Origin of the sequence: Neobacillus solisequens, from assembly GCF_051233465.1 — a bacterium.
Classification (GTDB): Bacteria; Bacillota; Bacilli; order Bacillales; family Cytobacillaceae; genus Neobacillus.
The window spans coordinates 1-57,671 of record NZ_JBKFGJ010000009.1; the positions used below are offsets into that span (position 1 = coordinate 1).

Sequence of the window (57,671 nt, forward strand, 5' to 3'; positions counted from 1 at the left end):
TCAAACAATATCCGCACGATCAATACATTATTATCCACGACCTTGAGCTGCAGTACAAAGAAATCCACTTTCAAATTGACAATCTTCTCCTCTCACAAAAATGGATCCTTATGAATGAAGTGAAAAATATCCAAGGCAAATTAACCTTCGATAATACATTTAATCAACTAACCCGTAAAAACGATGATGGAACAGAAGACGTTTTTGAGGATCCCAGGATTCAAGCAAAGTGGCATTATTATTTGTTAGGATGTTGGCTAACCGAAAAACAGCTTAATTTTTTACCTATCGAATACCTTATTTTTTTTAGCAGCATAAAATCAAACTTAAAAACACATTCGGACAATCGCGAAGATTTCAGACACATCTGTAAAGGCAGAGAAATATTTCACAGGATTATAAATATTGAAAAACAGTTAAATAAACCAATTGTAGATAGGGCAACACTTGAGGGAATTGCCAACACCGTGATTAGCTACCATAATCCTAAGCAGTATAATATTTTAGAAGAATATTCACTTCAAGTAAATGATCTTCAAACAGGTGTCAGCTGTCCCACCTGCTCTTATACTCCAATCTGCTACAGAGGGGGAATATGGCATTGCCCGAGTTGCGGTTGCAAATCAAAAGATGCGCATGTCGAAGCCATATATGATTTTTTCTATTTAATAAAACCAGAAATAACAAATTCTGTGTGCCGCGATTTTCTCTACCTTCCATCAAATAATGTTTCACAAAAGAAACTCCAATCACTTAAACTCCCCACCTCTGGAGCAACCAAAAACCGTGTATATTTCCCGAATCAAGAAAGGATGAACAAATGCGATTTTCTATGAAAAACGGAATCTTAAATCCCATTCATTTTTCAGCGGAGGATTCCTTTAAAATTTCCCAGATTCCAACGACCTCTCAACCGCAATTTAATGCCCAATTCCCCTTCAATCAGGACCTACAAAAGCACCTCACCGGAAAACAACTGCTACTGGACGATATCCCCTTTACACTCGAAATCATACAAGCACATTACGAAAATGGCTATCTCATTTACAAAAAAGGCATCGATATTCAAGGGAAGCAGCTCATTTGTCAACGTTGCGGTAATAAAAATCCACAACTATTCTCCACATTCCCATGCTCAAAATGTGGAGAAACCTGTTATTATTGCCGCCACTGTATTATGATGGGCAGAATCAGCGAATGTACTCCGCTTATTAGCTGGTGTGGCCCAGTGCCAGACACCATTCTTCCTACAAAAATAATGGCTTGGCACGGAATGCTTTCCGAAGGACAGCAGGAGGCATCCAACAGAGTGGCTGATGCGATTATGCAAAACAAAGAATGGTTAATATGGGCTGTCTGTGGGGCCGGGAAAACGGAGGTCCTTTTTGCAGGAATAGAAGCAGCGCTCGCCTCGGGCAAAAGAATTTGCATTGCCACACCAAGAACAGATGTGGTTCTGGAACTTGCGCCACGCCTGAAATCGGCCTTTCCGGAGATTCCAATCGCGACCCTTTACGGGGGAAGCGAGGATCGGCATATGTACGCACCATTAACGATTGCCACAACCCATCAATTATTGCGATTTTACCATGCTTTTGATGCTATCATTTTAGATGAAGTCGATGCCTTTCCGTATACAGTAGAAGAATCACTGCAATATGCTGCCATTCAGGCTCGGAAACTGACCTCTGCGATGATTTATTTGACTGCCACTCCCAATGAAAAATGGCAAAGAGAATGCCGATATGGAAGGAGAAGTTTTACCACGATTCCGGCTAGATTTCATCGTTATCCCCTTCCAGTTCCGAGATTTGAGTGGTGTGGGAATTGGAAAAAGCAACTGCAAAAAGGGAAACTTCCGCCAAATGTTATCCACTATATCCAAAAAAGGCTCCAAAGCGGAAAACAGGCATTAGTATTTTTTCCGCATATCGAGTTAATGGAAAAAGCTCTGACCATTTTGCAGCAATTCTCCCCAAAAATTGAAGCTGTCCATGCTGAAGATCCGGAGAGAAAAGAGAAGGTTCAAAGGATGAGGGCGAAGCAAACCCCTTTGTTGTTGACGACGACCATTCTAGAGCGAGGCGTAACGTTTCCGAATATTGATGTAGTAGTGGTTGGGGCGGAGGAGGACATTTTTTCAGAAAGTGCCCTCGTTCAAATTGCCGGAAGAGCAGGGAGGAGCAAGGATTTTCCATACGGTGATGTAACCTTTTTTCATTATGGTAAAACTTCAGAGATGCTAAAGGCCAAGAAACAGATTATGTCCATGAACAGTGAAGGCGTGAAACGAGGTCTTATAGACCTTATAGATAGAAAGGAGAATCAATCATGAATTTTTTTGGACAGGATCAATGCATCATTTGTAATAAAAGGATACAACCGGAAGTAGGCTGGATTGCTCTTTTTTCAAGAGAAAAGGAGTGTTTGCTTTGTCCTAGTTGTGAAGGAAGATTTCAACAAATAACTGGGGAGCAGTGCCGGATATGCAGTAGGCCATTTTTGCAACTAGATGAGAAGTTTCAGCATGGGGACTTGTGCCATGATTGCTTCCGGTGGGAGGAGGATTCCGTTTGGAAAGAGTTGTTGGTAAGAAACATATCCCTATTTTGTTATAATGATTTTTTGAAAGAAGTGATTGCGAAATTTAAATATCGTGGAGATTATGTAATAGCCAAGATTTTTGCCCAATGGCTCAAGGTTGAAATTTCAAATATGGAAGGAGATCTTTATGTTCCGATTCCTCTAAGCGAAGAAAGACAGTACGAGCGGGGCTTCAACCAGGCAGCCGCCCTGTTGAACGAATCCGGACTTCCCCCAACTGAGATCCTCACCAGAACCCACACCGAAAAACAATCCAAAAAATCACGGACCGAACGAATCCATCTTCCCCAAGTATTCCAACTCAAATCCAACACCCAACTAAACGGAAAATCCATCATCCTCATCGACGACATCTATACCACTGGCTCCACCCTAAGGCACGCCGCCAAACTTCTCAAAAGTGCAGGAGCCCAAACTGTTCAATCCTTCACCATAGCAAGATAAAAAGGGATAAAAAGGTGATTTAAAGGTGATAAAAAAAGGTGTTAAAAAAGGTGACAGGCACCGCCCGTGGACAAAATGCAATTTTGTCCGTCTGGGGTGGACAACTGTAATGGAGACACGGTAAAAGGCGGCGATCCACATCGCCGCCGATCTTAGTATTACTGTACCCTCATATTTAGGGCTTTTTGGGCGATTTGGATGTCATGGCCCAGTAGTTGGCCAAGGTCATATGCAGGGTAGTAGCCATGCTTGTGCATGTAGTTGAACACGCGCTCGTGCCCGCGGATAGCACTAACTAATTGGTTGGTGAAGGCTGTTCGTAAAGAAGGTGTGGCGGTTTCGGTGACCGCTCCTGCTAAATTTCGTACCAAGGTTTTGGAAAGGCCTAATAAGTCCGCAGCGAAAAATCCTAAATCTTGACGGACATCTTCTGTATCTCTTGCTTGATATCCTTGGGCGTTTGGATAGAACTTTAGTAATTCCCTCAGGTTGGCCTCAAGATCATGAATGCATGTAAGATATAATTCTTTTAACTCAGAATCAGTCACTTTATTTACTGACATTTTCAATTTCATTAATCCGGTCGATTGGAAAGCAACCATTTCATGTAGTTCCAAAGTCTCGTGCCAGGCTAATAATTTTCTCTCTTCATGGCTCATTTTAGACTCCTCCTCTATTTCACATCGATTTACCATATTCCCAAGGGCTTTTGGTGGAAACTTGTTCCAACTAATATTACAATAAAGGTGAGTAACTAATTATTTTAGTAAAAGTTACCAAATGGGGTCAAATAAGGTTAAAAACATTGTCACTATTTGTCTGATGTTTTTGTCAAAAAATCGACAAAATTTTAATGCTGATTTAGCAGGATTATCATAGGGCAAAATAGAAATGTTAATACATAGCCTTAATAAAAGGAGGAGTCCAAATGAACTATAACGTACGTGGTGAAAACATTGAGGTAACTCCAGCAATCAGAGAGTATGTAGAGAAGAAAATATCTAAATTGGAGCGTTATTTTACCGAAGCACCTAATGCAAAAGTAAATGTGAATCTTAAATTCAATGCAGATAAAACTTCTAAAGTAGAGGTAACCATTCCGCTGCCTCAGCTTGTTCTACGTGCCGAAGAAACAAATAGCGATATGTATGCTGCTATTGATCTTATTACTGATAAGCTGGAACGCCAAATCCGCAAGCATAAAACAAAAGTAAACCGTAAATTCCGTGAAAAAGGGGATGTCTCTTTCCAATTCACGACTATTAATAATACAGAAGTTCATGATGATGAAGATCTTGAATTAGTCCGTACTAAGCGCTTTGACCTAAAGCCAATGGACAGCGAAGAGGCAATCCTGCAAATGAACATGCTAGGTCACAGCTTCTACGTATTTACAAACTCCGACACGAATCGTACCAACGTTGTTTACAAACGTAAAGACGGCCGCTATGGTTTAATTGAAGCTCAATAAATAAGAAATCAAACGCCACTCTGGGTAACTAGAGTGGCGTTTTTTGATGGTCAAAATGAAGAATTCCTCATTTGCGAAATCTCTTGGGGCAACTCAAATTACAACACATCGATTATGTAGGAAATATTTTTATTAAAAAAAGTTTATAAAAACCACCCAAAAATCTAATCCTCCTTCGTATCATCTAGTACATCAACAAGGGAGGAACAATTCCGACATGAAAAACAAAAAACTCGCAAGTTTAGTAACCAGCAGTGTGTTAGCATCAACTTTGATTCTATCTTATGGAGTGGGTCCTGCGTTTGCAGAAGATGAAACAACCGTAAAAACGGAGACTAGTGCCACAACAACGGATTCCGCTGTTAGCACGGACACGAATGCCACTACTGATGAAGCAGCAACGACGGAACCAGAAGGCACTTCAACTGATTCGACTGTTACAGCGGATGACAACGGTACAACTGAACGAGTGGAAACGACTGAAGCAGATACTTCTGATAATACCGCCACAGAAACAGAGGCAACCGAGGAAAACAAAGCGGATGAAACGGAAAATGTATCAGATGAAGCCGAGAAAGCACAGGATGATGAATCAGCGCAAGTGACTGATAATGAAAAGACACCATCATTGGTTCCAGGAGATTTCTTCTATTTTGTAAAATTAATGACGGAAAAGATCCGCCTTGCTTTAACATTTGATGATCATAAAGAAGCACAGCTATTATCACAATTTGCTGCTGAGCGAATTGCCGAGGCAAACGCTTTAATTGCTGATGGAAAATCAGATGACGCCGAGGACGTGCTAAAAGAAGCAATCTCTACTCAAGAGCAAGCTGCTGATAAACTAACAACTGATCAAGGGGCAACAAAAGAGGAATCAGATGAGACGAAAACTGAAACATCAGAAATTAAAGCGAGTTTAGCTCATAACATTGATGCCTTATCTGCCGCATTGACTCATGTAAAGAACCCAACCGCTCAAAAGGCGATTATGAAAAATATTCAAAAGTCATTTGCTAAACTAGATAAGAAACTTGCAAAACTTGAAGAAAAAGATACTAAATTGGCTGAAAAAATGAGCAAAGTAAAAGAACAGGTATCCGATGATACAGAAGGTAAGACTGAAGAGGCTACAGACGAAACCGAAGTAAAGAGTGATGCTACAGACGAAACCAAGAATACTACTGAGGCAGTGGAAGAGCCAGCCAGCCAAACTCAAGGACAAGCCATTACTGATTCAGATGAAAATCAACAGGTTGATGTGAGTAAGACTGAAGTGAAAGGAAAGCCAGTCATTAATAAAGGTCAACAGAAAAAGCAAGAAGTTGCTCAAAAGGTACAAGTGAAGCAACAACAAGCTGCAAATAAAACTCAAGAAAATCAGCAAAAGGCTGCTGAAAAAGCCCCACAAAAGGCTGAAAAGCACGAAGAAGGAAAAAAGGGAAATCATTAAGAAGTGTACAAATGAGGGGGCGCTAGTAATAGGTGCGCCTTCTTTTTTTATACAGGCATACAATATGTCCGTTATTTTTTAGTGAAATAATGCCATTCCAATTAAGGGAGAATGACCAAAAAAATGAAGAAAAAAGTAGGGATTTATTATCCTTTTACAATTTATTAAGGTATTTAGTAATAAAAAGAGCTGGCACACATTCGTACCAGCTCTTTCTTATAATGCTTAACTTATTGCCCCATGACAGTTCTTATATTTCTTGCCGCTTCCGCAAGGGCATGGGTCATTGCGGCCAATGTTTTCTTTGTTTACTTTTGGTTTCTTTTTCACATTTTCGCCGTCTTCTTTTGGATTCACGGCTTGGCCCTTAGCCACTTCCTGGCGTTCCAAGTTATTGCGGATTTCCGCTTTCATGATATAAAGGGCTGTTTCTTCTTCAATCGACTGAATCATCGCCTCAAACATTGCGAAGCCTTCATGCTGGTATTCGCGAAGCGGGTCGGTCTGACCGTAAGCACGAAGGTGAATGCCTTGGCGCAGCTGGTCCATTGCGTCGATATGGTCAATCCAATGTGAGTCAACTGCACGCAGCGTAACGACCTTTTCAAATTCGCGCATTTGCTCTGGATAGAGTAGCTGTTCTTTTTCCTCGTAGCGTTCTCTCACCTTCGCATAGATGGTTTCCACGATGTCATCCGGATCTTTTCCTTTTAAATCGTCTAAGGTAATGTCGCCTTCATGAAGCAAGTTGGCATTGCAATAGTCCACAACCCCTTGAAGGTTCCATTCTTCCTCATCCTCATGACGAGAAGCGTGTGCTGCCACATTGCGCTCGATGGATCGTAAAATCATACTTTGAACAATTTCACGAAGGTTTTCAGATTCCATTACTTCATCACGTTGCTTATAAATGATCTCGCGCTGCTGGCGAAGAACATCGTCATACTGCAGCAATTGTTTACGGGCATCAAAGTTGTTGCCCTCCACGCGTTTTTGCGCGGATTCAACAGCACGTGACACCATTTTGCTCTGAATTGGCTGAGAATCATCCATTCCAAGGCGCTCCATCATAGTTTTCATATTATCAGAACCGAATCGGCGCATTAATTCGTCTTCCATCGATAGATAGAACTGGGTTATACCAGGGTCCCCTTGACGTCCGGAACGTCCGCGGAGCTGGTTATCAATCCGGCGGCTCTCGTGGCGCTCGGTACCAATGACAGCAAGTCCACCGACTTCTTTGACACCTTCGCCGAGCTTAATGTCCGTACCACGACCGGCCATGTTGGTAGCAATCGTAACAGAACCAGTTTGTCCAGCTTCGGCAATAATTTCAGCCTCACGGGCATGGTTTTTCGCATTCAAGACGTTATGGCGAATGCCTCTTTTAATCAGCATCCGAGAAATCAATTCAGAGGTTTCAATCGCTACAGTACCGACAAGGATCGGCTGTCCGTTTTTATGACGCTCTGCAATATCTTCCACAACGGCATTGAACTTGCCTTCCATGGAGGCGTAAATTAAATCAGCACGGTCGTCACGGACTATTGGTCTATTTGTCGGTATGACGATAACATTCATATTATAAATGTTACGGAATTCCTCTTCTTCCGTCTTAGCAGTACCGGTCATCCCGGCCAGTTTTTCATACATACGGAAGTAGTTTTGGAAGGTAATCGTCGCCATCGTCTGGCTTTCGTTCTGAATTTCCACACCTTCTTTGGCTTCAATCGCCTGGTGTAACCCTTCACTGTAGCGGCGGCCCTTCATCAAACGACCGGTAAATTGGTCAACGATCACAATTTCGCCGTCCTGCACTACATAATCAACATCCAAGTGCATGGTCACATTGGCTTTCAAAGCCTGATTAATATGGTGGTTTAAGGTAACATGCGAATAATCGAACAGGTTTTCAATACCGAAAGCCTTTTCTGACTTGCTGATTCCTTCTTCGGTCAGCATAACGGCTTTGGTTTTTTCATCGTACGTATAATCGATATCCTTCGTGAGCGTACGAACAAACGCGTTTGCTTGGATATAAAGAACCGTCGACTTTTGTGCTGAACCGGAAATAATCAATGGTGTCCGGGCTTCATCAATTAGAATGGAGTCAACCTCGTCAATAACCGCATAAAAGAGCGGCCGCTGAACCTTTTGTTCCTTATAAAGCACCATGTTATCGCGCAGATAGTCGAAACCAAATTCGTTGTTCGTACCATAGGTAATATCAGCGGCATATGCAACCTGCTTTTCATCCTTCTCCATGCTGTTTAAGTTTAAGCCAACGGTTAGTCCTAAAAATTCATAAAGCTGTCCCATCTCAGTGGCATCACGGCTGGCTAAGTATTCGTTGACGGTTACAACATGAACGCCTTTGCCGGACAGGGCATTTAGGTAAACCGGCATGGTCGCAGTCAAGGTTTTCCCTTCACCGGTTTTCATTTCGGAAATATTCCCTTCATGAAGGGAAATACCTCCCATTAATTGTACATGGTATGGGTAAAGGCCAAGCACACGGCGAGCGCCCTCGCGCACAACCGCAAAGGCTTCAACAAGGAGGTCATCCAGTGTCTCACCCTGTTGGTAGCGGGCCTTGAATTCAGCCGTTTTTTCACGAAGCTGCTCTTCTGATAATCTTTCTGTTTCTGACGCAAGCGCATCAATTTTTACGGCAAGCTTATCCAATCGCTTTAGCTCACGCTTATTCAAGTCAAATACTTTATCTAAGATCCCCATTAAGTAATGAACGCTCCTTTTTATCGAGACTAAAGAAATCATTTCGTCAAACGTCTTTTTAAAAATAAATAGTCATTTCCATAATCATCTTACCATTTCCAGTATGGAGTGACAACAATAGAGGTCATACAACCTTGTTCGGAACTTTGTCAAATATGACAATAATATGGAAGTTATAGGTAGACCTAACCAGAATAATCCAAAACGAATTATAATGGAATTAGTATTGCATGTAAGCGTTTTAGTTTGTATAAAAATTCTAATGTATTCATGTAAACACTATTTTAATGTTATTAACGAAATCTATGTATATCAAGGATTAAAGGGCTATTTCTAGGTAAAATGTAACAATTCTGTGAATGAGTAAATATTCACAATTTGTACATTGGAATATACCTATTGAAGTCGGATACTACTGTTAGAGAGGTAAAAATGGAAAATAGATAGAGAATCAATAAAATATGGGAAGGGTGAGGAAAGTGGCCATATGGGGGAAGAAGAAAAAGATAGAAACCGATCCCGAATCTAGAGAAGAGAAAAAAAAGGGCCTATTCCGCAGACTTTGGCAAAAAGTCAAAAACATAGATTGGAAGGATCCCGTCACACGTTGGAAAGCGATGTTTGTTTCGTTAATAGCGTTAATTGTAGTGGGAGGCGGAGGTTATGGAGTCATATCCTTTACGAACTCGCCAACATTCTGCTCCAGCTGTCACGAAATGGCACCCGAATATACTACCTATACAGCTAGTGCGCATAACCAAATCTCCTGCGTACAGTGCCACATTAAACCGGGATTTATCAACATGGTAACCCATAAAATGAAATCCATGAAAGAAGTTTATTACCATGTAACCGGTGTTCCTGAACAAATTGTCCAAACAGAAGAAGAAGCGATTTCTAATCAAAACTGTTTACAATGCCACTCCAAAAACCGCCTTGTCACTGCATCAGGTGACTTAAAAGTGAACCACAAAGGACATATTGAACAAGATATCCCTTGTATTACCTGCCACCAAGGTGTGGTGCATGCGAAAATAGCCAGCCGTGGCATTAACGTTGAAGAAGTACGCGGTGAATACACCAAAGAAACTGCAGAAAAGTTAATGGAGAAGAAATACCTGGCTCCAAACATGGGAACCTGTATTGACTGTCACGACAAAGTCAACAACGGAGAAAAACCGTGGAAGGAACTTTCCTACAGCGTTCCGCCAAATCCTGAAGAAGTAGATAAAAAATTAGAAGAAAATAAGAAGAAATCCACAGAAAGCACTACAACTGAAACAACAACAGCGGGCGAAGGTACAGAGGCAACGGTAGCGGAGCATGATCAAAAAACACAAGATATCATTTTGCAAGCCATCGGTAAACAACAAAAAGATGTCAAACTCTCAATGGTATGCGAAACCTGCCATAAGAAAATAAAAGTCCCAGCCAACCACAAAGTGGCTGACTGGAGTCAAGCACACGGCGGCACCGCCATTCAAGAACTCAACAAATGCGTCAACTGCCACCAAGACTCAAAATGGATCAGAGAAATTCCAAAAGAAGACATCATCTCTCTATTGAAAATGAAGCAGCAGGAAACGGAAACATCCAAATATACACCGAACCTTACAGTGGTTAAAGATCAATCACGCGTGAACAAATTCTGTAGTGCTTGTCACGGTAATCGTCCTCCAGGACACGTTCAAAGTGATCAATGGTTAACCGCTCACGCAGCCAAAGCCCAAACACCAGAGCAAAAGGCCGAATGCTACGTCTGCCACGATCGCGAAAAACCGAAAGAAGGTTCAACAGAGGTCAAAGCACCAACCGATGTATATTGCCAATACTGTCATAGAACCGGCTTCAAGACGGATGTGAAGAATTAAACCATCGTAACAGGAGGGACTCATTATGGAAGAGGAGCGTAACGAGCTGCCGGCCCCTCCCAAGACTCGCTATAAATTATTTAAATATGCAACCATGGTGGTGTTGTTTCTAGCCGTTTTCTTTGGTCTCGGATACTTCGGACTGGAAGCAACATCAACATCTGAGTTTTGCTCCTCCTGCCATGAGATGAAGCCGCAATATTATACGTGGAAGGCTTCATCTCACAGCGAGGTTGAATGCGATAGCTGTCATATTCAACCAGGAGTAGAGAATTACGCTAAAGCAAAAGGAGAAGGTATCTTAGAATTATACAAAAATCAAACTGACAATTATTTGGCTCCAATTAAAATGCCAAAACTCATTCCGGATTCAGCTTGTGAAAAGTGTCACAATTTGGCAACCCGTGATGTCACTGCTTCTGGTGATATCATCATTCCTCACATGAAACATAAAAAAGAAAGAATTAAGTGTACGGAGTGCCATAGTGGAGTAGCCCATGGAAAAATCTCGGATCGAAAAGTTACCTACAAGAGCGATTATGGAAAATGGGACGAAAAACTGGGTGTTGCCTTTATGAGTGATAAGAAGTATACAAGTCCGGATATGGATACTTGCATGGAATGCCACAAAGCACGGAAAGTATCAGTTGAATGTAAAACTTGTCACGAAACAACCATGGTTCCGAAAAACCATAAAACAGAAGAATTCAAAGCTGGAAGTCATGGGAAAATTCAATCTTCAGATTTGAAAAAATGCGAACAGTGCCATTCTTATATGTCCAAAGAAAGTTATGACTTATTTAAAGAAGAACCTGTTTACTCTCAATTTTTAGAAAAAGGAAGTACAGATACAAGTGGAACTTCCAATGGTTTAACGGTTACTCAATATGCGAAAACCAACACCTTCTGTAAAGATTGCCATGGAAAAAAACCTGAAAGCCATAAAATTTCATCGTTTATGACAAGGCATGGAACCTTATCAAAGGATACACAAAAGTGTTTCACTTGCCATGATAACCGAATTACAAGTGATTCACCGGTTACGAGGGTGCAATGCGCATCCTGTCATCCAAGTTCACACAAGGATAATTGGAGGAAAGGTCACCCAATTGAAGTACCACAAAATCAGAAGTTTGATAAAACATGCTTAAAATGTCATGTTGAAAAAACATGTACAAAGTGTCACAAAAATAATTAGTTAACAGAATAGATTCCGAGAGGGGATTTAAGTATGGAAGCAGAGAAAGTACCTCAGGAAATGGAAAATAAGACAGCAGAGAAAAAAACAAAAAAGCAGCCAAAAACTTTTAAGAAGAGAACAGCATTCCTTCTGTTATTACTTACATTAGGTATTTCAGTAGGTACTGGTTATGCTCTCGGTCACTTTTATTTTTGGAATGACATTGATATGAAGCGAGTGAACGAACAACTAGATTACTATAAGGAAGCGGTCAGGAAAGATCCTGCCAATCTAGAAGACCGAATTGTGCTGGGATACACCTATTACTTAAAAGGGGATAATGACGAAGCAATCAAACAGTTTGAATATGTATTAGATAAAGATAAGAATTATTATGATGCCCGTTACAATTTAGGGTTGGTTTATATTAAGGAAGAAAGCTATAACGAGGCACTGATTGAATTTGAGAAGGCTGTAAAAATTGCTCCTAAGGACTATAAGGGCTATGTACAAATGGGGATTGCCTATCGGGGATTAAAAGAGTACGACAAGGCCACAAATTCGCTTGAAGAGGCAAATAAGCTGGCTCCAACGAATTCCGATATTATTTATCAAATCGGCATGGTCGCTGAAGCGCAAGGGAAATATAAAGATGCAATTGCAATCTATAAGGATGCCCTTCAATATGATCCATTATATAAGGATGCCCTTGATGGGCTTGAAAGATTAAAAGATAAAGACACAAAGGCTAAGGGTGAATAACAATGAAAAGACGTAATGTATATATCGGAATGGCCCTTATTGCTATTACCACTGCAGCAGTATTTACCTTTTTATTTATGAATCAAACAAAAGCCATTGATACGGGATTAATCGATGCCCTAAATCCAAAGGGCGCTCCCAAATACAGTCGGCAGCTTACCGGAGATTTTGATAAACCAATGGCTAAACCGATGGATATAGCTGCTAACAGCTCTTTCACTTATGTATCTGATACAAATAATAAACGTGTGCTTGCATATGATGCCACCGGGAACCTATTATTTTCTTTCGGGGAAGATGGTACAGGTAAAGGACAATTTAAATTTCCTTACGGCATTTCAGTTGATGATAAAGGAAGAGTCTTTGTAGCTGATTTATATAATGGAAATATCTCAATTTTTGATGAAAAGGGGAAATTTATAGACTATTTCGCGCCTCAAGCTACCGCTGATAAGCAAATTTCAGCGCCTGCAGCATTGCGAATAATTAATAAAAAGGTCTACGTAACAGATATTAAAACAAACAAAGCCTATGTTTTCGATATGAATGGAAAACTGCTTCTAGAAGTAGGCAAACCAGGCACAAAAGACGGTGAGTTCAATGCTCCCAACGGTATTACTGCCGACGAAGAAGGTAATATTTACGTTGTCGACACTGCTAATCAACGTGTGCAAATTTTCGATAAACAAGGTAAGTTTAAAAAAATCATTAATGGTTCCAATAATGGCAAAGGCGAATCTATCTTTGTTAACCCTCGTGGAATTGGAATTGACAGCCGTGGCATTATGTATGTAGTAAGTAACCTGACCCACCTTGTTTACGGTTTTGATAAAGACGGTAAAAAGGTATTTGAATTTGGCGGTATGGGTGAAAATAATGGACAGTTCTCTCTGCCGAACGGATTATTTATCGACGAAAATGATAATGTGTATATCACTGATACATTGAATATCAGGGTTCAAGTATTCAAATAATATCACCCTAGAAAAGTAATGATGTAGATTTATTACCAAATTCCTTCACATTAAAGGGGGTGGTATAGAAAAGTAGGGAGCATAAGTTCTTTTCAGAGAGAAAATAAAAAAAGAGAGAAAAAGAGAGATTATTTGGGAGGTTTTAAGAATGAGAAAGTTTAGTTTAAGCTTCTTGTTCGCAATCATGCTGTTTGGTATTTTTGCAGCAGCTGCTTCTGCAGCAGGAACAACACTGTCTCCAGGACCGGGTGTTGAACCTACAAACCAGAATGCAAACAATACTGGTGTTGGTGCGGACACAAATGACGGTTCTACAAAAGGATCTGTAGTAAAAGCTTTAACTGGTCAAAACGTGCACACTTCATATCAAAATAACACAAACTCATGTGCAAGCTGTCACCAAACGCATACTTCAAAAGGCGATCAATTGCTATTTGCAGATAGTGTTTATAACACTTGTTCTGCTTGTCACGATGGTACTTTAGGTTTTGCCAACGTATTTGCTAGCGGTGAAACTGCTAAAATGACCGGCGCAGGTACATTCGGCGGTACTCATGGTGCATCTCAGCACCAAGCTAACGATGTTTTAAAAATCAGTGCTGCTCCTGGTGGTAATAAAATTGCCGATTCTAAAACTAGTGGAACAAAGTGGAGCGAAAACTTCAACTGTGCAAGCTGTCACGCACCACACGGATCTTACTCTGACCGTTTATTGCAATACAATCCAAACGGAATTGCTTCAATGCCAACTTCTGAAGGTGGTATGCAGTTAGTGAACGTTCCAGTAGTAACTGATTTAACAGCTGATGCTACTTCACCTGCTATTGTATTATATCGCTCAGTGGACGGTAATGGAGTAGTTACTGTAGCACAATATAACAAACTTAGTACTAAGGTCGATGCAACAACTACTACCTATAGCTATGTAAAATCTGAAGCTCCATGGTTATATGGCTATGACCTTCGCACAGACGGTATGACTTACTGGTCTCGTTTAGTAAAAGGTGTAGTATTAGGAGATAACCCAGCGACAGCAGATGTAGTTGAAACAGACTTTATTGTAAATAAGGGTACTATCGCTGCATATGGTTCAACTTCCGGTGTTTACTTTGACTACGAACATGCACAAGCTTATTCTACTTCTGGAGCAGGTGCTACAGCTCTGACTTCTGCTACTGCCGGTTGGCTCGCTCGTCCTGTAGTAGTTAAAATGGAAGAAAATGCGGCAACACACTCAGTTAACCAAGGTGCTTATTGGAACGGCTCTACTGTAGATTTATTAGGTGTTTCTGAACAAAAGTTAAAAGACCTTGGCTACACAGTAACAGGTACTGGTGGTTCTGCAAAAGTTACAGGTATTGGTGTTGCAATGTCCAAATTCTGTGCATCTTGTCACACTGACTACCTGCAAGGTAACTCTGAGGGCAAGAAATCACACTTCGGTGATGAATATGCTGCCTACCGCCACAGCACAAACAGCGACTCTTACACTTGCGTACGTTGCCACTACGGTCACGGTACTGACGCATACATCATGAAAGATTCTCTTGGACGCACAATTACTGATTTAACTGCAGTTGGTGGTAAGTTTGCGGGAGATACTGCTGGAGCTGAAGCCTACATGACAGATGTTAACTCTTCTTCTGCTCTTAAGAAATACACTAACATGTCAGTATGTTGGGCTTGTCATAACAGCTCTCACGCTGAAACAATCAAGAACACTGAGCGTGAAGCAGATCACCCAATTGGAATGCCTACCGTTAATGGAGTACAACAATAAAAAAAAGCTAACAATTAGCGGCAACTAATTATTAGCTCAAAGTAAAAATTCTTTTAGAAAATAGGGTGCTATGCGTAAGCATAGCACCTTATTTAATCACCTAATAAATTTACCATTTCTGACACTAAATTGTCAATTTCTCAATAAAAATTTCAAGTGAAAAAGTATACGGAAGAACAGTTAAAAGAGGGCTTTCCGTAAATTTATATGTAAATTATTTTTTCAATATACATATATGAATATTTATTGAATAATCCTTATATCTACTAGTACCCCATCATCTTGAGGATTAAAATATATTTATAGACTACATTTGGACGGCATAAATAGTGGAAAAGAGGGGTACTAATGGGAAAAAGAGGACTCCTACATAAAATCAAGTTGTATGTATCAATTATTCTTGTTTTATGTATTCAATTATTTGGGCCCCAACAAATCCTTCCCGATTCAAGTGTTAAAGGAGCGGGACTAACTGGGACAGATCCAAAGATAACGATTACTTCACCAGTGACAGGTGATTTTTTAAATGAAACAAACATAACTGTTACTGGAACTATAGAAAACGTTACCACAACTGAATCTATTACTCTTTTTGATAGTGGAGAAGAAATTAATGCGCCATACAATGTAAGTGGAAATTCTTGGTCTATTCCTATTACATCTTTGACTGAAGGAACTCATATTTTTACCGCCATTGCCGTTGCTGATGGGAACTCCCTAGTTTCAGATGCTATAAAAATAACCATTGATGTAACCCCACCTACTATTACAGTTTCAGCACCAATCGAAGGAAAGCTTACAAATTCAAAGACTTTAGAAGGTAAAACAGAAGCTGATTCCACTGTGGAAATTTGCATGGATTGCAGTGAGGATTCAGAAGGTCAAGTTACCGGATCGTGGTTATCTGTATTAGCGGATAACGAAGGAAACTGGTCATCTATTTACTCTCAATTAACTGAGGGCACCCATACCGTCTATGTAAAGGCGATTGATCAGGCAGGAAATCAGGGAAGTATGAAGAAAGTTGCTTTCACACTGGACACGTTGAGGCCAATTGTTTTACCGGATGTTTCACCCAAGCAGGATATGACTCAAGTTCCATTAACGTCAACTATTAAAGTAAAGGTTTCTGATACTTCTTCATTAGACGAACAATTGATTAGCAACAGCATAAGTGTCATACGTAATGGCAGTCCTGTTGAGGGAACAATACAATATAATCAAACTACAAAGGAAATAATGTTTACTCCGAAAGACCCGCTGTCACCAAGTACTAGATATAAAGTGATGATCAATCCAGCAGGATTGGTAGATTTAGCCGGTAATGGCACATTTCCTAAATTTTGGTCTTTCACAACGGTCAGTATTCCATCAGAAACCCATAAAAATCCACATGGTGGATACGAGAATAATGTGAATATTTGTGCGAATTGCCATAGTTCCCATAATGCTCAAAATCCTAATTTGCTATCGGCGAAATTGAAAGATGAATCCCAGCAAGAACAAGTGGTTGATATGGATAATTATTGTATGGCCTGTCATGATGGGACAGGTGCACCCATTGCTGAAAATACGCAAAGTACAAATATCCATAAAGCGGCTGTAACCAAAGATGGAAAACCAAACGGAAGTGCTTGTGCAAGCTGTCATAATCCGCATTTAGATTGGTCAGCCAATAATCCGAATCTGCTTCAAGATGAAATTACATACACGCATTTGCCGAAATCTGATCCAAATCAAAATAAACCTACTGGAGAAATAAGCAGCAAAGACCAGCTTTGTGAGTCTTGTCATGAATCAAATAGCGGGGAATTAATTGCAAATCCGGCCGTTGAGTACCGTGTATTTAATTATAAAAAATCAAACACAGCTTTAGGGATATATGAGGATTATCAGCTTTGCCTTCGCTGTCATAATCATGATTTCCAACTAAAATATGATAAAGCAGCTGATATTGCCAACTATTATAATAATTTAACCGAAGAAATACAGAAACAATATGATGAAAAGAATGGGACTTCTTCCTTCGCAAAAAGAGAAATCTCTGTGGAAGAGAAAAATTTCTCAGAACATATCATAAAAGCTCAAGACGGAAGTCCTTTAGCAGGGCATATTCCATGTGCTGAGTGTCATGATACACATGGCTCCAGCAATATATATAATTTAAAGACCCAAATGGGCCACGATAATCCAACTGCCTTTGATGAAAAAACAGGCACATGGGATGCTGAAAAAGAAAGAAAGTTTTGTGTTTCCTGCCATAACGGTTCAACAGCCATTTATGGTATTACGGGAACAGCCATTTATGACCAGACAACTGGAATAGAGATGAATCCGGCCATCCCTGATCATAATAAAACCAGTACTAAAGCATGTTCGAAATGTCATAGTGATAGTACAGATGAGCAAAAAGCATTTATGGAGTCTGCTCATGCGCCGAAAAAAGGTAAACTTCCTTAAAAGTCGAGAGACAGGACTCTCGACTTTTTCTTTTTTTAGTGTTGGAAGGATTTCTACATAGTTATTTGTCTTCGACGAATTGTACTGGAGATGCTTGTCATAAATCTCCAACACACACCATTGGTTGTGCAAAAAGCATTTATCGAATAATGGGATTTTCCCTACTCATTCCATAAAAAATAGACGAAACCCTCCATCATTTTGTGTGATGGAGGGTCTTTTTACCATTAATTATCTTCAAGGACTTTCCGATACTTATCAATCAACTTCAACTTCGCATCCTCATTATCCAAAAGCGTACTCCCGTATTTTGGCAGCATCGTATAATATCCTTTTTTTGTTTTACTGACTGCAAACAAGTACATTTCTCCTTTTTTCAAAAGTGGGGTTTTTTCGTAGGAAAGCAGGTAGAGCTTGCCGTTCTTTTTGTAATAACCGCCCTTTTGGTTGACGGTGATATCGCCGAGGAGTGCCCCTTTAATGTTTTGCGTGATTCTCACCAGAAATTGTGTGTTCTTCTTGGTACGATGGTCTTCTTCTCTAATAACCTCGCCAATGAAAATATTATCGACTGCATTGGCTAACTTGCGTTTATCCTGATAATCCTCCTGAAATGCATAGGATTTATTCACTATAATCGCGGAATCCTTGGAATCGAGCAGCATCGTAAAATATTTTAGATAGAAAAAGCCTGCCCCTACTAAAAGTAATACCGAGATCCAAATGATTTTTTTCAAGACTCTACCACCCTTTCACCTAGTCTATCTATTTCCAATTATATCGTTGGGGTAGAGGGAATGACTGAATGCCTTGTGAATCTTTCGGGAACGATAGCTGGTCCCGGGCGTATTTGTTATTTTTAATCAGTGAGGAGAAGGAGTTACTGTAAACATAATAGAATTAGACTAGTCAGAGGACCCGACATTTTTGGACAGGTAAAGTAGGACGAAGCGGAGAATTTTCCTTTACATTGAAAAGAGAAAGGAGGGAAAACATGGATTGGTTGGATCGAATGAATCGGGTACTGGATTACATTGAGATGAATCTTGAAGGCGAGATTGATTATAAACAGATTGCCCAAATGGCGAATTGTTCTGAGTATCATTTTTCAAGGATGTTTTCCTCTATTTCCGGAGTCTTGCTCTCAGAATATATAAGACGGAGGAAACTGACACTTGCGGGTTTTGATATTCAAAAAAGTGACGACAGGATTATTGATATTGCCGTTAAATACGGTTATGATTCTGCAGATTCATTCTCTAGGGCTTTTCAAAAGCTGCATGGAATAAAACCTTCAGAGGCTCGTCAAAATGGGGTTCATTTAAAGGCCTATCCTAAGATCTCCTTTCAAATTTCAATTAAAGGGGATACGGAAATGGAGTACAGAATCGAACATCTTGATTTTGAATTACGATTAATTGGAAAAAGTAAGCTTGTCAAAACGGAAAAAGCCTTTAGAATGATTCCTTCGCTATGGAGCGGTGCGAAAAAAGATGGACTTATGGAAAAACTCAAGGATTTGTCATGGGAAAATCCAAAATGTAAATTAGAAGGCATTTTAGGCGTTTGTGGGAAAGAAGCGGCGATCACAGATGATGAATTTGCTTATTTTATGGGGGTTCGATATGATGGGGAACCGCCGAACGATCTAGAGATACTGACAATCCCACCAAGCTCATGGGCTGTATTTCCGAATATTGTGGAGGCGTGGAAACGTTTATATACAGAATGGGTTCCGACTTCCGGTTATGAACTTGCTAATCTGCCCTGCATCGAATGCTATTATGGTCCCGGGCACAAGCCGCGGCATGAATTGTGGGTCCCGGTTATACCAAAGTAATGATTTATAAATGGGGCAAAAAAGACGTGTGTCTCATGCACACGTCTTTTCATGCAAGAGAAGAAAGTTAAAATGGGGATATTTATGAGTTTGTTAACCTTTTGAATTCTTTCATGATTAAGTGGTAGAAAATAACCAAGCTGGTTTGGGTCAGTACATAAACAGGTAAGGAAAAAAGCAATCGATAATGATTTACATAATGGTAAATCCCTATTTTAGTGCCAAGGAATTCAAGCCCCATGGAACAAGCAGACCATACAGAAATATAGTAGATATTTTGAAAACCATTTATATTTAACTTTTTATAGAAATAGACAAAAAAGTAGGAGAAAGGACCATACATGATGTAGGAAATAAAATCCATTAGTTCGTAATGGGAATTGTCGTTCACATCGTAAAATCTAAATGGACCAACACTAATGGTGTGGTCGAAAAACTTGCCTACAGAAATGCCATAAACAGTAAAGATAAGAATCAAAGGAAGTTTCCATCTGGGTAATAACACGGTTAAGGCAATACTAGCTGCAAAAACGCCGAGGATAAACCATTCATTTAAGTTAAAACTGTTATCATATGTAACCATTAGATCACCCTTTTAAGAAGGTAGTTCATGTAAAAATAGGATAGAGAAGCAGTAGATATTAAGAACAGAATAAAAAGGGAATGAAACATGAAATTCCATTTTATGTATTCAATTAACCCCAGTCTAATGGATAGAAACTCGGCTAGCAGAAGAAGTGAAAAGGAAAGAAGAAAGAAAAAAGAAAAAACTCCTTCTGCCTAAGTGACGGCTTGCCATGAATCCATTCACGAATAGAATCAAAATGATGGGATAGATAAGACTGTGATATAAGACAAATGCGATAAATAAATCCTTTTCTTGAGGCAGTTTTATATAGTTTACATTAACCCCAAGAATCGAATACTCATTACGAGTGATAATGACAATAATGAGAAAGACAAATGCAAATTCAATCAATCTTCCGTGTTTCGGTATGAAATATAGGATCTGGACCAATAGCCAGGTGATTAAAACATAACAGGTTAGAACCAAATTTTTTCACCGCTTTAGCATTGATTTAAAAGTGAATTCCAAAAAAAGACCTAGTTTTCCTATTTTTTTCTCTCACTATAAAAATATGTACAATTTAACAATAAAAAAGACGTGTGCTCCTCGTGCACACGTCAATTTCTATACCTTAATTATTTTTCCTTCAACCACTTCTGCAAGCCCTCAATCTCCTGCCACAAATGGAAAGTGGAATCAAAGTAGATGATCGCCTGATTTTCGTCGCCAAAGCCATGGTAATCTGGCATTTGTTTAGGCAGTTTCTTTTTCCCTGATAAATAAGGAATGACGTATTGGTTTTCCTTTTTGGCTTCTTTTAAAAGGGATTTTGCTTTGACGGTAAAGCCATTTTCCAGCAGCTCAAGCAATAGCTTGTCGTATGATTCGCAATTCATGCTTCCTTCGTATTGCTCCAGAAGGTGATGAGCCTTTTTCAACTCTTTATTTGACACGTAGGCAACAAATAAAGTGTCTCTGACCCCTAGATTGTCCATCGGATTTAATTCTAGCAGTTCTTCAAATTCCCCAATAGCTTGATCGAGCATCCCTAGCATATATAAAGAGTCAGCATAATGAAACTTTGCCCGCATAAACGGCCGAGTTTCTACTAAACCCCAGAAGGAGCCTTTGTTTTCTTCAAAAAATTCTTTCCCAAGTGCTTGTTGTCCAATATGCATTCCTTCACGGAACATCAATGAGGCATCTAACAAATCATCGGCATTTTCCGCAAGAATGACATAACCATCCACACATTGCGGATTTAGCTCTAGTGCCTCTTGAGCTAGTTGATAGCGTCTTTGCCCATGTGCCTGCAAGGCTTCAAAAATGAGTGATTGAGCTTGTTCTTCATCACGGCGGGAACCCTTTTTGGTTTTCTTTTTCGGCGCAGGTTTGGCGTTGCGAGTAGGAAAATCAATAACAGTAGCCGTCTCTGCAAGAGGTTCCGATTCCCCTTTTATAATCGACACCATTTTTTCCATATCCTCTGATAACGCTGTTTCAAGCGTTGAATAGGTGGAGGAAATCGATGCGGCCTTGACTCCATACATTTCTCCCAATTCCTTTTGTGAAAAGAATCGGTCCATAGGAACAAAATGGGAAAGAAGATAATGCAGGGATGCGGCGTACAAATGCGGGTTCTGAATCCGCTTTTTCCCTTTTTGGCTGTATGTAAACCAGAGCACCAGGCCAGTGTCGATTATCGGTGCCTGAACGTTTAATGACTGCAGCTTGGCTTTAAAAATTTCAGCGACCTCTTGAAAAACCGGCGAAGGCCATTCGAGTTCATTCACATCGACCATTCCGTCGATCATTGGGAGCTCATTCAACGTATCGATGAAAAACTCCGATAGATATTCTTGTGGAGAATCATAGCCTGCTGCCTGACTTCTACCCTCTATGTAGGAAAATGCCTTTTCCGGTTCAAAGTCTGGCAGATCAAATGGTGCCGGGCAAAAAGCATAATTTTGCTCAAACGGTACAAGGATTCCAATGATAAAGGAACCTTCAGCTAATGGGGTTTGTACACCAGTATGAATGGCCTTCACTTGTTCTCCAGTAAAGCCATCCTCCAGTGTCAATTCATTATTTACAATGTGAACTAACCTGCCGACAATCGTTCTGGCGTCTGTCCATGTTTGTAAAATTTGTCTTAGTTTTGTCCGTTTAATTTTTCCGGATTCTGCTGCAATAAATTTTTCGATAATGGTTTTGCCATCCTCAAGTGGCACAAACAAAATGAACCAGACGGCATGCATCATCGAATAAAAATTGACTTCCTCTTCGTCCATCAATTCAGAATCTATGATCTCCTCAAATCGCTCAAAATCTTCTGCGATTTCGATATCAAAATGGTTTAAGCCAAAATGGATCAATTGCTGTTGCAGCTGATCGATGTCTCCCTCAAGCAATTGTGTGATGGGAATGGCCTCATTAGCCCCGCAACAATTCTTGTATTTTTTTCCACTTCCACACGGACAAGGCTCATTTCGTCCAATTTTCCCCATACCTCTCCGCTCCTTCTTTATAGCGTTTATTCTAATAGTACCATTTTTGACAGATTAATATAGGAAAATACTAAGGGAAAAGATGATTAGCGAAAGTTTTGTTGAATTCTGGGCAAAAATTGTTGAATTCCTACTCAAAATTGTTGAATACACTATTTATTTTGTAGAAATCCCACTCAAATTGTTGAATACACTATTCATTTTGTAGAAATCCCACCCATAATTGTAGAATTCCCCATTCATTTTGTAGAATTCACATCTGTCTATCAGCCAGCTTTTGAAATTTCCCCCTTTCTCACGTTATAATGAACAAGTACAAATTTTCAAGGGCGGAATAAAATACTGTAGAGATTTTTATAGAGGTGAATGATATGGAATTAGCAGAGATTCGAAATGAGCTTGAAACCATGGCTAAGAAATTAGCGGACTTTAGGGGGTCTCTTTGACCTAGAGAACAAAGAGGCACGAATTGCGGAGTTGGAGGATATTATGCTTCAGCCTGATTTTTGGAATGATCAACAGGCTGCTCAGACAGTCATCAGTGAATCTAATGGCTTAAAAGATCAAGTCCATGAGTTCTACAAACTGAATGAATCCTTCGAAAACCTGGAAGTAACCTATGAACTCGTAAAAGAGGAAGCTGACGCTGAATTACAGGCGGAGTTGGAAGAGGAACTCACAGAGTTAACTTCGCGTTTAAATGAATTTGAATTGCAACTGCTCCTTAGTGGAGAGTTTGATAAAAATAATGCCATCCTGGAATTACATCCCGGTGCAGGTGGGACGGAGTCGCAGGATTGGGGCTCGATGCTTCTCCGGATGTATACCCGTTGGGCTGAGAAAAAGGGCTTTAAGGTAGAAACGCTGGACTATCTGTCTGGCGATGAAGCCGGAATAAAAAGTGTCACTCTAGCTATCAAAGGGCATAATGCATATGGATATTTGAAAGCGGAAAAAGGCGTGCACCGACTTGTGCGGATATCTCCATTTGATGCCTCGGGACGCCGTCACACTTCCTTTGTTTCCTGTGATGTCATGCCGGAATTTAATGATGAAATTGAAATAGAGATTCGCACCGAAGATCTACGTGTAGATACGTACCGTTCCAGCGGAGCAGGTGGTCAGCACGTCAACAAAACCGAGTCTGCCGTTCGGATTACCCATATTCCAACAGGGATCGTGACCAGCTGTCAGACGGAGCGTTCACAGATTCAAAACCGTGAGCGGGCGATGAACATGTTAAAAGCAAAGCTTTATCAAAAAGAAGTGGAAGAAAAGGAAAAAGCCCTGGCAGAAATTCGCGGAGAGCAAAAGGAAATCGGTTGGGGCAGTCAAATTCGTTCTTACGTTTTCCATCCTTATTCAATGGTAAAAGACCATCGCACCAGTGCTGAAACTGGTAACGTTCAGGCGGTTATGGACGGAGACATCGACCAGTTTATCAATGCTTATTTGCGTTCGAAAATTTAATAAAGTGAAAAAGCCTTTACCGTCATCTGCGGCAAAGGCTTTTTTTTTAGGAATTTTTTTGCCGGTGATGAAGGGTTTTTGAAGAAATGACGAGGCAAAAAATGTTGCAGAATTATTCTTTATTATATGGTAGCTTCTCATTTGGAATCTTTAAATCGACTCCTGCTGCAATAAAAGTAAACATGCTATCATGGCGCTCTAATTTACTTTCAATTTGCCTAAAATGGCTTCTAAATTCAGATGCATGATGTTCAACTGTTTCCTTAAGAGAGTGAATACTTACTTCTACATTATCAAGCCGCTGGTTAACGCCGACAAGCTGTTCATCCATAGCATCAAATCGTTCGTCCATGGCATCAAATCGTTGATCCATAGTATCAAGCCGTTGATCCACATGATCAAGGCGTTGTTCCACGGTGTCAAGCCGTAGCTCTATTTTATCCAGCCGGTTGTCAATCGAGTCAAACCTTTGATTCATTTGCTCCATCATTTGTTTTAAAAGCTGTTCCATTCCATTCACCTCCTTTTCAACAGAGTATAGCATATTTTGCTGATTTTTTTACTAATGATCAAGGATTAGGTTAAAACTAAAATGAAATTTTTACTGCTTTATTGCGTTAACATAATGCCATTTACACCAATTTTTACCCATGATATACTCTCAATCGTTGAATTGAATTTTTTGAAAAAAGCTTTTTTAGAGAGGAAAACATCATGAATATATTGAGTCATTTAACGGATACATATCCAAGATTGCGGCTAGTGGCGGATTACATATTAGTGCTGATTGGTTCAGCTATTATCGCATTCGCATTTAATGTGTTTTTATTACCAAACCAAATCGCATCCGGGGGTGTGAGCGGCATTAGTACAATTTTGAAAACGGTGGTTGGCTGGGAACCGGCTTATGTCCAATGGGCGCTCAACATTCCATTATTTATTTCAGGTGTTGTTTTATTAGGTAAGCATTTTGGCGCAAAAACATTGGTTGGGACCATCTTTCTTCCTTTTGTCGTAATCGTAACCAAAAACGTGGAGCCGTGGACACATGACGCTTTGCTTGGAGCATTATTTGGCGGAGTGGGTGTCGGCCTGGGCCTTGGGATCGTTTTCCGTGGGAAAGCCTCTACGGGAGGGACGGATCTGGCAGCCCAAATTATCAATAAATATACAGGTTTTACTCTCGGTCGCTGTGTTGTTTTGATTGATGGGCTGATCGTGTTGACAGCTGCGATTGTCTTTGATATTGAAAAAGCCCTTTATGCCTTAATCGCCCTTTATGTAACGAGTAAAACGATTGATTTAATTCAGGTTGGTTTCGGCAGATCGAAAATGGCCATGATTATTACCAATAATCAAGAAGAAGTGCGTCAAGGAATCTTGAATAAAATTGATCGGGGTGTGACAAAACTATCAGCATACGGTGGTTTTACGGAACACGAACGACCGGTTCTAATGTGTGTGGTAGATCAATCTGAGTTCACAAAATTGAAACAATTAGTGAAAACCCTTGATCCGGCTGCCTTTGTCGTTGTTATGGATGCGGCAGAAGTATTAGGAGAGGGTTTCAAACGCGCTTAGGATTGGTATACTATTACTTTGATGGAATTATTTTCTGAAGGGGGATGTAGCAATGAAGAAAAAGCTACTAACTTTGTTATTAGGCTCTTCCTTGGTGCTAGGACTAGCAGCTTGCGGTGGCGGCGATTCTGACAAAGGGGATAAGGACACAGCATCAGGCGGAGAAGCAGCCAAGATCTTTGATCAAAAATGCTCCAGTTGCCATGGCGGTGACTTAAAGGGCGGAATGGGTCCTAACTTAACCAAGGTAGGATCAAAATACTCTAAAGATCAAATCCTAGACATCCTCCACAATGGTAAAGGTCAGATGCCTCCTGGTGTTGTAACAGGCGATGACGCTGACAAAGTAGCTGAATGGTTAGCCGCGAAAAAGTAAAGTTCGGAAACGCTCTGTGTATTCGTTCAGGGCGTTTTTTTTATTTTATAAAGAAGGCTCATTTAGCAGGATGATGGGAGTTTAATAACGGGGAATGCAATCAGGATTCCAAGTAAAAACCGCGGAATACTATTATCAGCTCATCTTTTCCATAAAGATTATTCGACAAATATATTACCCACTATATTGTTGGTAAGGGGAAAAACAGCCATTATTTGTATTCTTTGAAAAGAAACTGTAATATAATTACACTTTTTTTAGCGAATTATGATGTTATAATGTTAATGATGCTGAACTGTGCTGGTAGATTTCATTTTATTTTTTGTGATTTTGCAAACAAAGCAAGATTTTTGTCGAATGATTCGAAAAAAAAACAATAGGTGATATATATGATCGAAATGCAAGAGGTATATAAGAAGTATCCAAATGGTGTTTCAGCCATAAATGGTATTGACGTTAAGATCAATCAGGGTGAATTTGTCTATGTGGTTGGTCCGAGTGGAGCAGGGAAATCCACCTTCATTAAAATGATGTATCGTGAAGAAGTTCCAACATCCGGAACGATCACGATGAATGGTGTAAACTTGGCGAAGTTAAAAATGAAAAAAGTCCCACTGTTCCGCCGCAATCTAGGCGTCGTTTTCCAAGACTTTAAGTTGTTGCCAACTCTAACAGTCTATGAAAATGTTGCTTTTGCGTTAGAAGTAATTGAAGCACAGCCGAAGGTTATAAAGAAAAGGGTTATGGAAGTGCTGGATCTTGTTGGCTTGAAGCACAAAGCAAGAATGTTGCCGACTGAGCTATCCGGTGGTGAGCAGCAACGTGTTTCCATCGCACGCTCTATCGTGAACTCTCCAAAGATTGTGATTGCTGATGAACCGACAGGGAACTTAGATCCAGATACATCTTGGGAGATTATGAAAATATTTGAAGAGATTAATGATCGCGGCACGACGATTGTAATGGCAACTCACAATAAGGAAATTGTAAATACAGTTAGACGTCGTGTTATTGCTATTGAAGGCGGAAAAATTGTCCGTGACGAACAAAGAGGTGATTACGGTTATGAAAATTAGAACCATTGGACGTCATGCCAGAGAGAGTTTAAAGAGCATCGGTAGAAATGGCTGGATGACATTCGCATCAGTGAGCGCTGTTACCGTTACCCTCATTCTAGTTGGTGTCTTTTTCGTTATTATGATGAATCTTAACCGCGTAGCACAAACGATTGAAGATGATGTGCAAATTCGCGTTCACATCGATGTAGCGGCAAATAAAGCCGATCAGGAAAAATTAAAATCAGAAATTGAAGCCATTCCAAAAGTAAAAAGTGTCAAGTTCTCACCTAAAGAAGAAGAGTTAAAAGAATTAGTTAATAGTATGGGTGAGGAAGGAAAGGCATTTAAGCTGTTTGAACAAGATAATCCGCTGAATGATGTATTTGTCGTAAAAACGAAAAACCCTACCGATACCATGAAGGTTGCCAATAAAATTGAAAAATTCAACTATGTGGCAAAGGTTAAATATGGACAGGGCAAGGTTGAAAAACTGTTCAAATTTATTAAAGCAAGCCGTAATGTCGGAATTGTGTTGATTTTAGGCTTATTCTTTACTGCCATTTTCTTAATCTCTAATACGATTAAGATTACGATTATTGCAAGAAGAAGAGAAATTAAAATTATGAGATTAGTAGGAGCAACAAATAATTTTATCCGCTGGCCATTTTTCCTTGAAGGTCTGTGGCTAGGTATTCTCGGGTCGATTTTACCGATTATTTTTCTTTCCATTGCCTACTACAATGCATATGAATACATTGGACCAAGATTGCAAGGAACATTTGTCAAAATTCTTCCATTTAACCCATTTATGTATCAAGTTTCCGGCCTCCTCATCTTAATGGGTGCCTTGATTGGGGTTTGGGGAAGCGTTATGTCCGTACGCAAATTCTTAAAAGTATAGTCATCAAAATGAAGAGAGGGGAAGCATTCCCCTTTTTGATTTCATAGAATACAAGTTTGTCAGAGAAGAGAAGGTTGGTACACCGTTGTCTGCAGAAATGATTTTGTCTGCAACAGCGATGACGATTTACCTGCTTATAGAGAGAATATGGAGGAGAAATCGGGATGAAAAAATCATTTTTAATGCTTGCTACTGTTACTACTGTTGGACTGGGGACTTTTTTTGGCGGAGCCTCTTTACAAACTGAAGCTGAGTCAGTCTCCAATTTGCAAGGACAACAAAGCAAGATTCAAAGTCAACGTTCTGATTTACAGTCGAACATCAATGAATCAAACAATAAAATCACAGACCTCCAAAATCAGCAGGCAAACGTTAAAGAAGAAATGAAGCGACTTGATTTTGCAATAAGTGATACTTCAAATCAAATTAATGAGAAGAATAAGAAGGTTGATTCTACTAAAGCTGAGATTGCTAAGCTTCAGCAGGATATAGTGGTAATCAAGGAACGGATTGAAAAACGAAATGTTTTGTTAAAGGAACGTGTGCGCAGTTATCAGGAAAATGGAACTGTGATCAATTATCTTGATGTCCTAATGGGTGCAAAAAGCTTTAGTGATTTTATCGATCGCGCCAGTGCCGTCGCTACTTTTATGGAAGCAGACCAGGCGATCATAAAGGAACATGAAGCTGATAAACAAGAACTGGAAACAAAGGAATCTCTAGTCCAAAAAGATCTTTCCAACTTGCAATCAATGCTAGCGGAATTGAAAAAAATGAACCAGCAACTAAATACGCAAATGGATCAGAAGAACCAACTTTTAGCAGGACTTGAACAGCAAGAAGAGGAAGCTCACGCAGAAATGATCGATATGCAAGAGCAGGAGCAGATTTTGGCAGCTCAAGAGGCGGCTATTCAAAAGGCAATTAAATTAGCGAAAGAACAAGCAGCAGCTGCGGCGGCAGCCAATAAAGGGGGCAACGACAGCAGCGGTGCTGGATCTGGTTCAGCACCGCCTGTCTCCGGCGGATCCTTCACGAAACCAGCTTCAGGCGTATTTACCTCCGGTTATGGTGCGCGTTGGGGGACTTTCCATTATGGAGTAGATATCGCTAACAGCGGAACCAATGTACCGATTGTGGCGGCAGCTGATGGGGTTGTGTATGTATCCCATTACTCCTCAAGCTACGGCAATGTTATTTACATTATGCATAATATTAATGGTCAAATGTATACAACCGTGTATGCACACATGTCAGCTAGAATGGTTTCAGAAGGGGCTACTGTGAAGAAAGGCCAACGAATTGGAACAATGGGTAACACAGGAGATTCTAAGGGACAACATCTTCACTTTGAACTATATCGTGGAAAATGGGCTTACCACAGCGCTATTAATCCGGTCGGAATCGTACCGCTATAATACAGAAAAAAGGATGAAGCACAGACTGCTTCATTCTTTTTTTTTCGACGATCCCTCCAATCATAACTCGTCCTTTTTAAACATATAAGTAATTGAGCAGGATTTTTGCGTAATGGTGTGTAATAAAAAAGGACAAACCTTGTTGACGAGGAGGAACAGAATGAACCGAAAATGGATAGCCCTGCTGATAACAGGTTCGTTGCTGACTGGTGCTGGGGGCACGTATGCTGGAATGCAATTTTTGCAAAAAGAAGAAATCGGCTCCAAACTGGAGCAGGGATTGACCCCCCAAAATGAACCAACGGCATCCGCAACGGAAAAAGAAGACCTCGATAAAGTAGAGCAGGCCTATGAGTTAATTTTAAGCCGCTATGTTGAAAAAGTAGACCAGGATCAATTGGTTGAAGGGGCCATTCAAGGCATGCTTTCCGTGTTAAAGGACCCTTATTCCGTCTACATGGATAAGGAAACGGCCGCCCAATTCAGTCAGACCCTCGAGTCCTCGTTTGAAGGAATCGGAGCGGAGGTCGGCATGGTTGATGGTAAAATCGTGATTGTCTCACCATTTAAGAACTCCCCTGCGGAAAAAGCTGGTATTAAGCCAAACGACCAAATCCTGAAAGTCGACGGAAAAAGTGTGGAAGGGCTTGATTTGAATAAAGCCACTCTTAAAATTCGCGGCAAAAAAGGGACAACCGTATCCTTACAGATTGCCCGTAAAGGGTTAACAGAGCCCCTTACGATCAAAGTGAAGCGTGACGAAATCCCGCTTGAAACCGTACATTCCTCTGTAAAAAAACAGGATGGAAAAAAGGTAGGCTATATGGAAGTGACCTCCTTCTCAGAGAATACAGCCTTTGATTTTAAAAAGGATTTGAAAGCATTAGAGAATGATGGGATCAAGGGACTCATTATTGACGTCCGTGGAAATCCGGGAGGGCTCTTGTCCAGTGTTGAGGAAATATTAAAAGAATTTGTTCCAAATGATAAGCCGTATGTCCAAATTCAACAACGCAATGGCGAGAAACAGCGCTTTTTTTCCTCGATCACGAAGAAAAAGGATTACCCTGTCGTGGTTTTAGTTAATAAGGGTAGCGCCTCCGCATCAGAAATCTTAGCCGGCGCGCTTCAGGAAGCGGATGATTACAAGTTGATTGGAGAAACGACTTTCGGCAAGGGCACTGTACAACAAGCGGTTTCAATGGAGGATGGAAGTAATATCAAACTAACACTCGCTAAATGGTTAACCCCAGACGGAAATTGGATTCATAAAAAAGGGATTAAACCAGACTTAGAAGTTAAGCAACCGGCAATTTTCAACACCCATCCTCTGCAAATCGAGAAGCCGCTTGCCGAGGATATGAATAATGAGCAAGTGAAAAATGCCCAGGAAATTTTGGCTGGCTTGGGCTTGGAACCCGGACGAACAGATGGTTATTTTAACGAACAAACAACTCTCGCGGTCAAAGGCTTCCAGCAAAACAACGACTTGCCAGCCACTGGAAAAATTGACAGCAAAACGGCTACCATACTGGAAGAAGCTGCGGTGAAAGAAATGAAAAAACAGAAAAATGACATGCAGCTGCAAACAGCTTTGCGGTTAATCGTGAAATAGAGAATGACACAGTGGACTTTTCGAAGTTCACTGTTTTTTTTGGAGTTTGCTGTCATTTCCTTGGAAATATTCGCTGCAAACTGAGGAAATATAGGGATACTTGGCTGAAAACAAATGAAATATCACGAAAACCCGGGGAATGATCTCAAATACTAGTGAGAAAAATCAATAAACAAGCGGAATTCCTATCTGCTCCGAAAAATTTCCGCGATTTTTAAATACTTTCTAAAAACTAGCAATAGGTTTTGGGGTCCTAATTTGGTAAAATAAAACTTAGAGACTATTTATGACAACTAGAAATTTTAATAGAGGCAGGTGACAGGAGTTGGTGCAAATATGGCTTGTGGAGCTTTTAAAGGGGACAGGCAAGATATTTCTACATCCTGTTTTATACTATCTCGTTTTTCTCGCAGGAATACTTGGAGTAATGAGGGTTAAACGTGAACGAAAAAATTTCCATATTCGGGCGGAAGACGCCTATTATGAGCTGAGACAGCTGCTTCCTCTCGGGGGTGTGATTGGACTCATTCTTTCCATCATCATTGTTGGAGCAGGGATCGTAGTACCCTTTGCGGCCATTCTGCTCATCGCCGGATTTACCTTGCTTTTGTCGGTGACGTTAAATGTTCGGTTTCTCTCACCAGCGTATACGATTGGGGCCGCGTTTTTTGCCGTTATTTTGTTTGCACAAAATCATTGGTCCATTCCGCTATTTGAAAAAGCATTTCGCTCTATTGATGACAAAGTCTACCCTTCGATAGCTGTCATCTTGGGCTTGTTAATTGTGGCAGAAGGAATCTTAATGTTAAGAAATGGCAGCAAAGGGACTTCTCCAAAGCTGGCAAAAAGCAAGCGTGGTAAAAGCATCGGTGTCCATGAAGTAAAACGAGTGTGGCTTTTGCCGTTATTTATGTTGATACCAGGCAGTGCCCTTCAGCTTCCATTTGATTGGTGGCCAGTATTCCATTTAGGGGCAAAGGAATATTCGCTTGTTCTCGTCCCATTTGCCATCGGATTCAGCCAGCAAGTTAAAGGCATGCTACCAAGTGAAGCTATTAAACTTCATGCGCGGCAAGTAATCGTTCTTGGAGCTCTGGTGACACTTGTTTCAGCTGCAGGTTATTGGGTTCCGATTACGGCCATCATCGCAGTAGCGATCGCGTTAATAGGCCGTGAATTCTCAACATTAATAGCCTATTTAAAAGATGAAAATCGTCCCTTTTATTTTTCGAAAAAGAATCATGGTGTGATGATTATTGGGATTATCCCAGAATCACCTGCTGGAAAAATGGGCTTACAGGTGGGGGAAATCATTACGAAGGTGAATGGAGTACAAGTTCACGACGAAACTACCTTCTACGAAGCACTCCAGAAAAACCGTGCCCATTGTAAACTGGATGTTCATGATACAAAGGGTGAGATCCGTTTCGTCCAACGGGCTCTGTTTGAGGGGGATCACCATGAACTCGGAATCCTTTTTGTACAGGATAAACGGGAGTTTGATAAGATGATTGGGTAGTGTAATTTTTCATAAACTTTTGGAATTGATTCATAATCAGCCGGAATAGTATTTCGGAAATTTACGGACTCATTTTTTTTGAAGCTTTTGAAATTGAGGAACTAAAAAATAGATTGGTGATAAACAGATAATTTGAAAACCATTGCCTTAGCAATGGTTTTTATTCAGTGATTGCTCGTTTGTCCAGAAGTTACTCTTATTTGATTGCATTTTGTCCATCCTAAGGTAAGATTTATCCATGAAATTGTTTTTTTAGGAGTTTGCCATATTATAATAATGCAACCTAATTTTTATAATATAAAACCCTCCACTAAAAACACAGCCACACAAGCGAACAGGGATACACGAAACAAACTTGCACCATTATAAGCTAATATTACTGCAACGACTAATCCAATTAGGGCTGAGATGGGCGTAGCAGTAGCAGCGAGTATTGCAGGGAAAATCATAACAGACAATGTAATATATGGAACATAGTACAAAAAGGATTGAATATAGGTATTTTTAATTTCTTTTCGTATCAATGTTAGTGGCAACACACGAATCAGATAAGTTACTACTGCCATAACAAGTAAATAGAAATAGACCCTACTCATTCGCTACTTCCCCCTTTAATGGAAATAAGAAAGCAGCCCCGCCTGCAATAACAAAGGTTAGTATAACAATCTTTAAACCGGATGAAATACTTTCTAAACCTGGTATGACATTAAAAAGATAACTTACGAACATAGAAAGCAAGATGAGTAGAGTTAAGATAATGTTCCCTTTTGCTGGTGGTATAATAACAGCAAGTAACATACCATATAGTGCAATGCTTAATGCACTTATCATATTCGAAGGTAAAATGTTTCCGCAATAGGCACCAAGGAACGTACCAAGTGTCCAACTAGGAATCGCCACACTCATAATGCCATATGTATAAAATGGATTTAATTTTCCATTTACCGATATCGATAAACCGAATATCTCATCGGTAATTCCAAAAGCCATAATCATGCGATGAATAAGTGATGTTTGTGCGTCTACTTTTTGAGACAATGCTGCTGACATGAGAAAGTAGCGGGAATTGATAATCAATTGAGTCGCTGCAACTTCCATAAGGAGTGCAGATGTCTGCATTAATGTAATGCCAGCAAATTGTCCAGCCGATGTTAGATTTGTTAATGAAATCAGTGATGATTCTCCCGATGTCAGTCCAGCTTTCGTTGCTAAAATGCCAAAACTAAACGATACGGCAAGGTAACCAAATGCAATTGGCAGCCCGTCTTTTAGCCCTTTTCTCCATAATTGCCCTCTTGTTTGCATTTCCGATCCTCCTAATAGTAAATATCTTTGATTTTATCAAACAAATTTACATCAGTATATTTAATAATTATAATATTAGTATTAGAAAAACTTATATAAGAGGGCGATTATGAATCGGTATGAAATTTTTTTAAAAGTACTAGAAAAAGGGAGCTTTTCAAAGGCTGCACATGAGCTCGATTATACACAATCAGCCGTTAGTCAAATGATTCATTCCATTGAGGAGGAACTATCAACCACGTTAATCTTTCGGTCCCGAAAAGGAATTAGTCTGACTCCAGACGGAGAGCAATTTTTACCATATATTCGAAACGTCTGCTATGCCCATAGAGAATTGGTCGAGAAAAGCAAGGAAATGCGAGGATTAGAGAACAGTAGTATTCGAATTGGAACATTTTCTAGCGTGTCTAGTAATTGGTTGCCCATTTTTTTGAAAGATTTTAAGAAAATCTATTCTTCTGTCCACTTTCACCTGCAACAAGGGGAATACAAGAGCATTGTTCAATACATAAAAGAAGGAAGTGTTGATTTTGGATTTGTAAATCCTGATGCAGTAACAGACTTAGAAACGATTCCACTGACAACCGATGAGATGCTTGCTGTGTTACCTTTGAACCATCCACTTAAAGATAGGGAATCTGTTTCGGTTTTTGACTTAGTAAATGAACCATTTATTTTACTAGATGAAGGAGACTTAAGCGAACCATTAGAAATATTTAAGCAGAAAGGATTATCCCCAAATCTACAATATAGGGTGCATGATGATTATACGATTATGTCCATGGTGGAAAATGGATTAGGGATCTCAATTTTACCAGAGTTTGTACTGAATAAAGTGAACTATCAACTTGTCGCAAAACGAATTGAACCCTCTATTAGGCGGACAATCGGAATAGCCTTTAAAAATAGAAAAACATTACCGATATCTAGCAGGTACTTTATTGATTTTCTTGTTAAAAGATTTCAAGAGCAAGGGTAATTAAGTTTTAGGCACAAGTAGTATTTGCAATTTTACGTTATTCTTCATCCTAAATGGAAAAAATTATAAATATTGTTTTTATTGATACAAGAGTTTTAATATAATTGAACCTAACAAGTATTGATGAGGGGAGATAAAGTGTCTTCAAGAAAGATTGTCATTATAGCAGATTTATCATTATTAGGAATTGCGCTTGCCTGGGGTTACATATTTGTTCTAACAAAAGACCTATTGAATGAAATTTCTCCGTTGTTTCTGAATGCTGGGCGATTTCTTTTTTCGGCCATGATTTTGTGGATTTTTAAACAGAAGAATGTTAGAAAAGCAGGTTGGGATGTTTGGAAAAAGGGAGTGCTCTGCGGGCTGCCATTATGGTTGGCGTTTACTTTACAAACCTTCGGGATTGAAAATACAACTCCGGGAAAAGCAGGAGTTCTTACAGGGACTGTCATTATCATAGTTCCTTTCCTGTATTTCGTGTTTTCAAAAGTGGCCATACAAAAAGGAGTCATCATTGGCTGCCTGTTAACGTTCGGGGGATTAGCCATACTTTCATGGGATGGAGGTTCGATGAAAGGGAATATCGGAGACCTTCTGGTGCTTTTATGTGCCGTATTCTTTGCCATTCATATTTTAGCAGTTGACCGAGTGTATGAACAAAGTGATTCCTTTGATTCTTTTGTTTTCATCATGATTCAGCTTTTGGTCGCTGGAGTGATGAGTGTTCCGTTTGCCTTTTTGCTAGAGCCTTTACCAAGTTCTCTAAGCTCGTATGGATGGTTTGCTTTTGGATTCGATACCCTTATTGGAACATTGCTTGCATACATTGTTCAAATAAAAGCTCAACAGTATTCCCCGCCAACACATGTTAGCTTGCTACTTTCCCTCGAATCGTTTTTTGCTTTTTTATTTTCTTGGCTGTTATGGGGAGAGGTTTTGACAAGGAATGTTCTGATTGGAGTATCCCTTATTTTACTTGGCGTTTTTATGACGGAACTGCTCAATATTTTAAGACCTATAAGAAAATCGAATATGGAAAGCGAAGCTCCTTAATGGAGCTATTCAAATCAATGAAAGACTATTGTAAACTGTACAATAGTCCTTATTTATGTAACTGTCACTTTGAAACTAGCCTTTTTATGGAAATGTTGAAAAAATGTCAATAAAAGCGACGTTTAACTAGCTTATAATTAGTATAGACTAATAGGTTAAGTTCATACGTTTGTTGACAAATTGTCAACATTTATTTATATTTTATTATGATGATTATGTACTTTTACACTCTATGAATTACAGTAATTATTAAAATAATAGGCTCTGTTAAACTTGTCTGTTGATTTCCGCTCCAATCAACAGAGTGTAAAAAATCAACACGTTCTTTAACACAGCCAAATAATAAAAAATTTGGAAGGAAAGCGAAGATGTCAGAGGGAAAAATGAATCGTAATCTTGGCTTGTTTTTGAAAAAGGTATTACATGAACGTTCGTTATCTATGCGGAAGCTTAGTGAGCTTACGGAAATTGATCCTGCTACCATTTCAAGGATTATTAACGGGAAGCGCAAAGCAAATATTGAGCATTTGCAAAAAATTGCTGATCAATTAGGAATTCCTATTTCAGAACTATTGGATGCTGCAGGTTATTCAAATGAACGGAAGATGAATATACCAGAATCAGATTTTTTTATGTCTGTTGATCATATTCAACAGTTACTTGAATCATCCAATTTACTAGATAATGATTTTAGTATTTCAAGTGTTGAGGGGCAATTAGCTCATTATGAGCAATATGTACAAACAGATGAAGGAAAAGAAAATATCCTTAAAAGTTTTAAGGAAAAGCTTAAGAAAATTGGCAGTATTGGCCCATTTATTAATCAGCTTCAGGAAATGTATGAGAAATTTCGATTCAATAAGGGAACTCCACGAGAACTAGTTTTGCTTGGTAGTGCACTAGTCTATTTTATTGTCTCGGTGGATGTTATACCAGATTATATATTTCCCGTAGGTTATATTGATGATGCCATGGCGATCCAAATTGTTACAAAATCACTATTAAAATTGTGATCATGCCATTTTTATAATAAAAATGTGGGGAAGGTAATCTATGGAAAGAATGCAAAGAAGAAAAAAGTTTAGATGGAAACGATTTATTTTGCTTATATCCTTGTTAGTTATTTGTGGTGTGAGTGCTTATGGAGTTTATGAATACAAACAGGGTGTTTCGTTAGCTCAGGACGGAAAATGGAAAGATAAAGATAAGGAAGCGGACTCCTTTCATGGTGAGGACGTCAAATTTGGAAAGATAAATGTTCTTCTTTTGGGAAGTGACACACGTGGCGAAGAACATGCGAGAACGGATAGCATTATGATAGCCCATTATGATCAAGATACGCATCAACCCAGGTTGATCTCAATTATGAGAGATACTTATGTCGAAATTCCAGGGCATGGGAAACAGAAAATAAATGCAGCATATGCGTATGGTGGGCCAGAGCTTCTTAGACAAACAATAAAAGAAAATTTTGATATCGATATAAATTACTATGCAGTGGTTGATTTTGAAGGATTTTCTAAAATTACGGATATAGTGGCTCCAGATGGAATTGAAGTGGATGTTCCTCATGAAATGACATATGGAATTGGAACTACCATAAACCAAGGAATACAAACTTTACATGGTGATAAATTGTTAGGATATGTTCGTTATAGGCATGATAATATGAGTGATTTCGGTAGGGTGCAAAGACAACAAGAGGTGATCGGGAAACTTGAGGATCAGGCTTTAAGTGTAAGTACTTTAATAAAACTCCCTAAATTATTGGGAGTTATAGGTCCCTATGTAGAAACGAATATGGATACACCGACTATGTTGTCTTTAGGAAAAGATTTGATTTCCAACCATTCCAATGACTTAAAGACTATGAGAATTCCTGTAAATGGTTCTTTTACGAATGAACGGTTTAACAATGTTGGCGATGTGTTGAGTATCAATCTTGAACAGAATAACACAGCTATTAATAAATTTTTATCCTCGTAACATGAATAAAAATAGATACCTGGACTGGGAGATGATTAAATGTTATCAAATATTGGTGTCCCTGGGTTAATATTAATCCTGGTTGTAGCTCTTATAATTTTTGGACCAAACAAACTTCCCGAAATTGGAAGGGCGTTTGGGAAATCATTGAAAGAGTTTAAAAAAGCAACTGAAGGCATAACAGAAGATATTAAAGAAGAAATGACTAAAGAAGTAAACTCAGACGATAAAACAGAAATAAAAAAATAAAAGCCTTTTTAGGTTTAAATGCAAGATGTAATAGAGCATCTTGCATTTTCTAATTCAGGCTACTATAAAAATGGTTATTATGTGGACACTGGAAAAAATATTCTCCTAAAGATAAGGTTTAGGATATTTAGTATGATTGGCAGGCGTATTAACTTTGACAAATAGAGAAGCTAGTTTAATGGATCATCTCGATGAACTACGAAAAAGAATCATCATAACTGCAGTAGCTTTCATTCTGTTTCTTGGTTTGGGATTGGTTTATGTGAAAGATATTTATCATTTTTTTATGGGGAATCTCGGCTATAAACTAATGATTTTAGGACCCAGTGATATTATGTGGCTTTATTTTCATTTAGCTGCCGTAGTTGCTATAGCCGGAACAATCCCAATAGCAGCATGGCAAATCTGGTTATTTGTAAAACCTGCTTTAAAACCATTGGAAAGAAAAATTACTTTGGCATATATCCCAGCCTTTTTCTTTCTTTTCATTGGAGGATTGGCATTTGGTTATTTTATGATCTTCCCTAATATCATGAACTTCCTGATCAATTTGGGGAATGATTTAATGATAACTTCCTTTACGGCAGATAAATATTTTAGTTTTTTAATTAACATGACGTTACCTTTCGGTGTAGCATTTGAATTACCGCTTGTCTCCATGTTTTTGACAACTTTAGGGTTTGTTAATCCATACAAAATCGGTAAACTTAGAAAATATGCCTATTTGATTCTGGTGATTATTGCCTCTATGATTTCTCCGCCAGAATTTTTTTCTCATATTTCTGTCTCAATTCCATTGATTCTTATTTATGAAATAAGCATGTTGCTATCAAAAATAGTGTATAACCGAAAACAAAAAGCCCTTCAATCAGTGGAATAACATTTAGTTGCCTATTTGCTCTTTTAGAAACATGTATCGATACCGCTATTAAACAATGTTTTTCATTTTATTTTCTTCAATAACGGTGGAATAATGCTGAAGAAGGTGCTTAAAGATGGTTTCCCAATTTTGTGTGAGTGCATATCTTCTTCCTGCCAATCCCATTTGTTCACGTAGGGGTTCATTTAATAATAGTTTCTGAATGGCATTGGCAAATTCGGCAGGATCCCCTGGTGTGCACAGCTCCCCTGTCACCCCCGGATTGATAATGTTTTTTACTCCTCCGGAATTGGCGCATATAGCCGGTGTGCCGCTGGCAAGTGCTTCGAGTACCACATTTCCAAATGTTTCAGTAGGAGAGGGAAAGACAAACAGGTCTGAGGATGAATAAATCTTTGCCAACTCTTCACCGGCTATATAGCCGGTGAATTTCATATTTGCCGAAGCTGCCTTTTCAAGCTCTTTCCTTTCGGGGCCATCACCAATAACCAGCCATTGAACATGGTCATTGATTTCGGACGGCAAAGCTTTTGCTGCCGATAGTAGAGTTTTTACATCCTTTTCAGGTGCCAATCTTCCTACATAGGTCAGAAGGAATTTTTTCGATATTCCTAATTGTTTACGAACATCACTTTTTTCATAAAATGGATGAAATGTATCGGAATCAACCCCTCTAGGCCATATTTCCAAGTTCGTATATCCCCGATCCTTTAATTGGTTTAATGTCTCTTGGGATGGAACAAATAGTTTTTTACAAGAGCGATAGAACCAGTTCATGTATGTCCAGAGAGAAGTGGAGAGGAAGGAAAGACGATAGAATTGTAAATAATAATCGAAATCAGTATGATAAGAACCGACCAGAGGAATCTTAAACTTTTTGGAAAAATACAAACCGCTTAAACCGATATTAAATGGTGTAGCTACATGAATAAGATCGGGAGCAAACTTTTGTATTTCCGTTTTGACCATTGCTGGTTTTGGCAGGGCCAGACGGCATTCAGGGTAAAGAAAAAATGGAAAGCTATTAAAATAAAGGGTATGTTTTGAATCGGATGGCAGGGTAGCAGGATTCGGTGCAAAAATCCTATAGGGAATATGTTGCTGGTCCAAGAAAGATGCATATCTTTTAAGAGTTCGTGCAACCCCATTTATGTCAGGATAAAAGGTATCTGTGAAAATGGCAATTCTCATTATTTCACATCCTGTCACTTTTTCTATTCATGCTAACCAGCTAAAGCACGATAATCCCATGCAAGAACCCAATACGGCCCCAGCCAGAACATCTGAGGGGTAATGAAGACCTAAATATATTCTGGAAATGCCAACCCCGATGGCCAGAGGTATAAGAACAAACGAAAGAAATGGAGCAAAGATGATGAATGGCAGGACTATAGAAAATATGGCTGTAGTATGTCCGGATGGGAAAGAATGGTCCGTTAATGGATTTTCTGGGAATCTTGTATTGGATATTAGTAAATAAGGCCTTTTTCTGGGGAATGCTAATTTACATAATTGTACGGGAATATGGCTGATTGAAAGGGCTAGAGTGCTAGAAAATGCAGTCACTTTCATTTCGTTTGTGGAAAAAGCGATTAGAATCAATGCAGTTGCAATTGAAAAGTATACTCCACCCAAGTTGGTAATGGTGCGAAAGAATAGGTTTAAGTATTTTCGATCAAAATGGCGATTGATTAGCTGAAAGATACGACAATCAGCTGCGTAAAAAAACTCCATCCATCTCATTGATTTGTCCCCAATACAAAATGATTTTCTATGATGCTATTTGGCAGGTTTTTAAGGTTTATTGGTGGTCTGCCAATTGAAATATAAATAATCGAATGTTTCTCTATTTCTTTTAAAGAAAAACAATTCCTGCCATCAATAATAATAGGGTTACACATATACGATTCATAATCGGCTAATGGAAGATGTTTTATTTGATCCCACTCCGTTGCAATAATGGCTAATTCCGCACCCAGCAGGGCATAGCGGATATTTGTTTCATATTCGATTGTTTTTCCAAATATTTTTATGGCATTGGGAATGGCAACGGGGTCATACGTAGTCACACTGGCTCCTTCATCCAATAACTCCTGAATGATTTTTAAAGATGCCGCTTCTCTCATATCATCCGTTCCGGGCTTATAAGAAAGTCCAAGCACTGAAACTCTTTTCCCGTTTAAACTTCCAATTGTCATTTTTGCCTTTTGAACAGCCAATGATTGCTGCTTGTTATTGACTTTGATCACGGAGTTCAAAATTTCAAATTGGTAATCCAAATTGGCTGCTAAATGAACAAGAGCTTTTGTATCCTTTGGAAAGCATGAACCGCCATAGCCAAAGCCAGCCTTAAGAAATTGGGGGCCAATCCGGCAATCCTTCCCGATTCCTTTGGCAACATCCTCGATCGTTGCCCCCACTTTTTCACAGATATGGGCGATTTCATTTATAAAGGTAATTTTTGTGGCTAGGAATGCATTGGAAGCATACTTAATCATTTCTGCACTTCTTACATCTGTTTTAAAGATTGGAATATTTAATGGCTGATAGATTTGTTCTAAGACTGTGACCTCTTCAGGATGTTCCGTACCGATAACAATGCGGTCAGCGTGAAAGAAATCATGAATGGCAGTACCTTCACGAAGAAATTCCGGATTTGAGACCACCTCCGCTTGGATCGATGGAGGTTTATTACATTCAATAATTTGTTTAATTTTATCATTCGTTCCTACAGGTACTGTGCTCTTTGTGCAAATTACCACATCGTTTTGGAGGTGATCGGTCATAGTACAGACAGCAGTATAAAGGTATTCGAGGTTGACCGAACCATCTGGATGTTCAGGAGTCCCAACTGCAATAAAGATGACTTCGGCATTAGAATAGGCATAGTCAGGATTTGTGGTGAAATGGAGATGACCGGAATGCAGTTTTTTTTCTAATAAAGAATGAAGGCCAGGTTCGAAAATGGGAGGACGCCCCTTTCGAAGCATACTAATTTTTTCCTCTTCAATGTCAATGCATGTTACGTTATGGCCTAATTCAGCTAAGCAAGCACTTGTTACCAACCCTACGTAACCTGCCCCTGCAACTGTAATCTGCATCCAATCCCTCCCAAATGGTTTGTTTACTTTATTGTATTAGATTAAGTGGCGATTTTTCATAAAGAACATGTAAAGTATTTAAAGAGTTTGTATAGGACTACTATTTAAAGAGTAAAGCCGGTTTAAGGATCAATAAACCGGCTTTACTACAAGGTTAAATTGTTTATGCTTCTAATTTGTATCCAATTCCGCGAACGGTTTTGAAATAAATGGGTGCCCCGCTATCCTCTTCTATTTTGGTTCTTAGATGGGAGATATGTACATCTACAATTCTTGTACCACAGGAATAATCATCTTTCCATACTGCATTCAGCAATTGCTCGCGGGTTAGGACACGCCCCCTATTTTGTGCCATGAAGGCAAGTAATTCGAATTCCTTTAAAGTCAAGTCCAGTAGTTTTCCATGGTGATAGGCCTCAAATTTCTTAGGGTAAATCATTAACCCATTCATTTTAATATGAGTTTCGTATTCAATGCCTGCCAAATGTTTGACCTGGGACCTTCTTAGGATTGCTTTCACCCTGGCAATTACTTCCCTGGGGCTAAAGGGTTTTACCATATAATCATCCGCACCTAATTCAAGACCGAGGATTCTATCTAGTTCATGATCTTTGGCGGTAAGCATAATAATGGGAGTCATAATCTTTTCTTGTCGCAACTGTTTGCACACTTCCAGTCCAACTAATTCCGGTAGCATCAAATCCAAAATAATTAGGTCGGGCGATTCAGTAAACGCAAGATGTTTTCCCTCTTTACCATTGGATGCTGAAATGACATGAAAACCTGCCTGTGCCAGATTATACTCTAGCAAGGTAACGATTGACTTTTCATCATCGACAATGAGTATGTTATTTTTCATAGTATCCCTCGTAAGCCAAGTATCCTTCTCCTTCCTTCTTTGTAAACCAAAAGATAGATTATTTTGATGATTGTGTGTCATTTAATAGTTTATTAAACAATCGTTAACGGTTTATAAAGCTAATGTTAAGAATTGTAAAGAGGTAGATTTTTCAAAAAATAAGTATGGAGGGCTTTCTTATTTTTACGATGAAAGAAAAGAATATAAAGAGAATCTTGTATTCTAGGAAATTAAAATTTGGAAGAATTAGAGTTTTTACAAAACATTTACATATAATTCATTCACAATTAATACTTTTCATTTATATTCATTTCTGTAAGGTAAACAAAATTCATGATAGGAAACTAGACAAATTGGAGGAAATAAGACAAATGAGACGATTAAAAAACTTAAGCCTGTTTACATTACTTGCAGCATTCATGGTGCTGATTGCTGCATGCGGTGGTCAAAACACCACTAGTGAAAAAAAGGATCATTCAAGCAATGAAACGACTAAAACGGAAGAAAAGAAGGAATTATCAGGCACTTTAGTTATTTCCGGCTCTTCTGCAATGCAGCCATTAGTGGCGGCGGCCGCTGAGGAATTTATGACTGAAAATCCAAAGGTTGATATTCAAGTAAATGCAGGAGGATCAGGTACTGGCTTATCTCAGGTTGCCGAAGGATCCGTTCAAATTGGTAACTCCGATGTATTCGCGGAAGAAAAAGAAGGAATTCCGGCAGACCAGTTAGTTGATCATAAAGTAGCGGTTGTAGGTATGACAGCGGCTGTTAATCCTAAAGTTGGCATTAAAGATATTAAAAAAGAAGATCTGATTAAAGTTTTCACAGGTAAAATCACAAACTGGAAAGAGCTTGGCGGAAAAGACCAAAAAATCGTTCTAGTTAATCGCCCTGATTCTTCAGGAACCCGTGCAGTATTTAATAAATTTGCGCTTGATGGCGCAACGCCTGCTGAAGGTATTACAGAAGATTCATCCAATACAGTTAAAAAGATCATTAATGAAACGGACGGTGCAATTGGTTATCTTGCATTCTCTTATTTCACTGATAATACGGTAACACCACTTGCCATAGACGGAGTAGAGCCAACTGCAGAAAACGTACAAACTGGCAAATTCCCAGTTTGGGCGTATGAGCACTCCTATACTAAGGGAGAGCCAACAGATCTTGCCAAAGAGTTCCTTGACTTCATGATGTCAGATGATATCCAAAATAATCTATTAAAAGAACAAGGTTATCTTCCTGTAACAAAAATGGAAGTTGAAAGAGATGCGAAAGGAAATCAAAAAAATAAATAATTATTCACTTTAATAATGAAGAACCTGCAAACAATCATGCAGGTTCTTTTTATCCTCATCTTTTTTTATTTTTTTATGGGAGGATTTTGACTATCTATAAGAAAAGGTAGGGAATTTCCCTCATCTGCTTGTTCATAGAATTGATTCTGTATTTGGTTATTTGCTACTTCTGCCTCCGAACTTAACTGTGGAGAAACCCTTTCACTATCATTTTTTGACTTTCTATTTAAAAAATAATTTGCCTCCTCTGTTGATTGATTTTGTTTTTTTTCTTCCTTCATTATGTTCCCTCACTTATTTTCCATTTTTTATTACATTAAACAAAAAGGCACCTCTTCATACTTAATAATTGTTCAAAAAGTTAACAAATAAATTCACTAATTGAGGGAATGTTAGGAGTAAAACTAACAATCACTTTCTCTGGGGGTATTTAGGAATGACTAAGTTAAAAAAATTAAGTTTATTAATAGCAATTATGACACTAATGGTATTTGCAGCTGCCTGTGGTGGAGCATCTAAAGATAAAAATGAAGGAACTGAAAATAAAGGCGGAAAAGAACTTTCAGGTTCATTGGTCGTTTCCGGATCATCTGCCATGCAGCCACTTGTAGCAGCTGCTGCAGAAGAATTTATGGCTGATAATCCCAATGTCGACATTCAAGTAAATGCAGGGGGATCTGGAACTGGATTATCCCAAGTTGCGGAAGGATCTGTTCAAATCGGTAATTCAGATGTATTTGCAGAGGAAAAAGAAGGAATTGCAGCGGATCAATTAGTTGACCATAAAGTAGCGGTTGTAGGGATCACTGCAGCAGTTAACCCTAAGGTAGGAATTAAAGATATCTCAAAAGACGATCTTATTAAAGTGTTCACAGGAAAAATTACAAACTGGAAAGAGCTAGGAGGAAAGGATCAAAAAATTGTCCTTGTAAATCGTCCAGATGCTTCAGGTACACGTGCTGTATTTAACAAATTTGGTCTTGATGGGGCCACACCAGCTGAAGGGATCACTGAGGATTCATCCAACACCGTTAAAAAAATTGTGAATGAAACAGAAGGTGCTGTTGGTTACTTGGCGTTTTCTTATTTCACAGATGATAAGGTAACCCCGCTGTCTATTGAGGGAGTTGAACCTACAGATGAAAACGTACAAACAGGAAAGTTCCCAATCTGGGCATACGAACACTCCTATACAAAAGGTGAACCAAGTGGTGTGGCAAAGGCATTTTTAGACTATTTAATGTCTAACGATGTTCAAAACACTTTATTAAAGGAACAAGGTTACCTGCCTGTTACAAAAATGAAAGTGGAACGCGATGCCAAAGGGAATCAAACGAGTAAATAATTGAGAATATAAATGCTGAAGGGGTAAATGTGAGTGCACATTTACCCTTATGACGTCATTTAGGGGTGTTTGGTGCAATATGGAAAAAACAATACCTGCAAAAGATCGATTATTAAAATCAGGGAGAAGCAGGATAGATGGGGAAGTAAGAGGTAAGATCCTAGTCATTTCTTGTGCCGTCATCATGATTTCTGCCACGATTGCCATCACAATCTTTTTGGGAACAAAAGGTCTGCAAGCTTTTATCAAAAATGGAGTCAGTCTAATTGAGTTTTTAACCAGTAAGACATGGAATCCTACGAATCAGGCGAAGCCTGAATATGGAACGTTGCCATTTATTTTTGGCTCTTTTGCGGTCACATTTCTTTCAGCCCTAGTAGCAGCGCCTTTAGGGGTTGGAGGAGCCATCTTTATGACAGAAATAGCACCTTCATGGGGTAGAAAAGTATTGCAGCCCGTCATTGAGCTATTAGTGGGCATTCCTTCTGTAGTTTACGGTTTTATTGGGCTTACGGTATTAGTCCCCTTTATAAGGGATCATGTTGGCGGTCTGGGGTTTAGTCTGCTTTCCGGTACTATTGTTCTATCCATTATGATTTTGCCAACCATTACAACCATCGCAACAGATGCTATGAGTTCATTGTCAAAAGCTTTGAGAGAAGGGTCTTATGCTTTAGGTGCCACTCGTTGGCAAACAATTCGAAAAGTACTGATACCGGCAGCAATGCCAACATTGTTAACTGCTATAGTTCTGGGAATGGCAAGAGCCTTTGGAGAAGCCTTGGCAGTTCAAATGGTAATTGGAAATGTGAAGGACTTGCCTTCTAGTTTATTGGATGCCTCTGCAACCTTAACAACAATTATTACGTTAAATATGGGCCATACCACCTATGGCAGTGTGGAAAATAATACTCTATGGTCGATGGGATTAATGTTATTAATCATGTCGTTCGCATTTATTCTCCTCATTCGTTATTTATCATCAAGGAGGAAGATGTAAATGAATACCAAAACGGCCGATCGCTTGGCTACTGGTGTTTTTTATGTAATCGCATTGATTATCATTTCGATTCTCGTCGGGTTGTTTTACTATATATTGGTAAATGGACTGAAATACATATCTTTTGACTTTTTAACTTCTCCTTCAAGTAATGTAAGAGCAGGTGGAGGAATTCGGGATCAATTATTTAATTCGCTCTATGTTCTCTTCATTACTATGTTGATAGCCATTCCACTTGGTTTAGGTGGAGGAATTTACATGGCCGAATATGCTAAACCAGGGAAAGTTACAGATATTATTCGATCCTGTATTGAAGTTTTAGCGTCACTCCCTTCCATTGTGATTGGGATGTTTGGTTTATTAATGTTTGTTAATTTGACAGGTTGGGGATATACGATTCTGGGAGGTGCCTTGGCACTTACTGTATTCAATTTGCCAGTGATCGTTCGTGTAAGTGAGGATGCCATTCGTTCTGTTCCGAGGGAATTGAAAGAAGCCAGTCTTGGGCTAGGGATTACCCATTGGCATACAATTAAGAAGGTTATTGTCCCAAGTGCCTTTCCAACTATTTTAACAGGTATCATCCTTGCTTCCGGTCGTGTTTTCGGTGAGGCCGCTGCATTATTATTTACGGCTGGATTATCAACACCAAGACTTGATTATGCAAACTGGAATCCATTTTCTGCAACCTCCCCATTAAATATTTTTCGCCCTGCGGAAACATTGGCAGTACATATATGGTCAGTCAATACACAAGGTCTAATTCCTGATGTGGAAGAGGTATCTAGCGGTTCTGCAGCAGTATTGGTACTATCCGTTTTAATTTTTAATTTATTGGCAAGGTGGATAGGAAGTCTAATTCATCGAAAAATCACGGCATCTAAGTAAAGCAGGTGAAAAAATTGGTAACAGCATTAACTGAAAAACCCAAGGAAACGAAAATGGATAAAAAAAATAATGTGCTTGATGTCAAAAATTTAGAAATATTTTATGGAGAAAAAAGAGCTGTCAATGGCATCTCAATGGAAATCGACAAAAATTCAGTTACTGCCCTAATCGGTCCGTCCGGTTGTGGGAAGTCGACATTTCTGCGTAGCGTTAACAGGATGAATGACCTGATCCCTGGAGCAAGGGCAGAAGGGGAAATCATTTATGAGGACCTCAATATTTTATCTAATCAAATTGATGTTGTTGCATTGAGAAAAGAAATCGGAATGGTGTTTCAGAAACCCAATCCATTTCCAAAGTCGATATATGAAAATATTACACATGCCCTAAAGTTTTCCGGAATCAGAAAGAAACGTGAGCTGGACGAAATTGTCGAGGCGAGCCTTCGAAAGGCCGCTTTGTGGGATGAAGTAAAGGATCGTCTTCATAAATCGGCATTATCACTCTCAGGAGGACAACAGCAGCGCCTATGCATTGCAAGAACCATTGCTATGAAACCCACTGTTATGCTCCTTGATGAACCGTCATCGGCATTGGATCCCATCTCCAATTCAAAAGTGGAAGATTTAATAGTGGAATTGAAAAAAGATTATTCTATTGTTATCGTAACTCACAATATGCAGCAAGCATCGAGAATTTCAGATAAAACCGCCTTCTTTTTAAGTGGAGATTTGATTGAATATGATTTGACCGAAAAAATATTTACAAATCCTTCAGTAAAAAAGACGGAAGAGTATATTTCCGGAAGGTTTGGATAGGGGGAAAAGTATGTCTATAACGGTATCCAGGCAGGTATTTCAAATAAATGATTTGAATTTATGGTATGGAGAGCACCATGCATTAAAAAAAATCAATTTCCCAATTAACAAAAAAGAAGTTACTGCCATTATTGGACCTTCAGGCTGTGGTAAATCAACCTTCATCAAAACGCTAAATTTAATGATTAATTATGTCCCAAATGTAAAAATGACGGGAGAAATTAATTATAATGGACAAAATATATTAAATGAAAAAATGGACCTGGTGGAATTACGAAAAAATGTAGGAATGGTCTTTCAAAAGGGAAATCCATTTCCCCAATCCATTTTTGATAATGTGGCATACGGACCAAGAGTTCATGGAATTAAAAGGAAAACACATCTTGAAGATATTGTTACGAAATCCTTAATGGATGTAGCTTTATGGGATGAAGTAAAGGACCGTTTACATGCACCTGCTCTTGGTTTATCAGGGGGGCAACAGCAGCGATTATGTATTGCCAGAGCACTCGCCACGAAACCTGATGTTTTGCTAATGGATGAGCCTACCTCTGCTTTAGATCCTATTTCTACATTAAAAATAGAGGAATTGATTTTACAGCTAAAAGAAAAATATACGATCGTGATTGTAACGCATAATATGCAGCAGGCATCAAGGGTATCGGATCAAACTGCGTTCTTTTTAATGGGGGAATTAATTGAGTTGGATGAAACTTCAATGATTTTTTCAAATCCAGCTGATGAACGTACGGAAGGATATATTACAGGAAGATTTGGATAAGAGGGGTGACGACAACCATGAATACAAGATCACATTTCGATCAAAATTTAAAGGAACTAAAAGATTTGCTTATGGAAATGGCAAGAATATCGGAAAATGCCATAAAGGAAAGTATCAATACTCTCATTCATCAAGATATTGAAAAGGCAGAAGAAATTATAAAGAATGATACAGAAATCGATGTGCTGGAACATGAAATTAACGATAAAGCGATTATACTCATTGCCAAGGAATCACCTGTTGCAAGGGACCTTCGAAAAATAATAGTTGCTCTAAAAATCTCCTCAGAGGTCGAGCGAATTGCCGACAATGCTGTTAATATTGCAAAATCCACTTTGCATATTGGATTAGAAAAACATATTAAAGAAATTATTGATATACCTAAGATGATGGACATGGCGTTGGACATGTTAAGCAATTCTTTAACAGCATTTTTAACAGAAGATGCCGAACTTGCTAAGAAATGTGCAAAGAAAGATGACCAGGTTGATGAGATGTACGGAAAACTAATCCGCGAGCTTATGGGATATATACAGCAATATCCGGATAAAATGAATCAAATTACGCAGCTATCATTTGTATGTAGGTATATCGAAAGAGTAGCGGATCATTCAACAAACATTGCTGAGCATGTCATATATCTTGTGACAGGAGAACGTATTGATTTAAACGCATAATAAAAGTATGTTTCACCCTATTATGATTTTGAAATTTTTTTTCTGCACCCAAATTGAGTATCCAAGCAATCTGGATGCAGATTTTTTTTACTATGTATTGGCATTCATCCATAAATTATTTCTTAAATATAACACCCCTTTAGTGTTGCAAGTATGTAAATTACTAATAGTATTGGCTCCGCCTACGCCATATACCATGATAGCCACGCATGCTATCCCCGCTATATATATCATAATTGGAAAATATTAATAAATTTCTAATGGGGTATTAAGACTATGTAAATAAAAGTTTAATTCTTCTAGGACAGCGTTAAAATTTACTAAGAATTTTCAATCGGTTTACATGATTTTAATATTTGTAAATTATGCTTAATTTGTAGCTGATTTTAAATAAAGAGGTGCCACTTATGTACAGCCATATAACCAGCCAGTCACACTCTTCATTTGGTAAAAAAACATTTTTTTCATACTTTAAGTACTTCAATAACAGAGTAAAGAAGGACTTCTTCCATTATAAGAGACTTAGAGAATTACATTCTATTATGAATAACTATGCTTTAGATACATTTTTTCAACCCGTTCTTTGCTTGAAAACAGGGAAGACCATTGGTTTTGAGGTATTAAATCGCCCAGCAGTTACTCGTTTATTTCCGGACACGGAATGTTTTTATGAATTTGTTGGACAATCCAATCAAGTATTCCTATTTGAATGTTTCTGTAGAAATCTATCTCTTAAACGGTTTATCGATCAATTTAAACGTCTTGCTTGGCAAGAACCAACATTGATTTTTATTAATATTCACCCTCTTGTTTTACTAGATTCTAATTATCAAAGTGGAGAAACACTGGAACTTTTAACGGAGCTAGGCATTGCACCTCAACAGGTCGTTTTCGAATTAACAGAGAAAAGTGCAGTTACCGACTTCGCTCTTTTTGAAAAAGTACTTTCCCATTATCGTTCACAGGGGTATCGAATAGCGATTGATGACGTAGGTTCCGGATACAACAGTTTAAAAACCCTGGTGTATTTAAAGCCTGAATTTATCAAACTTGATAAATCACTGATCCAAAATATCGATCAAAATGTTGAACAACAGCAATTGGTGAAGTTAATAGTGGAATATGCAAAACAATCCTCCACAGAAATTATCGCAGAAGGGATTGAGAGGACTGAGGATCTAGCATTTATTTATGAACAAGGAGTCCATTTTGGACAAGGCTATGCTTTAGGAAGACCGCACAAAGAAGTACGTCCAGGGGAAATCCCGTTTGAAAAAACGGTCATGGATAGTGAGAATTATCGTGCATTACAAGAAAAAATGGCGATCGGGGGAGCATAACATTGAGGTTGTCTGTCAAACGAAAATTGTTTATTTCTTTACTGTCAGTTGCTATCATTCCATTACTAATTTTGAGTTCTATCTTGTACTATAAAACAAATCTTGGCTTTAAATCCATTCTCACAAATAGCCAGAATTCAACAAAAGAATCAGTTAGCGATCAGTTAGATCATTTATCAGAAGAGCTTCTTCAATTGACCATTTATTATGCCGGTAATAAGGAGCTTATAGAAGCATTTAGAACTGGGGATCGCGAAACGATTGCTCAGACCGTTCAGCCGATATTTGAAAGATTAAAAAAAGAACAAAAACTGGACGTATTTGAATTTGGTGATGTAAATGGTGTAGTGTTTTATCGAGCCCATAATCCACAAAAATTTGGTGATGATAAAAGTGATAAGCCTGCGATTCAAGAAACGATTAAAGGGAAGGAAATGGCTGGTTTCGAGTCTGGGAACAGTGGTCTAGCCGTTCGTGCGTTCGTCCCACTCGTTTATGAAAATAAAATAATAGGAACTTTACAAACAGGTATAGATAGTTCCGCAATCACCTACATAACTAAAACGCTCAAAGACGTAAACATTAATATAATGGATCCTGAAGGCCAGATTTTAATTTCTACTGATGATTCTAAGATCGGAACAAGGTTTAAAGATAATAGGATTATCAATAAAGTGAAAGCTGGCAAAGAAATGACCAGGGAACATGACCATCAATATGAAGTGTATATGCCTCTATTAGATCCCACTAAACAAGAGGTTATTGGAATAACACAAATTAAACAAGATGTAAGTATTGTCAAGACAATTAATAGCCAAATATTTCTTTATCTGTTAATCGGTGGCATCATAACCATCGTTATGGTTGTCATAACTGCTTTCTTTTTAAGCAAAAGTTTTTCCACTCCCATAAAACAGATAAGAGACTTTATGGAGCACATTTCTAAAGGCAATCTCGAATATAAATTCAAGGGGAAAAATAGAAACGACGAATTTGGACAATTATTTTTTTCAATAAAAAATACACAGGCCAGTTTAAAAGAAATGATAGAAAATATTTCGGAGCATTCCCAAGTAGTAAAAAATCAATCACTTTTTATGAAAGAATCTTGTGCAGAAATCCATATTTCCAGCAACCAGGTAGCTTCTACTATGCAGGAGTTATCATCCGGGGTGGAGCAACAGGCACACTTGACGACTGAATTGGCTAAGCAAGTGAATCATTTTTCAAAGCGAATAAACCTTGTAAATGAAAATGGGACATTAATACAGGAATCTTTCTATGATATTTCGAACGTAACTGAAATTGGAAATGAGCGGATGAATAAATCTATAGACCAAATGAATAAGATCTATGATATTGTGAGTGTCTCTATTGAAAAAGTTAAAAGTTTGGATGATGAGTCTAAAAAAATAGCCAACCTCATTAATGTGGTTCATAACATTGCGGATCAAACGAATCTATTGGCATTAAATGCTGCAATTGAGGCGGCCAGAGCGGGGGAACATGGAAAGGGATTTGCCGTTGTTGCTAATGAAGTAAGGAAGCTTGCCGAACAAGTATCACTTTCCGTAGGAGAGATTACAAGTATTGTAAATGGCATTCAGAATGTCTCTAAGAATGTGGCTGAATCATTAACATTAGGATATCAACAGGTGGGAGAAGGAACGATTCAAATTAAAGAGACGGGTGAGACATTCGAAAATATTAACAAAGCTGTTGTTAATATGGCAGAAAAAATCGAGCAAGTCTCAAAAAATTTAACAGAAATTGTGTATGGCAGCAATGAAATTAACAAGTCTATTGAGTACATTGCTACTATATCGCAGGAATCTGCAGCCGGCATAGAAGAAACATCAGCGGCTGTTCAACAAACCAGTAGCTCTATCGAGAGATTATCTTCAAATGCGGACTCTTTAGAAATTCAATCAGATGAATTGGGATTATTGGTAGGAAGGTTTCGGCTGTAAACCCCTTTTTTAAGATGAAAATCAATAATAGTTTTGAGTCTTCTTGAAAAAATCCATTTACACTATCTAGACATTGGAGTAATATTATGACAGTTTCAAATTTCTAAATCGCTGAAACCAATAGGTACGGGGGAACCATTTTAGTGGGTTGCTACTAAACTCAAGGGGTGAATCCTTTTTTGGTAGGGCTACTCAAGGTCCGAATCCGACAGCTAACCTCGTAAGCGTATATGAGAAGGAAGGTGGAGCTTGTGACATTACAAAAATGGTGTGTCTACGGGTCTATTTAAATCTGACTTGTAGGCAAATTTTTTTATTTTTGAGTAATTACTGATAGCATGGGTAAATTAAACCATAATTAATTTTTGGCGGTGAATAACTTGTTTGGGGTTATAAAAAGATTTTTAATTGGCCGACCTTTGAAATCTCATGAGCTAGGCGAACAGAAACTAAACAAAACGAAAGCATTAGCAATCCTTTCATCTGATGCTTTGTCGTCAGTGGCATATGGTCCTGAACAAATTTTAATTGTATTAGTTACTATCAGTACTGCAGCATTTTGGTATTCCATTCCTATTGCAGTAGGTGTGTTAATTCTTTTATCAGCCTTGATACTGTCCTATAGGCAAATCATCTTTGCTTACCCTCATGGAGGTGGGGCCTATGTGGTTTCAAAAAGCAATCTGGGGGTAAATCCAGGCTTGATAGCTGGAGGGTCCCTATTGGTGGACTACATCCTGACAGTTGCTGTAAGTGTGTCTGCTGGGACCGATGCTATAACATCTGCGTTTCCGACTTTACATGGCTATAATGTAGGAATCGCAATTACGTTTGTCATTTTAATAACAATATTGAATCTGAGAGGGGTAACGGAGTCTGCTTCAATATTAGCATACCCGGTTTACTTATTCGTCTTAGCGTTATTTATATTGATTGCTGTTGGTTTATATAACATTGTAACCGGAGGGGTTTCGCCACAATTACACACCCCAATCGGTACCCCTGTAACGGGGATCAGTTTGTTTATTCTATTAAGGGCGTTTGCTTCCGGGAGTTCCGCTTTAACAGGAGTTGAAGCTATTTCTAATGCTATACCTAATTTTAAAGACCCAGCTCCTAATAATGCAGCTAAAACATTAATGGCAATGGGAGCGTTACTTGCCATTCTATTTTCAGGAATTGTATTTTTAGCCTATTATTATGGGATTTCTCCAAGTGAAAAAGTAACTGTCGTATCCCAAATTGCTGAAGAGACTTTCGGTCGGAATTTCATTTATTTCTTTATTCAAGGAACCACAGCCTTGATATTAGTTCTTGCTGCGAACACTGGATATTCCGCTTTCCCGTTGTTGGCAGTTAATCTTGCTAAGGATAAGTTTATACCTAGAATGTTTCTTATGAGAGGGGATCGATTAGGGTATTCAAATGGCATCATTATACTTGGCATTGCTTCTATCCTTTTAATTTTAACTTTTCATGCTAAAACAGAACATCTTATCCCGCTTTACGCAGTTGGGGTGTTTCTTCCATTTACTTTGTCTCAGTCAGGCATGATGGTTAAATGGCTGCGAGAGAAGCCTCAAGGGTGGGTACCTAAATTTATCATTAATACAACAGGTACCCTAATAAGCCTTATTGTTACATTAATGTTCTTAATAACAAAATTCTCACAGGTTTGGTCTATTTTAATCTTTCTACCTATCATTGTGTTCTTCTTTCATCGAATTAAAAAGCATTATGACGCTGTTGGAGACCAATTAAGTCTTAAAACGTGTAAACCACCTTTGACCATTGAAGGTAATGTTTTGATAGTGCCTGTCGCTGGCATGACTCATGTTGTAGAGAATACCTTAAATTATGTTAAATCTTTATCGCCTGATCAAATCATTGCGGTGTATGTTGCCTTTGAAAGAGACGACGAAAAGAAGTTCGAAGAAAAATGGAAGAAATGGCAACCAGATGTAAGGCTGGTGACATTGCACTCTCATTATAGAAGTATCATCAGTCCACTTACTAAATTTGTTGATACTGTAGAGCATAAAGCCAAAGAAGGGAATTATCGGGTAACAGTTGTCATTCCGCAATTTATTCCTAAAAAGGGGTGGCACAATATTCTTCACAACCAATCAAGCCTTCTTATTCGATCCTTCTTACTTTATCGAAGAGACGTGATTGTAACAACTGTGCCTTATCATTTAATAAAATAATAAATATGGGCCCAGGTATAAATAAGGGATCCATTAGAGAAGGAGGCTACTAAATTGGTAGCCTCCCTTAAATATGTCTCATAAATAGTATCTTTTGTCCGAGATAGATCTTACCAGAGGATGAACATCTTCTTTAAACTGTATGGAAGATAAAATACTCTTTATTGTACTATCTAATTTTCAGACTCCTGAGTTTTTAAAATAACTAATCACAACGTTTTGTTATTATATAGAAAAAATCAGCGTGCTCAAAAAAAGTCAGCCCATTAATGAATAGGCTGACTTACACTTTCCTTTTTATCAAAATAATGATCTATTATTCGGTCCAGTTTTTCCAAATCTTTCGAAGCAATATCTCCGATATGGTTTTTCAAAGAATCAATGGTTGTTTTTACAAGGAATTTCCGTGGCTTTTTGGAATGAAGCATTTCTTCCAGAATAAAATCCAACAGTTCAACATATTTTAGTAGGTCTTTATCGTCGCTTAATCGATTTTTCAATGCTAAAACACAAGTGTAGAGTTGTTTCTTAAAAGCGTATTCCGAATAATGGCAATCCGGCAGCCATTTTTCCAGAATGGCCGGGTCTAATAATCGGTCCCCGGCTTCCCCAATTTCTTCGACCATTTTTATCAATCGTTGCACCGTATAACGGATCACTATCCGAATATTGCCATTTGATTCATTCGCTAAAAAATGAAAATGGATATTATGATGCAGCATTCCAACAAACATAATGGCACAATCCAATAAATAGGGCTGTTTTTGCTCCCCGAATAGGTCTAACAAGCGGTTATAGGTCCAACGAATATGCAAAATTTGCGTTTGTTTTAAAAATTGTTTTAAGGCAGGGTCGTTGGAAACAAATACCTCTTCAAAAAGAGTTAACAATTTATTGCGATGATTAAAGGCCATTTGCAGTTCAATTTGTTGAATAAAGATTTCAATATCGGCAGGGTCATGTCCAATGAGTAGGGCATTTCTTTCCTCATCAATTTTTTTCCGCAATGAAGTAAAAATGGCAATCAGCAATTCATTTTTGGAAGAAAAGTAATTGTAGAATGTACCCTTGGAAATTCCGCTAAAATCGATAATATCTAAAATCGAAGTGGCCTGGAAGCCTTTTTCGATAAACAATTGATGGGCTTTATTAATTACGTGCTGTTTTCGGTCATTCATTTTTTTCACCTGAAATCCTTACTAGACTGACTGTACAATAATTAGTATACTGCATTTTTAAATCTAGTACAATTCCAGTAAAAAATTGATATTTTTTGATTGCAAAATTTGAACCGCCGGTATATGATAGTATCTATCCAAAACAAAGGTCTAAAAAAATGGACCGTCAGTTTAGTGGGAGGAATTATAATGGATACTACTTTAAAACAAAATCGCCCTCCTTATGGAATCATCGCAATATTGATGATCGGGGCGTTTATTTCGATGTTAAATGAAACATTATTAAATGTGGCCTTGCCATCCATCATGAAAGATTTGGATGTTGGTGCTTCAACAGTCCAATGGCTGGCAACTGGATACATGCTCGTAAACGGGGTCATGATCCCGGCAACCGCGTTTTTAATTCAGAAATATTCAGTAAGAGGGTTATTCCTTACCGCAATTAGTTTGTTTACGGTTGGAACGATCATTGCCGGCTTTGCCCATGTTTTTCCGTTATTATTAACAGCACGAATGATTCAGGCGTCAGGTTCTGCCATCATGATGCCGTTACTGATGAACGTGATGTTAACCAGCTTTCCACCTGAAAAACGGGGAGCAGCGATGGGGCTGTTCGGTCTGGTATTCATCTTTGCACCAGCAGTTGGACCAACGCTTTCAGGTTATTTAATTGAACATAATAGCTGGAGAATTTTATTCCATCTTGTATCGCCATTGGCTGCAATTATTCTTGTGATTAGTATTTTCTTATTAAAAGATAAGAAGGAAAAAGTAGACATTCGACTTGATAAGTTGTCGTTAGTATTATCTAGTATTGCGTTCGGCGGTTTATTATATGGCTTCAGCTCTGCCGGCGATAAAGGCTGGGACAGCCCAGCGGTATATGCAACGATTACTGCCGGAGCGATCAGTTTGGTTATGTTTATTGTTCGCCAAAATAAACTTGAAAAGCCGATGCTTAATTTTAAAATTTATAAGTACCCAATGTTCGCCTTATCTTCAGCCATTTCGATTGTGATTTCGATGGCAATGTTTTCAGCGATGCTGTTAATGCCGATTTATCTGCAGACTATCCGTGGAATATCACCATTAAAATCTGGTTTATTAATGCTTCCCGGCTCCTTATTAATGGGAATTATGAGCCCTATTACCGGAAAATTATTTGA

Annotated in this window: 51 protein-coding genes and 1 riboswitch (1 of these 52 running past the window's edge); of the genes, 37 read left to right on the plus strand and 14 right to left on the minus strand. The window is 38.8% G+C overall.

Going from position 1 to position 57,671, the window contains the following annotated elements:
- The 3 genes from ACI3K6_RS09285 to ACI3K6_RS09295 all read left to right on the plus strand — a co-directional run.
- Window positions 1–836 (plus strand): nuclease-related domain-containing protein (locus ACI3K6_RS09285; protein ID WP_435554586.1); only part of this gene is annotated, 836 nt, incomplete at its 5' end.
- On the plus strand, window positions 821–2,335 hold the full coding sequence (locus ACI3K6_RS09290) for an ATP-dependent helicase ComFA (protein WP_435554587.1): 1,515 nt from the start codon (window positions 821–823) through the stop codon (window positions 2,333–2,335). The genes ACI3K6_RS09285 and ACI3K6_RS09290, both read left to right, overlap by 16 nt.
- Window positions 2,332–3,048: a ComF family protein gene (locus tag ACI3K6_RS09295; protein WP_435554588.1), complete on the plus strand. Its 717-nt coding sequence runs from the start codon at window positions 2,332–2,334 to the stop codon at window positions 3,046–3,048. Before ACI3K6_RS09290 ends, ACI3K6_RS09295 begins: the two co-directional genes overlap by 4 nt.
- 158 nt (window positions 3,049–3,206) lie before the next feature.
- On the opposite strand, the gene ACI3K6_RS09300 is transcribed toward ACI3K6_RS09295, so the two are convergent.
- Window positions 3,207–3,707 (minus strand): spore coat protein, encoded by a 501-nt coding sequence (locus ACI3K6_RS09300; RefSeq protein ID WP_435554589.1) that lies wholly within the window; start codon window positions 3,705–3,707, stop codon window positions 3,207–3,209.
- Between the two features lie 269 nt (window positions 3,708–3,976).
- Between ACI3K6_RS09300 and hpf the strand changes: the two genes are divergently transcribed.
- Entirely contained in the window at window positions 3,977–4,519 is a 543-nt protein-coding gene (gene hpf / locus ACI3K6_RS09305) for a ribosome hibernation-promoting factor, HPF/YfiA family (RefSeq protein ID WP_335481022.1), read from the plus strand.
- Between the two features lie 217 nt (window positions 4,520–4,736).
- Entirely contained in the window at window positions 4,737–5,972 is a 1,236-nt protein-coding gene (locus ACI3K6_RS09310) for a DUF5667 domain-containing protein (protein ID WP_435554590.1), read from the plus strand.
- Window positions 5,973–6,197: 225 nt separating this feature from the next.
- On the opposite strand, the gene secA is transcribed toward ACI3K6_RS09310, so the two are convergent.
- The gene (gene secA, locus ACI3K6_RS09315) at window positions 6,198–8,708 is read right to left on the minus strand and encodes a preprotein translocase subunit SecA (RefSeq protein ID WP_435554591.1); all 2,511 of its coding nucleotides are present in this window, start codon (window positions 8,706–8,708) and stop codon (window positions 6,198–6,200) included.
- A 479-nt stretch (window positions 8,709–9,187) separates the two neighbouring features.
- Here secA and ACI3K6_RS09320 point away from each other — a divergent pair, with 479 nt between their 5' ends.
- The 6 genes from ACI3K6_RS09320 to ACI3K6_RS09345 all read left to right on the plus strand — a co-directional run bounded on the left by ACI3K6_RS09320 (window position 9,188) and on the right by ACI3K6_RS09345 (window position 17,735).
- Window positions 9,188–10,579 carry a cytochrome c3 family protein gene (locus ACI3K6_RS09320; protein WP_435554592.1) on the plus strand — a complete coding sequence of 464 codons (1,392 nt, stop codon included), beginning with the start codon at window positions 9,188–9,190 and terminating at the stop codon, window positions 10,577–10,579.
- 25 nt (window positions 10,580–10,604) lie between these two features.
- A complete protein-coding gene (locus ACI3K6_RS09325) occupies window positions 10,605–11,777 on the plus strand; it encodes a cytochrome c3 family protein (protein WP_435554593.1) in 1,173 nt (390 codons plus the stop codon).
- 33 nt (window positions 11,778–11,810) lie between these two features.
- Window positions 11,811–12,521 (plus strand): tetratricopeptide repeat protein, encoded by a 711-nt coding sequence (locus tag ACI3K6_RS09330; RefSeq protein WP_435554594.1) that lies wholly within the window; start codon window positions 11,811–11,813, stop codon window positions 12,519–12,521.
- A gap of 2 nt (window positions 12,522–12,523) precedes the next feature.
- Complete coding sequence (locus ACI3K6_RS09335; RefSeq protein ID WP_435554595.1) at window positions 12,524–13,495, plus strand: 6-bladed beta-propeller; 972 nt, start codon at window positions 12,524–12,526, stop codon at window positions 13,493–13,495.
- A gap of 148 nt (window positions 13,496–13,643) precedes the next feature.
- Complete coding sequence (locus ACI3K6_RS09340; RefSeq protein ID WP_435554596.1) at window positions 13,644–15,275, plus strand: cytochrome c3 family protein; 1,632 nt, start codon at window positions 13,644–13,646, stop codon at window positions 15,273–15,275.
- Window positions 15,276–15,623: 348 nt separating this feature from the next.
- On the plus strand, window positions 15,624–17,735 hold the full coding sequence (locus ACI3K6_RS09345) for an Ig-like domain-containing protein (RefSeq protein WP_435554597.1): 2,112 nt from the start codon (window positions 15,624–15,626) through the stop codon (window positions 17,733–17,735).
- Between the two features lie 227 nt (window positions 17,736–17,962).
- Here the strand turns inward: ACI3K6_RS09345 and ACI3K6_RS09350 are convergent, their stop codons facing one another.
- Complete coding sequence (locus ACI3K6_RS09350; RefSeq protein WP_435554598.1) at window positions 17,963–18,472, minus strand: hypothetical protein; 510 nt, start codon at window positions 18,470–18,472, stop codon at window positions 17,963–17,965.
- A gap of 257 nt (window positions 18,473–18,729) precedes the next feature.
- Between ACI3K6_RS09350 and ACI3K6_RS09355 the strand changes: the two genes are divergently transcribed.
- The gene (locus ACI3K6_RS09355) at window positions 18,730–19,575 is read left to right on the plus strand and encodes an AraC family transcriptional regulator (RefSeq protein WP_435554599.1); all 846 of its coding nucleotides are present in this window, start codon (window positions 18,730–18,732) and stop codon (window positions 19,573–19,575) included.
- A gap of 82 nt (window positions 19,576–19,657) precedes the next feature.
- Here the strand turns inward: ACI3K6_RS09355 and ACI3K6_RS09360 are convergent, their stop codons facing one another.
- Together ACI3K6_RS09360 and ACI3K6_RS09365 are read right to left on the minus strand one after the other, a co-directional pair.
- Window positions 19,658–20,158: a hypothetical protein gene (locus ACI3K6_RS09360; protein WP_435554600.1), complete on the minus strand. Its 501-nt coding sequence runs from the start codon at window positions 20,156–20,158 to the stop codon at window positions 19,658–19,660.
- A gap of 620 nt (window positions 20,159–20,778) precedes the next feature.
- The gene (locus tag ACI3K6_RS09365) at window positions 20,779–22,650 is read right to left on the minus strand and encodes an SEC-C metal-binding domain-containing protein (RefSeq protein ID WP_435554601.1); all 1,872 of its coding nucleotides are present in this window, start codon (window positions 22,648–22,650) and stop codon (window positions 20,779–20,781) included.
- Window positions 22,651–23,021: 371 nt separating this feature from the next.
- Between ACI3K6_RS09365 and prfB the strand changes: the two genes are divergently transcribed.
- A protein-coding gene (gene prfB / locus ACI3K6_RS09370; RefSeq protein ID WP_435554602.1) for a peptide chain release factor 2 occupies window positions 23,022–24,120 on the plus strand; the annotation gives its coding sequence in 2 pieces (ribosomal slippage) (window positions 23,022–23,084 and window positions 23,086–24,120; 1,098 coding nt in all).
- A 112-nt stretch (window positions 24,121–24,232) separates the two neighbouring features.
- On the opposite strand, the gene ACI3K6_RS09375 is transcribed toward prfB, so the two are convergent.
- Window positions 24,233–24,631, minus strand: a complete 399-nt coding sequence (locus ACI3K6_RS09375; protein WP_435554603.1) for a hypothetical protein — start codon at window positions 24,629–24,631, stop codon at window positions 24,233–24,235.
- Between the two features lie 203 nt (window positions 24,632–24,834).
- Here ACI3K6_RS09375 and ACI3K6_RS09380 point away from each other — a divergent pair, with 203 nt between their 5' ends.
- From ACI3K6_RS09380 to ACI3K6_RS09410, 7 genes are all read left to right on the plus strand, one after another.
- On the plus strand, window positions 24,835–25,701 hold the full coding sequence (locus ACI3K6_RS09380; protein ID WP_435554604.1) for a YitT family protein: 867 nt from the start codon (window positions 24,835–24,837) through the stop codon (window positions 25,699–25,701).
- Between the two features lie 52 nt (window positions 25,702–25,753).
- Window positions 25,754–26,077 (plus strand): cytochrome c551, encoded by a 324-nt coding sequence (gene cccB / locus ACI3K6_RS09385; protein ID WP_335477357.1) that lies wholly within the window; start codon window positions 25,754–25,756, stop codon window positions 26,075–26,077.
- A gap of 389 nt (window positions 26,078–26,466) precedes the next feature.
- Window positions 26,467–27,153 (plus strand): cell division ATP-binding protein FtsE, encoded by a 687-nt coding sequence (gene ftsE / locus ACI3K6_RS09390; protein ID WP_435554605.1) that lies wholly within the window; start codon window positions 26,467–26,469, stop codon window positions 27,151–27,153.
- Window positions 27,143–28,036 (plus strand): permease-like cell division protein FtsX, encoded by an 894-nt coding sequence (gene ftsX, locus ACI3K6_RS09395; RefSeq protein ID WP_435554606.1) that lies wholly within the window; start codon window positions 27,143–27,145, stop codon window positions 28,034–28,036. The genes ftsE and ftsX overlap by 11 nt, the downstream gene beginning before the upstream one ends.
- Window positions 28,037–28,200: 164 nt before the next feature.
- Window positions 28,201–29,454: a murein hydrolase activator EnvC family protein gene (locus ACI3K6_RS09400; RefSeq protein WP_435554607.1), complete on the plus strand. Its 1,254-nt coding sequence runs from the start codon at window positions 28,201–28,203 to the stop codon at window positions 29,452–29,454.
- Window positions 29,455–29,614: 160 nt separating this feature from the next.
- Window positions 29,615–31,069: a S41 family peptidase gene (locus ACI3K6_RS09405; protein ID WP_435554608.1), complete on the plus strand. Its 1,455-nt coding sequence runs from the start codon at window positions 29,615–29,617 to the stop codon at window positions 31,067–31,069.
- 325 nt (window positions 31,070–31,394) lie between these two features.
- Window positions 31,395–32,588, plus strand: coding sequence for a PDZ domain-containing protein (locus ACI3K6_RS09410; RefSeq protein WP_435554609.1), 1,194 nt, complete (start codon window positions 31,395–31,397; stop codon window positions 32,586–32,588).
- 290 nt (window positions 32,589–32,878) lie between these two features.
- Here ACI3K6_RS09410 and ACI3K6_RS09415 read toward each other — a convergent pair whose 3' ends face one another.
- Together ACI3K6_RS09415 and ACI3K6_RS09420 are read right to left on the minus strand one after the other, a co-directional pair.
- Complete coding sequence (locus ACI3K6_RS09415; protein ID WP_435554610.1) at window positions 32,879–33,184, minus strand: AzlD domain-containing protein; 306 nt, start codon at window positions 33,182–33,184, stop codon at window positions 32,879–32,881.
- Window positions 33,177–33,893, minus strand: a complete 717-nt coding sequence (locus ACI3K6_RS09420) for an AzlC family ABC transporter permease (RefSeq protein WP_435554611.1) — start codon at window positions 33,891–33,893, stop codon at window positions 33,177–33,179. The genes ACI3K6_RS09415 and ACI3K6_RS09420 overlap by 8 nt, the downstream gene beginning before the upstream one ends.
- 109 nt (window positions 33,894–34,002) lie before the next feature.
- Between ACI3K6_RS09420 and ACI3K6_RS09425 the strand changes: the two genes are divergently transcribed.
- From ACI3K6_RS09425 to tatC, 6 genes are all read left to right on the plus strand, one after another.
- Window positions 34,003–34,872, plus strand: coding sequence for a LysR family transcriptional regulator (locus tag ACI3K6_RS09425; RefSeq protein ID WP_435554612.1), 870 nt, complete (start codon window positions 34,003–34,005; stop codon window positions 34,870–34,872).
- A gap of 138 nt (window positions 34,873–35,010) precedes the next feature.
- Window positions 35,011–35,925, plus strand: a complete 915-nt coding sequence (locus ACI3K6_RS09430) for a DMT family transporter (protein WP_435554613.1) — start codon at window positions 35,011–35,013, stop codon at window positions 35,923–35,925.
- Window positions 35,926–36,293: 368 nt separating this feature from the next.
- Window positions 36,294–36,938: a helix-turn-helix domain-containing protein gene (locus tag ACI3K6_RS09435; RefSeq protein WP_435554614.1), complete on the plus strand. Its 645-nt coding sequence runs from the start codon at window positions 36,294–36,296 to the stop codon at window positions 36,936–36,938.
- A gap of 40 nt (window positions 36,939–36,978) precedes the next feature.
- On the plus strand, window positions 36,979–37,911 hold the full coding sequence (locus ACI3K6_RS09440; RefSeq protein WP_435554615.1) for an LCP family protein: 933 nt from the start codon (window positions 36,979–36,981) through the stop codon (window positions 37,909–37,911).
- A gap of 39 nt (window positions 37,912–37,950) precedes the next feature.
- Entirely contained in the window at window positions 37,951–38,160 is a 210-nt protein-coding gene (locus ACI3K6_RS09445; protein WP_435554616.1) for a twin-arginine translocase TatA/TatE family subunit, read from the plus strand.
- Between the two features lie 154 nt (window positions 38,161–38,314).
- A complete protein-coding gene (gene tatC / locus ACI3K6_RS09450; protein WP_435554617.1) occupies window positions 38,315–39,040 on the plus strand; it encodes a twin-arginine translocase subunit TatC in 726 nt (241 codons plus the stop codon).
- 48 nt (window positions 39,041–39,088) lie between these two features.
- Here the strand turns inward: tatC and ACI3K6_RS09455 are convergent, their stop codons facing one another.
- The 4 genes from ACI3K6_RS09455 to ACI3K6_RS09470 all read right to left on the minus strand — a co-directional run bounded on the left by ACI3K6_RS09455 (window position 39,089) and on the right by ACI3K6_RS09470 (window position 43,000).
- Window positions 39,089–40,231: a glycosyltransferase family 4 protein gene (locus tag ACI3K6_RS09455; protein ID WP_435554618.1), complete on the minus strand. Its 1,143-nt coding sequence runs from the start codon at window positions 40,229–40,231 to the stop codon at window positions 39,089–39,091.
- Window positions 40,232–40,258: 27 nt separating this feature from the next.
- Entirely contained in the window at window positions 40,259–40,783 is a 525-nt protein-coding gene (locus ACI3K6_RS09460; RefSeq protein ID WP_435554619.1) for a phosphatase PAP2 family protein, read from the minus strand.
- Window positions 40,780–42,141 (minus strand): UDP-glucose dehydrogenase family protein, encoded by a 1,362-nt coding sequence (locus ACI3K6_RS09465; RefSeq protein WP_335477373.1) that lies wholly within the window; start codon window positions 42,139–42,141, stop codon window positions 40,780–40,782. Before ACI3K6_RS09465 ends, ACI3K6_RS09460 begins: the two co-directional genes overlap by 4 nt.
- 163 nt (window positions 42,142–42,304) lie before the next feature.
- Window positions 42,305–43,000, minus strand: a complete 696-nt coding sequence (locus ACI3K6_RS09470) for a response regulator transcription factor (RefSeq protein WP_435554620.1) — start codon at window positions 42,998–43,000, stop codon at window positions 42,305–42,307.
- Window positions 43,001–43,371: 371 nt separating this feature from the next.
- Between ACI3K6_RS09470 and ACI3K6_RS09475 the strand changes: the two genes are divergently transcribed.
- Window positions 43,372–44,301: a phosphate ABC transporter substrate-binding protein gene (locus ACI3K6_RS09475; protein ID WP_435554621.1), complete on the plus strand. Its 930-nt coding sequence runs from the start codon at window positions 43,372–43,374 to the stop codon at window positions 44,299–44,301.
- A 65-nt stretch (window positions 44,302–44,366) separates the two neighbouring features.
- Here ACI3K6_RS09475 and ACI3K6_RS09480 read toward each other — a convergent pair whose 3' ends face one another.
- Window positions 44,367–44,582 (minus strand): hypothetical protein, encoded by a 216-nt coding sequence (locus ACI3K6_RS09480; RefSeq protein WP_435554622.1) that lies wholly within the window; start codon window positions 44,580–44,582, stop codon window positions 44,367–44,369.
- 155 nt (window positions 44,583–44,737) lie between these two features.
- Here ACI3K6_RS09480 and ACI3K6_RS09485 point away from each other — a divergent pair, with 155 nt between their 5' ends.
- The 9 genes from ACI3K6_RS09485 to ACI3K6_RS09525 all read left to right on the plus strand — a co-directional run bounded on the left by ACI3K6_RS09485 (window position 44,738) and on the right by ACI3K6_RS09525 (window position 55,327).
- A complete protein-coding gene (locus ACI3K6_RS09485; RefSeq protein WP_435554623.1) occupies window positions 44,738–45,646 on the plus strand; it encodes a phosphate ABC transporter substrate-binding protein in 909 nt (302 codons plus the stop codon).
- Between the two features lie 79 nt (window positions 45,647–45,725).
- Window positions 45,726–46,646: a phosphate ABC transporter permease subunit PstC gene (gene pstC, locus ACI3K6_RS09490; RefSeq protein WP_435554624.1), complete on the plus strand. Its 921-nt coding sequence runs from the start codon at window positions 45,726–45,728 to the stop codon at window positions 46,644–46,646.
- A complete protein-coding gene (gene pstA / locus ACI3K6_RS09495) occupies window positions 46,647–47,534 on the plus strand; it encodes a phosphate ABC transporter permease PstA (RefSeq protein ID WP_435554625.1) in 888 nt (295 codons plus the stop codon).
- A gap of 53 nt (window positions 47,535–47,587) precedes the next feature.
- Window positions 47,588–48,352 carry a phosphate ABC transporter ATP-binding protein PstB gene (gene pstB, locus ACI3K6_RS09500; protein ID WP_435554805.1) on the plus strand — a complete coding sequence of 255 codons (765 nt, stop codon included), beginning with the start codon at window positions 47,588–47,590 and terminating at the stop codon, window positions 48,350–48,352.
- 10 nt (window positions 48,353–48,362) lie between these two features.
- On the plus strand, window positions 48,363–49,133 hold the full coding sequence (gene pstB / locus ACI3K6_RS09505; protein WP_435554626.1) for a phosphate ABC transporter ATP-binding protein PstB: 771 nt from the start codon (window positions 48,363–48,365) through the stop codon (window positions 49,131–49,133).
- 17 nt (window positions 49,134–49,150) lie between these two features.
- Entirely contained in the window at window positions 49,151–49,810 is a 660-nt protein-coding gene (phoU, locus tag ACI3K6_RS09510) for a phosphate signaling complex protein PhoU (RefSeq protein ID WP_435554627.1), read from the plus strand.
- 407 nt (window positions 49,811–50,217) lie between these two features.
- Window positions 50,218–51,150 carry an EAL domain-containing protein gene (locus ACI3K6_RS09515; RefSeq protein ID WP_435554628.1) on the plus strand — a complete coding sequence of 311 codons (933 nt, stop codon included), beginning with the start codon at window positions 50,218–50,220 and terminating at the stop codon, window positions 51,148–51,150.
- Between the two features lie 2 nt (window positions 51,151–51,152).
- Window positions 51,153–53,120, plus strand: a complete 1,968-nt coding sequence (locus tag ACI3K6_RS09520; RefSeq protein ID WP_435554629.1) for a methyl-accepting chemotaxis protein — start codon at window positions 51,153–51,155, stop codon at window positions 53,118–53,120.
- 99 nt (window positions 53,121–53,219) lie between these two features.
- A riboswitch (cyclic di-AMP (ydaO/yuaA leader) is annotated at window positions 53,220–53,362 on the plus strand.
- A 138-nt stretch (window positions 53,363–53,500) separates the two neighbouring features.
- The gene (locus ACI3K6_RS09525) at window positions 53,501–55,327 is read left to right on the plus strand and encodes an APC family permease (protein WP_435554630.1); all 1,827 of its coding nucleotides are present in this window, start codon (window positions 53,501–53,503) and stop codon (window positions 55,325–55,327) included.
- Window positions 55,328–55,593: 266 nt separating this feature from the next.
- Here ACI3K6_RS09525 and ACI3K6_RS09530 read toward each other — a convergent pair whose 3' ends face one another.
- Window positions 55,594–56,505, minus strand: a complete 912-nt coding sequence (locus tag ACI3K6_RS09530) for a TetR/AcrR family transcriptional regulator (RefSeq protein ID WP_435554631.1) — start codon at window positions 56,503–56,505, stop codon at window positions 55,594–55,596.
- Window positions 56,506–56,694: 189 nt separating this feature from the next.
- On the opposite strand from ACI3K6_RS09530, the gene ACI3K6_RS09535 reads away from it, so the two are divergent.
- On the plus strand, window positions 56,695–57,671 hold the 5' portion of the coding sequence (locus ACI3K6_RS09535; protein ID WP_435554632.1) for a DHA2 family efflux MFS transporter permease subunit. Its footprint extends 550 nt past the window's final position; only the first 977 of its 1,527 coding nucleotides appear in the window; it begins with the start codon at window positions 56,695–56,697; its stop codon lies off the right edge, out of view.

Bases quoted from the DNA above. Each gene is read 5' to 3' on its own strand.
- ACI3K6_RS09300 (WP_435554589.1), bottom strand. From the start codon at position 3,707: ATGAGCCATGAAGAGAGAAAATTATTAGCCTGGCACGAGACTTTGGAA.
- pstC (WP_435554624.1), top strand. From the start codon at position 45,726: ATGGAAAAAACAATACCTGCAAAAGATCGATTATTAAAATCAGGGAGA.
- phoU (WP_435554627.1), top strand. From the start codon at position 49,151: ATGAATACAAGATCACATTTCGATCAAAATTTAAAGGAACTAAAAGAT.
- ACI3K6_RS09405 (WP_435554608.1), top strand. From the start codon at position 29,615: ATGAACCGAAAATGGATAGCCCTGCTGATAACAGGTTCGTTGCTGACT.
- pstA (WP_435554625.1), top strand. From the start codon at position 46,647: ATGAATACCAAAACGGCCGATCGCTTGGCTACTGGTGTTTTTTATGTA.
- ACI3K6_RS09415 (WP_435554610.1), bottom strand. From the start codon at position 33,184: ATGAGTAGGGTCTATTTCTATTTACTTGTTATGGCAGTAGTAACTTAT.
- ACI3K6_RS09480 (WP_435554622.1), bottom strand. From the start codon at position 44,582: ATGAAGGAAGAAAAAAAACAAAATCAATCAACAGAGGAGGCAAATTAT.
- ACI3K6_RS09400 (WP_435554607.1), top strand. From the start codon at position 28,201: ATGAAAAAATCATTTTTAATGCTTGCTACTGTTACTACTGTTGGACTG.
- ACI3K6_RS09470 (WP_435554620.1), bottom strand. From the start codon at position 43,000: ATGAAAAATAACATACTCATTGTCGATGATGAAAAGTCAATCGTTACC.
- ACI3K6_RS09340 (WP_435554596.1), top strand. From the start codon at position 13,644: ATGAGAAAGTTTAGTTTAAGCTTCTTGTTCGCAATCATGCTGTTTGGT.
- ACI3K6_RS09330 (WP_435554594.1), top strand. From the start codon at position 11,811: ATGGAAGCAGAGAAAGTACCTCAGGAAATGGAAAATAAGACAGCAGAG.
- secA (WP_435554591.1), bottom strand. From the start codon at position 8,708: ATGGGGATCTTAGATAAAGTATTTGACTTGAATAAGCGTGAGCTAAAG.
- ACI3K6_RS09475 (WP_435554621.1), top strand. From the start codon at position 43,372: ATGAGACGATTAAAAAACTTAAGCCTGTTTACATTACTTGCAGCATTC.
- ACI3K6_RS09530 (WP_435554631.1), bottom strand. From the start codon at position 56,505: ATGAATGACCGAAAACAGCACGTAATTAATAAAGCCCATCAATTGTTT.
- ACI3K6_RS09295 (WP_435554588.1), top strand. From the start codon at position 2,332: ATGAATTTTTTTGGACAGGATCAATGCATCATTTGTAATAAAAGGATA.
- ACI3K6_RS09485 (WP_435554623.1), top strand. From the start codon at position 44,738: ATGACTAAGTTAAAAAAATTAAGTTTATTAATAGCAATTATGACACTA.
- ftsX (WP_435554606.1), top strand. From the start codon at position 27,143: ATGAAAATTAGAACCATTGGACGTCATGCCAGAGAGAGTTTAAAGAGC.
- ACI3K6_RS09365 (WP_435554601.1), bottom strand. From the start codon at position 22,650: ATGGGGAAAATTGGACGAAATGAGCCTTGTCCGTGTGGAAGTGGAAAA.
- cccB (WP_335477357.1), top strand. From the start codon at position 25,754: ATGAAGAAAAAGCTACTAACTTTGTTATTAGGCTCTTCCTTGGTGCTA.
- ACI3K6_RS09440 (WP_435554615.1), top strand. From the start codon at position 36,979: ATGGAAAGAATGCAAAGAAGAAAAAAGTTTAGATGGAAACGATTTATT.
- ACI3K6_RS09325 (WP_435554593.1), top strand. From the start codon at position 10,605: ATGGAAGAGGAGCGTAACGAGCTGCCGGCCCCTCCCAAGACTCGCTAT.
- ACI3K6_RS09310 (WP_435554590.1), top strand. From the start codon at position 4,737: ATGAAAAACAAAAAACTCGCAAGTTTAGTAACCAGCAGTGTGTTAGCA.
- ACI3K6_RS09355 (WP_435554599.1), top strand. From the start codon at position 18,730: ATGGATTGGTTGGATCGAATGAATCGGGTACTGGATTACATTGAGATG.
- ACI3K6_RS09460 (WP_435554619.1), bottom strand. From the start codon at position 40,783: ATGAGATGGATGGAGTTTTTTTACGCAGCTGATTGTCGTATCTTTCAG.
- ACI3K6_RS09420 (WP_435554611.1), bottom strand. From the start codon at position 33,893: ATGCAAACAAGAGGGCAATTATGGAGAAAAGGGCTAAAAGACGGGCTG.
- ACI3K6_RS09515 (WP_435554628.1), top strand. From the start codon at position 50,218: ATGTACAGCCATATAACCAGCCAGTCACACTCTTCATTTGGTAAAAAA.
- ACI3K6_RS09375 (WP_435554603.1), bottom strand. From the start codon at position 24,631: ATGGAACAGCTTTTAAAACAAATGATGGAGCAAATGAATCAAAGGTTT.
- ACI3K6_RS09290 (WP_435554587.1), top strand. From the start codon at position 821: ATGCGATTTTCTATGAAAAACGGAATCTTAAATCCCATTCATTTTTCA.
- hpf (WP_335481022.1), top strand. From the start codon at position 3,977: ATGAACTATAACGTACGTGGTGAAAACATTGAGGTAACTCCAGCAATC.
- ACI3K6_RS09380 (WP_435554604.1), top strand. From the start codon at position 24,835: ATGAATATATTGAGTCATTTAACGGATACATATCCAAGATTGCGGCTA.
- pstB (WP_435554626.1), top strand. From the start codon at position 48,363: ATGTCTATAACGGTATCCAGGCAGGTATTTCAAATAAATGATTTGAAT.
- ACI3K6_RS09360 (WP_435554600.1), bottom strand. From the start codon at position 20,158: ATGGTTACATATGATAACAGTTTTAACTTAAATGAATGGTTTATCCTC.
- ACI3K6_RS09345 (WP_435554597.1), top strand. From the start codon at position 15,624: ATGGGAAAAAGAGGACTCCTACATAAAATCAAGTTGTATGTATCAATT.
- ACI3K6_RS09335 (WP_435554595.1), top strand. From the start codon at position 12,524: ATGAAAAGACGTAATGTATATATCGGAATGGCCCTTATTGCTATTACC.
- ACI3K6_RS09445 (WP_435554616.1), top strand. From the start codon at position 37,951: ATGTTATCAAATATTGGTGTCCCTGGGTTAATATTAATCCTGGTTGTA.
- pstB (WP_435554805.1), top strand. From the start codon at position 47,588: ATGGATAAAAAAAATAATGTGCTTGATGTCAAAAATTTAGAAATATTT.
- ACI3K6_RS09455 (WP_435554618.1), bottom strand. From the start codon at position 40,231: ATGAGAATTGCCATTTTCACAGATACCTTTTATCCTGACATAAATGGG.
- ACI3K6_RS09435 (WP_435554614.1), top strand. From the start codon at position 36,294: ATGTCAGAGGGAAAAATGAATCGTAATCTTGGCTTGTTTTTGAAAAAG.
- ACI3K6_RS09465 (WP_335477373.1), bottom strand. From the start codon at position 42,141: ATGCAGATTACAGTTGCAGGGGCAGGTTACGTAGGGTTGGTAACAAGT.
- ACI3K6_RS09425 (WP_435554612.1), top strand. From the start codon at position 34,003: ATGAATCGGTATGAAATTTTTTTAAAAGTACTAGAAAAAGGGAGCTTT.
- ftsE (WP_435554605.1), top strand. From the start codon at position 26,467: ATGATCGAAATGCAAGAGGTATATAAGAAGTATCCAAATGGTGTTTCA.